This window comes from Pseudomonas capeferrum (assembly GCF_013523055.1).
Taxonomy (GTDB): Bacteria; Pseudomonadota; Gammaproteobacteria; order Pseudomonadales; family Pseudomonadaceae; genus Aquipseudomonas; species Aquipseudomonas capeferrum_A.
In genome coordinates this window covers 115,343-173,013 of record NZ_JAAMQM010000011.1, presented here as the reverse complement: position 1 = coordinate 173,013, position 57,671 = coordinate 115,343, and the positions used below count along the sequence as shown (strand labels likewise).

Here is a 57,671-nt window from a genome sequence, read left to right as displayed (position 1 = left end):
CCGACCTGCGTCTGGCTTCGACCGGCGCGATTCGTCGTCACATGGCGATGAATCCGAGCGAGTTCGACCCACGCAAATTCTTCGCCGAGACCGTGAAGGCCATGCGTGACGTCTGCATCGCTCGCTATGAAGCCTTCGGCACCGCCGGCAATGCTTCGAAGATCAAGCCGATCTCCCTGGAAGACATGTTCCAGCGCTATGCCAAGGGCGAGTTGGCCGCCAAGGTCAACTGATCCCAGAGTGAAGAAACCCGCAGCGATGCGGGTTTTTTTATGGCTCCCTACTGTCCGCAAGGTACAACCGCCGGTCGAAAGTCACCCGTTTTTTCAGTGATGGCCAACTGATTGTTTTGTGTCTTTGCTGCTCCGAACTAGAGTAGATTATCGGATCCAAACTGGACGTGGTCGTTGGAGCTCTGGAACAGTATGGATTGCGCTTACTCTTCTGCATCCCACGGCAGCTCGGTTCTGCTGGTCGTGGATGACTACCCGGAGAACCTGCTCAGCATGCGAGCCTTGTTGACCCGCCAGGACTGGCAGGTGCTGACGGCCAGCTCAGGCACGGAAGCCTTGAGCGCGCTGCTCGAGCACGAGGTGGACCTGGTTCTGCTCGATGTGCAGATGCCCGAGATGGACGGCTTCGAAGTCGCCCGCCTGATGCGCGGCAGCCAGCGCACGCGCCTGACGCCGATCATCTTCCTGACCGCCAACGAACAGTCCCAGGCCTCCGTGATCAAGGGCTATGCCAGCGGCGCGGTGGATTATCTGTTCAAACCCTTCGACCCCCAGATCCTCAAGCCGAAGGTCCAGGCCCTGCTCGATCAGCAACGCAACCGGCGGATGCTGCAGCGCCTGACCCGTGACCTCGAGGCGGCAAGGGCATTCAATGCTTCGATCCTGGAGAATGCCGCGGAAGGTATTCTCGTCGTGGAGGAAGCCGGCGTGATCAGCTTTGCCAACCCAGAGGCGTCGCGTCTGCTCCAGGCCTCGGTGGAGCAGCTTCGAGGTGCGCATTTTCTGGACCTGATCCAGCTGTCGGGTCCCTGCCTGTGGCGAGAGTCGGCGTTCTACCAGGCCTACCGGGAACGGACGATCCTCCGTGTCCATGATGGCCATCTGCGAACCCCGGCAGGACAACTGGTGCCTGTTGCGCTGTCCTGTGCCCCATTGCCGGTCGAGCAGCGGGCCATGGTGGTGACGGTCCTCGACATGTCGGTGGTACGCAGCCTGCATCAGCAGCTCGAGTATCAAGCCGTGACCGACCCGTTGACCGGGCTGCTCAATCGTCGTGGTTTTCATCAGGCTGTCGAGGGCGCGCTGCTGCGCACCGAACGCTCGGACAAGACCCAGGCCCTGATGTACATGGACCTGGACGGCTTCAAGAGAATCAACGACACCCTGGGGCACGAAGCAGGTGATCAGATCCTGCGCTGGGTCGCGGAGCAGATCAAGGATTGTCTTGGCAGCCAGGCGCTGCTGGCGCGCATGGGCGGTGATGAGTTCACCGCGTTGTTCGACGGCCTGCTCTATCCCGAACAGGCAGGGCGGTATGCCGAAAAACTGCTCGAGCGCATGTCGATGTGCCGTCAAGTGGATGGGCTCGATGTCTGCCTGGGTGTCAGCATCGGCATCGCTACCTATCCCGAGTGTGGGACGAGTGTCGACGCTCTGATTCGCGCGGCAGACGCGGCCATGTATGCGGCCAAGCAGGCAGGGCGTCAGCAGTATCGCTTTTACGATCAGGAGCTCAATGGTCGTGCGCACTCGCGCCTGATGCTCGAAAACAGCGTGCGCGCGGCGATCGAGCAGGAGGATTTCAACCTCGTCTACCAGCCTCAGGTGGCCTTTGCCGACGGTCGTCTGCGCGGCTTCGAAGCCTTGCTGCGCTGGCAGCATCCCAGCGTCGGCGACGTCCCGCCCGGGCTGTTCATTCCTTTGCTCGAAGAAGCGCGGTTGATCAACCGGCTGGCTAGCTGGATCTATGACAAGGGCGCCGCTCAGCGACGGGCTTGGTACCCGTGCTTCGATCACGAGCTGGTGCTGGCGATCAGCCTGAGCCAGGCTCAGTTCACCCTGCCGTCACTGGTCGACGAGCTGCAACGGGTCATTCTGGAGCATGGTCTGCTGCCCTCGCAGCTGGAGGTCGAGGTGGCGGAGACCTCGTTGATGTACAACATCGACGCAGCGGTCAAACAGGTGCATCGACTGCGCGAGCTGGGCGTGCGGGTCGCGCTGGACGATTTCGGCGCCGGTGACTGCTCGCTGCGCATGCTGCGTGACCTGCCCATCGATACCTTGAAGCTGGACCGCCATCTGGTTGCCAGGCTGCCCGACTCCCGCGCGGATGTCGCCTTGGCTCGCAGCGTCATCGAGCTGTGCCTGGACTATGGCATCACGGTGATCGCCGAAGGCGTGGAGACCCAGGCCCAGGCCGATTGGTTGAAGGCCAACGGCTGCGAATATGTGCAGGGCTTCCTGGTTGCCCACCCGATGCCCCCAGAGAAGGCGAGCGATTTCCCGGTGATTTTCCCCTGGCCCGCGTCATGATTGGATAAACTCTGCCCTTCTTCGGCCGACTCCGTCGTCATGACCGCACTACGCTACTTGCAAGCCTACCCACAGCATCTGCAGGATCAGATACGCCAGCTGATCGCCAGCGACCGCCTGGGCGATTACCTGCGCCAGCGCTATGCCGATCGCCATCAGGTGCAGAGCGACAAGGCGCTTTATGCCTATGCCCAGGGCCTTAGGCAGGAGTACCTGCGTAGCGCGCCCAGTCTCGACAAGGTCTTGTTCGACAATCGATTGGACCTGACGCACCGTGCCCTCGGGCTCAACACCGCCGTGTCGCGGGTCCAGGGCGGGAAGCTGAAGGCGAAGAAGGAAATCCGCATAGCCTCGCTGTTCAAGGACGCAGCGCCGCAGTTCCTGCGCATGATCGTCGTGCACGAGCTGGCGCACCTCAAGGAGCGCGATCACAGCAAGGCCTTCTACCAGCTCTGCGAGCACATGGAGCCGGCCTATCACCAATTGGAGTTCGATCTCCGGGTCTACCTGACCTACCGGGAACTGCCCGGCGCCACCTGAACCACAAGGATCGATGCAGATGGACGTAAGCAAGACCAAGAGCAGCTTCTACCGACGGCTCTACGTAGCCTGGCTGATCGATAGCCAGACAGCCTCGAGCGTACCCGCACTGATGGAAGCGACCGGCATGCCCCGCCGGACGGCCCAGGACACCATCACCGCGCTGGCCGACCTGGACATCATCTGCGAATTCGAGCAACAGGACGGCGCCCGCCGCCATGCCGGGCACTACCGTATCCGTGACTGGGGCGCGATCGACAAGCAATGGATCGCCGCTCATCTGGCGCAAGTCCGAGAAGTCCTCGGCTACCCCTGAACAGTGTCCTGCGCCGCAGCGTCGCTCAGTTCGGCGTGCCCTTGACCAGGTGCGCGGCCAGGGTGCGCAGCGGGCCGAGCTGGCGGCAGATCAGCGCCAATTGCGTCTGCACCAGCCGCTGATGCTCATCCAGTTCCTCGGGCATCTGCTCCAGCGCATCGGCCAATGCGTCCTCGGCATCGCTGTGAATGGCGATCGGTAACTTGGCGGAAAGTCCATTGGCGATCTCGTCCAGGCTGTCGGCCAGGCGGGTACCGGCGCCATCGATCAACTGTTCCCGTACCTCGCCAGGCAATACGGTGTCGCGGTGCGCGCCCAGGCCCGAGAGGTAACTCAGCAAGGTGTGCGAGAGCACCAGGAAGCGAAAACCGACGTCGGCCTCCTTACGGAAATGGCCAGGTTCCATGAGCATGTTCGACAGCGTCGTGGACAGCGCGGCATCGGCGTTGTGGGCGTTGCGCCGCGCCAGGCGGTAGGCCAGGTCGTCACGCTTGCCATTGGCGTACTGCTCCATGATCTGGCGCAGGTACTGGCTGGCGCAGGTCAGGGTGTTGGCCAGTACCTTGTTCAACCTGCGGCCCTGCCAGTCAGGAAGGAACAGGAACACCGCCAGGATGGCGATCAGGCTGCCGACCAGCGTATCGAAGAGGCGCGGCAGGAACAGGCCGTAGCCATCACCGGTCTGGTTGAAGCAGAACAGCACCATCAAGGTGATCGCCGCCGTGGCCAAGGTGTAGCGCGTGGTGCGATTGACGAAGAACACCACCCCGGCGGTCACCGCGAACAGCGACTGGACGATCGGGCTGGGGAACAGGTCGAACAGCGCCCAGCCGACCGTGAGGCCGATGGCCGTGCCGATGATCCGCTGCCCCAGCTTGCGACGCGTTGCGCCGTAATTGGGCTGGCAGACGAACAGCGTGGTAAGGATGATCCAGTACCCTTGGGTCGGATGGATCAGGTGCACCATGCCGTAGCCGATGGACAGTGCCAGGGGCAGGCGCAGCGCATGCCGAAAGATCAGCGAAGTGGGCGTGAGCTGGGTGCGCAGGCGAATCCAGACGTCCTTGAAGCTGCGCGGCGAGCGATCCAGCAGGCTGCTGTCGCTGGCATCGGCGAGGCTGTCCGGGCTGCTGGCGGCACCGAGCAGGCGATCCAGGGTCGCCAGGTTGTTGGCCAGGGCGCGCAGCGAGCGCAGCAGGCCGCGCCAGGCCGGGTTGTTCTGGGTGCGCAGGTGCTCGAGGGAAGCGTGCAGGTCTTCGAGCGCCTCGGCGAAGCCGGTGTCGTAGACGAACGGCTGGCGCAGGCGCAGGGAAACCGACAATTGCTGGCAGGCAGTGCCTTGCTGGCGCAGAAGGCGTTGGCAGCGGAACATCACGTCGCTGTGGAAAAACGCCTCGGCCAGCGCGTTGTAGGGATAGTGCGAGGCGCTGACACGCTCGTGGATGTCCTGGGCCAGAAAGTACAGCTTGAGGTAGCGACTGACCTTGGAGTTGGGCTGGCTGTTGCCCACGCGGTGCAGGATGATTTCCTTGGCCGCATTGAGCGCAGCCACCACTTTGCCGTTCTGCTGCGCCAGTTCCAGGCGCCGAGCCTCGACGTCCAGGTTGCGGATCGGCTCGAACAGGCTGGCCTTGAGCTTGAGGTAGCGACCCAGCTCATAGAACAGTCGGGCCAGGCTCTGCTGTACCGGCTGATTGGAGAACAACGCCTGCCACAGCACCGACAGCAGGCCATACCAGGCCGCGCCGGCCACCAGCAGCAGGGGCTCGTGCCAGAAATCGGTGACTTCACCGCCGCGCTGGTCCACACCGATCATGGTGTACACCGACAGGATCAGGGTCGCCGAGGCGATTGCCCCGTAACGCTCGCCCAGCGCGCCCAGCATGGTCAGGCAGAATGCCGCCAGGGCCATGGCGCAGACGAAGAGCAGAGGGTAGGGAAACAGCAATTCCACCGACAGGGCCGCCACGGTGAAGCACACCAGGGTCACGGCCAGGGCATTCAGACGGCCTTGCCAGCTGTCATCGGTTTCAGCCAGGGCGCTGGCGATGATGCCGAGGAACAACGGAATCAGCAGGGCCATTTCGTCCTGGTGCCAGCACAGCGCCATGCTGCCGGTGAGTGCGATCAGCACCCGGATGCTGTAGCTGAATTTGTCGAGAGCCCACAGGCGACGCAAGGAATGGCGGAAGGACGACGAAGACATGATGGCCTGCTGGCAGTGATCGAAGGAAACCGGACAGGACGATCTTCCGTCGTCCCGCGGCACGGACAGCAAGAAGCGTTCCGTGCCGCGGGATTCTACCTTAGACGAACTGCGCCGCGGCGTTGGCCGAAGCCCAGGCCCACTGGAAATTGAAACCGCCCAGGTGACCACTGACGTCCAGCACTTCGCCAATGAAATACAGCCCCGGGCTCTTCAGCGACTCCATGGTCTTGGACGACACCTCGCGGGTATCGACCCCGCCCAGCGTCACTTCGGCCGTGCGATAGCCCTCGGTACCGGCTGGCACGACCTGCCAGGCGGACAGTCTTTCGGCGATCTGCGCGAGCTCCGCGGGCGTGTATTGCTTCATGGGCTTGGAGACGAACCACTGCTCGGCAACCAGGTTGGCCATCTTGCGGGTGAAGACCTCGCCCAGCAGCGTCTTCAGTTCGCTGTTGGGGCGCTCGGCCTGCTGTTGTTGCAGCCAGGCCAGTGCATCGTGATCGGGCATCAGGTTGATCTCGATGCAGTCGCCGGCCTCCCAGAACGAGGAGATCTGCAGGATCACCGGGCCGCTCAGACCGCGATGGGTGAACAGCAGGTTCTCGCGGAAGGTCGTGTCATTGCAGCTCACGGTGCAATCGAGCGATGTGCCCGACAACTCCGTGCACAGTGCCTTCAAATGGGGCTCGGTGATGGTGAAGGGCACCAGCCCGGCGCGGGTGGGCAACAAGGTGTGGCCGAACTGCCGGGCAACCTGGTAGCCGAAGCCGGTCGCGCCCAGGGTCGGGATCGACAGGCCGCCGGTAGCGATCACCAGGGACTGGCAGGCGAACTGGCCGGCGCTGGTTTCCAGCAGGTAGCCGGACTCGGTCTTCTCGATCTGCTCGATGCGCGTGTCCATGCGCAGCGCCGCGCCGGCTCGGTCACACTCGCTCAGCAGCATCTCGAGGATGTCGCTGGACTTGTTGTCGCAGAACAGCTGGCCAAGTTTCTTCTCGTGGTAGGGCACGGCGTGCTTGGCCACCAGTTCGATGAAGTCCCACTGGGTATAGCGAGCCAGGGCCGACTTGCAGAAGTGCGGGTTCTGCGAGAGGAAGTTGGCCGGTTCTGTGTACAGGTTGGTGAAGTTGCAGCGACCGCCACCGGACATGAGAATCTTCTTCCCCGGCTTGTTGGCATGGTCGAGCAGTTGCACCCGACGACCGCGGTAGGCGGCGGTCAGGGCGCACATCAGGCCGGCGGCGCCGGCGCCGATGATGATCACATCGCAGGTGTGCACGGTGGTTCCTCGCAAGACGATCAGACGATCCGCACTTTCAGTGCGCGCCCCTTGATCTTGCCGCTGTTCAGGCGCTGCAGGGCCTGTCGGGCGACGTCGCGCTCCACGGCAACGAAGGCCTGGAAGTCGAAGATGGCGATCTTGCCCACCTGCTTGCCAGGTATCCCGGCTTCGCCGGTAAGCGCGCCAAGGATGTCGCCAGGACGCAGCTTGTCCTTGCGCCCCGCGGCGATGCACAGGGTGGACATGGTCGGCAGCAACGGCTCGCCACCCTTGCTCTTGAAGCTGTCGAGCTGTTCCCAACGCAGCGGATGCTTCTGCAGGTCTTCGATGGCCTGGGCGCGATGGCCCTCGGCGGGTGCCACCAGGCTGATCGCCAGGCCCTTCTCGCCGGCGCGGCCGGTACGCCCGACACGGTGTACGTGGATCTCGGCATCGCGTGCCAGTTCGACGTTGAGGACCATGTCCAGGCCGTCGATGTCCAGGCCGCGGGCGGCGACATCGGTGGCCACCAGTACCGAGGTGCTGCGGTTGGCGAACATCGTCAGAACCTGGTCGCGGTCGCGCTGCTCCAGATCGCCATGCAGCGACTGCGCGGCGATGCCCTTGGCCTTGAGATGCTCGACCACCTCTTCGCACTGCTGCTTGGTGAAGCAGAACGCCACGCACGATTGCGGACGGAAATGGCCCAGGACGCGGGTCACGGCGTCCAGGCGCTGCTGGGCGTCGATCTCGATGAAGCGTTGCTCGATCTGGCTGTCGGCATGCTGGGATTCGACCCTGACCTGCTGCGGCTGGCGCATGAAGGCGGCAGCCAGTTGCTCGATGCCGGACGGGTAGGTGGCCGAGAACAGCAAGGTCTGGCGCCGCGCCGGGGTACGCCCGATGATGCTGGCGATGGCGTCGTAAAAGCCCATGTCGAGCATACGGTCGGCTTCATCCAGGATCAGGCTGTTGAGGCCGTCGAGCACCAGGGTGCCCTTGTCCAGGTGCTGCTGGATCCGGCCCGGCGTGCCGACGATGATGTGCGCGCCGTGCTCCAGCGAGGCGATCTGCGGCCCCAGGGAGACGCCGCCGCACAGGGTCAGGATCTTGATGTTGTCTTCGGCGCGCGCCAGGCGGCGCAGCTCCTTGGACACCTGGTCGGCCAGTTCGCGGGTCGGACAGAGCACCAGCGACTGGCACCCGAAGTAGCGAGGATTGAGCGGGTTGAGCAGGCCGATACCAAAGGCGGCGGTCTTGCCGCTGCCGGTCTTGGCCTGGGCGATCAGGTCCTGGCCCCTGAGAATGACGGGCAGGCTCTGGGCCTGGATCGGCGTCATCTGGGCATAGCCGAGGGCGTCCAGGTTGGCCAGCATGGCGGCGGACAGCGGCAAGGTGGCGAAGGCGGTAGCGGTGGTGGTCACGAGGCGGGCCTGGTAAGCAAAAATGCCGCACAGTCTACCAGCCTCGTGGCCATTCGCCCTAAGCTTCGATCTCCGGTTCCGGACGACGAGCACGCCTTCCGTCCGTCGGTGCCAATTGCAGGAAGATCGCCGCCGCCAGCATGGTCATCACGCCGATGGTCACGAAGGTCAGCTGGAACGCGCCCAGGGTCGTCTCGACGCCGTCGGCGTTGCCCGCGGCGGTGAAACCACCGAGCAGCGCGCCAGCGCACGCCACGCCCAGGCTCAAGGCCAGTTGCGCCACCACCGACAGCAGGCCGTTGCCACTGCTGGCGCTGGCGTCGTCGAGGTCGATCAGCGTCACGGTATTCATTGCGGTGAACTGCATCGAGTTCACCGCGCCGAGTAGCGACAACTGGACCAGCAGCACGGCATAAGGTGTCTGTTCATCGATCAGGCCCAGGCTGGCCAGCAGTATGCCGAGCAGCAGCGTGTTGCCGGTGAGGATGATGCGATACCCCAGGCGCTCGATCAGGAGACGGGCGATCGACTTGGCCACCATCGCCGCCGCCGCCAACGGGATCATGCTCATGCCGGCCTGGGAGGGTGAATACCCCAGCGCCACCTGCAGCAGCAGGGGGACCAGGAAAGGCAGGGCACCGCTGCCGAGGCGGGCGAACAGGTTGCCGAGAATGCCCACCGAAAAGGTCCGCACCCGGAACAGCCGTGGCGAGAACAACGGGTTGTCTATGCGCCCCGCGCGCAGCCAGTAGGCTGCCAGGCAGGCCATGCCGGCGAACAGCAGGAGCATCACCCGCAAGTGAGGAAGGTGCAGTTCGCCCAGCCCTTCCATGGCGATGGTGATGAGCACCATCGCCGCGCCGAAGAGCAGGAAGCCCACGCCGTCGAAGCGCGTCCGCTCCGAGCCTCGCAGGTCGGGGATGAATTTCCATACGGCGTAGCAGCCCAGCGCTCCCACCGGCAGGTTGAGCAGGAAGATCCAGTGCCAGCTGAGGATCTCCACCAGCCAGCCGCCCAGGGTCGGCCCGAGCAGTGGGCCAAGCAGGCCGGGAATGGTGATGAAACTCATGATCCGCATCAGTTCCGAGCGTGGATAGGCGCGCAGTACCACCAGCCGACCCACCGGCAGCATCAGGGCACCGCCCAGGCCCTGGATGATCCGCGCGATGACCAGTTGACTCAGGCTGCCGGCCAGCGCGCACAGCAGCGAGCCGAAACTGAACAGCAGGATGGCGCTGAAGAAGATACGTTTGGTGCCGAAGCGGTCGGCGATCCAGCCCGACGCGGGGATCAGCAGGGCGACGGTCAGCATGTAAGCGATGATGACGCCCTGCATGCGTAGCGGATTCTCCGCCAGCGAAGTCGCCATGGCCGGGAGGGCAGTGTTGAGGATGGTGCCGTCCAGCGACTGCATGAAGAAGGCGATTGCCACCACCCAGGGAATCCAGCGGGCGGTGTCGGGATCCAGCGGTATGCGTTCGGGCATGTGGGCCTCAAGCTTCCTGGCTGAGATTGCCGGGTGAGAAGCGCCTCTTTCGGTGTGTCATTGCAGGTCTCTTCGCGGGCAAGCCCGCTCCCACATGGTTCCTGCGAAGCCCGAATATCGAGCTCTACGCGGATTGTGGATTGCCCTCCAAGAGTTGGTTCGGTGTCCGACTTCCTGGGGGCAGTCCATCGTGTGGGAGCGGGCTTGCCCACGAAGAGGCCCGCAATGGCACCTCGAAATCAGCGGCCCCCCCGAGAATTTATCTTGCTGCTACAGCGTCAGTGTCAGGCCTTTGACCAGCGCGCCAGGCAGATGACTCGATCCGGTTTGCCGTTGCTCGTAGGTGCTGGTCGAGAGGATGAGCTCACGCTCGTGGGTCAGGTCCTCCAGTTGGCTGCCGAGCAGATTGTACAGACTGTCATCGAAACGCATGGTACTGACGGGTGCCTGGATCCGCCCGTCCTCGACCCAGAACGTGGCGAAACGGGTCAGACCGGTCATCCGCGCAGCGGGCAGGTCCGAATAGTTCAGATACCAGAGGTTGCTGATATACAGGCCGGTACCGAGGCGTTCGAGGATCTGCGACGAGGGCAGGTTGCCTGGCGCCAGGCTCAGCGCGCAAGGCGACTCGTGGCTGTCGGCGCCGTTGGCCTGGAGGGCGAACTCGGCGGCGCTGCGGGCACTGACCAGTCGTTCAAGGGCGCGACCCTCGCCGACCAGCCGCACGTCGCGACGGAGCGCGCCTTCGTTGGAAAACATCGGGCTGAGCGAGCCGGTGACCTGCTCGTCGATACTTACCCGTGGGCTCAATTGGGCATCGCCGTTGTACAACCGTTGCAGGGCGCTGTTGCCCGTGGCCAGAGCCTGGGCAGAGAAACCTCCCCAGCCGAGCAGGCCGACGATCTCGTCCATGGCCGCGGGCGCCAGGTAGGCGCGGTAGCTGCCAGGCGTGAGGGTCATACCGGGACGGCCCAGGAGCTCAAGCTGGTTGCGGGCCTGCTGAAGGCGAACGGCCAAGGCCTGGCTGTCCCATGCCTGGCCGGCGTAGTTGGCCTTGACCGCCTGGCCATTGGCGTGGAACAGGCTCCAGTCGAGATTGAAACTGTTCGCCTGGTGCCAGCCGAAAGCCCCGAAGGAGCTGGCGAATCCTCGGCAGATGGACCCGGCGGCATAGATTCCGACCAGGTCGAGCGTGCTCGCGCCTTGTTCGATCTGGGCCAGCACGTCGCTGCACGCGGGCAGCGGTTGCGCCTGCACGTCCCGGCTTTGCCAAGGGCTTTCGTCCAGGCGCAGGTAAGGGTCGGCAGCCAGCAGTGGCAAGGTCCGGCGCAGTTTCTCCAAGGCTTCGCCCAGCCGTTGGCGGTCGAGCTGGCGATCATCGCCTAAGGTGAACTGCACCTCGGCCTGGCGTCGGTCATGCACCAGTCGCAGCAAGGCGCTGGCCTGGCTGACCTCTCCGGCCTGGCGCACTTTGGCATGATTGAAGCGGATGAAGCGTGAGTGCTCGGCGTTGTAGCCCAAGGTGAACTGTTCGTCGGCTCGGCTCGCATCGCGCAGGGCCGCGACCAGGTCTTCGAAGCGCTGCAGTGCTGTACAGGTCATCAGGCGTCCCCTCCGAATACGTCGATCTGGCTGAACACACAGGCCGGCGAAGCGTGGCCCACGCGGACCACCTGGTTGGGTTCGCCCTTGCCGCAGTTGGGCGTACCCAATACCTGCAAGGTGCTGCGATCGCCGACCGCGCTGAGGTTGCGCCAGAATTGCGCGGAAACACCTCGGTAATTGGGGTTCTTGACCACGCCCTTGAGCTCGCCTTGCTCGATAAGCTGGCCCCATTCGCAGCCGAACTGGAACTTGTTGCGCGCGTCGTCGATGGACCAGGAGCGATTGGTGCGCATCAATATCCCATGCTCGATGCCCGCGATCAGTTGCTCCAGCGACCGGTCGCCCGGCTCGATATTGAGGTTGGCCATGCGGTCGATCGGCGCGCGGTTCCAGCTGCACGCCCGGCTGTTGGCCACGCCCTGCAGGCCCGAGCGGTGCTGCGACAAGGCACCGCCGAGCGGGCGCAGCAGCAGTCCGTCGCGGATCAGGAATTGTTTGCTGGCGGACGTGCCGTCATCGTCGTGGCTGTAGCTGGCCAGTTCTTCGTCAATGCTGGGATCGAAGGTTACGTTGAGCTTCGCCGAACCGTACTGCAACCGGCCGAAGTCGCTGGCCTTGACGAAGCTGGTGCCGGCATAGTTGCGTTCGTCGCCCAGGATTCGGTCCATCTCCAGCGGGTGGCCGATGGATTCATGGATCTGCAGCATCATCTGGTCAGGCATCAGTAGCAGGTCGCGCGCGCCGCTCGGTGTATTCGGGGCCAGCAGCAGTTGCAAGGCCTGGTCGGCGACAGAGGCGCTCGCGCCCACCAGCCCACAGCGTTCGATGACTTCCAGGCCGCCTTGCTGGCCAAAGTTTTCCCGACCCAGACTACGGCTCTGGCTGTCATGCCCATCACTGGCGGTCACGCTGACGCCAGGAAACAGGAAGCGCTGGGCATGACGCAGCTCGGCGCCGGCAGAACTCAGGAAAATCTGCTCGACGTGACCGATCCCCAGGCTCGCCTGCCAGTCCACCAAGCGCGGATCCTTGGGCACGCTGGCCGATTCGCGAGCGAGCAGGTCCAGCCATTCGCCGAGGCTGGGCAAGGGGCGATCGAGGTTTGGAGACAAGTGATCGTGACGTCCGCTGGCCACCGGCTGGTCGCCGAGGTCGAGCAGCGCATGCGCGGCAATTTCCCGGGCAAGCCCCTCAGCTTGCTCCAAGGCCCGCTGCAGGCCGGTCTGGGAAAGATCGGCGGTGGCCGCGTAGGCTTCGACACCCTTCACGCGCACCGTCAGCATGGCGCCTTGGTCTTCGCTGAACGAAGGTGGTTCGGCCACGTTGCGGCGCACCGACAGAGACTGGAAGGATTGCCTCACATGGCGCAGGGAAAAGAACTCGGCCTGGCTGCGCAGCGCGGCAAAGCGCTGACGCAGCAGGGCGCTTGAATCGAACATGCAGGAACCTCCGTGTGGGCGGTGGTTCCCTCAGAACCACGCGTCGCGCATGCCTAGGCAGGTGTCGTCACGGGCCGCGAGCAATGCCAGCTCATTATGGCAGCCCGGCACCTCCCAGGTCAGGAAATAGCGCGCGGCCTGCAACTTGCCGAGATAGAAGGATCGATCGGCCTCGTTTCCCAGGACCAGGCCTCGTTCGGCATGGATCGCCTGCTCGAGCCAGCGCCAGCCGACCACGCCATGGCCGAATGCCTTTAGGTACAAGGCAGAGTTGGCCAGCGCGCGGACACTCTTGCCTTCGCGCAGATCGCCAAGCAGGCTCAGGGTGACGTCCTGCAGGTCGGCCAACAGCCGCTGCAGGGGCTGGCGCAGGCCATCGAGCCCTGGATAGCCGCCAGCGCGTTCACAGGTGGTGACCATCAGGCGCATCAGGTGCTTGAGCCCGGCTCCATCGTTCTGGGCCAGCTTGCGGCCGAGCAGGTCGAGGGACTGGATGCCATGGGTGCCCTCGTGGATCGGGTTCAGCCGGTTGTCACGGTAGTACTGCTCGACAGGATGGTCGCGGGTATAGCCATGACCACCGAGGACTTGAATGGCAAGGTCGTTGGCTTTCAGGCAGAACTCGGAGGGCCATGACTTCACCACCGGAGTGAGCAGGTCGAGCAGTTCCTGGGCCTGCTGTCGCTCCATCGGTGTATCGGCGGTCCTGCTGTCATCGAACAACCGCGCGGCATACAGGCCCAGGTCGAATCCGCCTTCCACATAGGCTTTCTGCGCCAGCAGCATGCGCTTGACGTCAGTGTGGGCAATGATCGGCGTGGCGTTGGCGAGCGGATCGCGGTTGTCCGCCAGACGCCCCTGCTGGCGCTGGCGAGCGTAGTCCAGCGAGTGCAGGTAGCCGGCGTAGCCCAGCATTACCGCGCCCATGCCAACGCCGATGCGCGCCTCGTTCATCATCTGGAACATGTAGGCCAGCCCCTGATGCGGTTGTCCCACCAGGTAGCCGATGCACGCGCCGTTGGCACCGAAATCGAGCGCTGTCGAAGTCGTGCCACGCCAGCCCATCTTGTGGAACAGCCCTGCCAATTGCACATCGTTGCGCGGTCCCAGGCTGCCATCGGCATTGATCAGGAACTTGGGCACGATGAACAAGGAGATGCCTTTGACGCCGGGCGGTGCGTCCGGCAGCTTGGCCAGTACCAGATGGACGATATTCTCCGACAGCTCATGGTCGCCCGCGGAAATGAAGATCTTGGCGCCCCGCAGACGATAGTGGCCATCGTCTGCCGGCTGGGCGCGGGTATGGATATCGGCGAGCGACGAGCCTGCGTGAGGCTCGGTCAAGGCCATGGTGCCGAAGCAACGGCCGTCGATCATCGGCTGCAGGAAGAGCCGTTTCTGCTCTTCGCTGCCGAAGGCCTCGATCAGATTGGCGGCCCCCATGGTCAGGAAAGGGTAAGCGGTGGTCGCGGCGTTGGCTGCCTGGAAATGCGCGAAGCAGGCTTGCGACACCAGCGTCGGCAGCTGCATCCCGCCCACCTCGAAGTCGCGGTTGGCATTCAGAAAACCGGCATCGAGAAAAGCCTGTACCGCCGGCCCGACCTCGGCGATCAGCTGCGCGCGCCCCTCGACAAAGCGCGGCTCCTGTTCGTCGGCCTTGCGGTTATGCGGCGCGAAATAACGCTCGGCAATCTCGCGAGCGGTGTCCAGCGCAGCATCGAAGGTTGCCCGGTCATGTTCGGCAAAACGCGCGCGCCGGGTCAGCGCCTCGGCGTCCAGGACTTCATAGAGCTCGAAGGCGAGATTGCGGTTGCAGAGCAGAGACTCGGACATGGCGACATTCCTGGTAGGGATCAGGAGAGTCTATGCAGCAGGTTGGTACGTGGACAGGGCAATCAATGCGAGTGATGGTTATAGATACCACAGGCTTTGCGGATGCTTCGTACAAGCGTGCCGATATTGGATAGGCCCGCTTGGAACAAGTAGTTGGCCGGCGCAGTTCAGGCGAAATAGCGAATGATCAGCATCACGCCCGAGGCGAGCACGACGATATTGATCAGCTTCAGGAACTGTTCCCTGGACATGTTGAGCGTGAGGCGACGGCCTAGCGTGATGCCGATCAACATGCCTGGCGCCAGGAACAGGGCGAGCCAGAGCAGGCTAGTGTCCAGGTAGACCCCGGCGATCGCGAACAGCACCACGCGGGTCAAGGTACTCAGGCCGATCAACGTCGTCTGCGTGATCCGCATCGCGTTCTTGTCCTTGAGTCGACCGCTGAGGTAGATGGCATAGATGAAGCCACCGCTGCCGAACAGGGCGCTGAAGACTCCACCGACCGAGCCGAACGGGATTGCCGATGCGGGGGAGAAGGAGCGGTCCGGCTTGAGGCCGCTGAGCGAGTAGATGGAATATCCCACCACGAATAGGCCCAGTGCCAGGAGCAGGATATCGGGCTTGGTCTTGATGAGGATGGCGGCGCCGATCAGGCTGCCGATGACCATGAGCGGAACCAGGCGCCCGAGCTCCGTCCAATCGGCCTTGCGTCCGTCGCGGCTGACATTGACCACCGCTGCGCAGAGATCCATCAGTGCGAGCAGGGGGACTATCTTGGCGATGGGGATATAGAGCGCCAGGATGGGACTGGCGACCAATGCGGTACCGAATCCGGCAATGCCGAAGATCACGTAGGCGCACAACAAGGTTGCGAACATCACGACATAGCCGGGCAGGCCAATAGCGAAGGCATCACTCATTATCGAAGTCCATTTTTGTTATTGTCTGGCGTTCCTGCCAATGTGGGAAAGATTCAAACGATTCGTTATACCGGGCAATACGACCAATTAATTTATTGGCATGCTGCCGCTTCCTCTGTTGCCTCCTTGTCCAACTGCCTCATCTGCGAGAGGCGGCTGCGGGTCCTGACGATGTCGGCGATGTCACAATGGTCGATCGCCTCGATCAGAGGCAGCGCGCTGATCATGAATACCGTGCAGCGTTTGTCGTAAAGCACATCCACCAGGTTGAGAAACCGTTGCTGAGCGGCCGCTGAAGCCTTGGATATACGGGGGACGTCTTCGATGATCCAGCAGGGGTACCGTTTGACCAGCGCCAGGTAGTCCATCGTTGCCGTGGGCGCCTCGCAGATGTCGCTGAAGCTCAGATGCAGGCACGTGTCCGATACCGTGATGGCGTGCAGCGGGCGATGGTTTACCTGCAGTACCGTTCTCTCGGTGCCCGGAGTCGGAAGACCCAGTCGCTCGCGCTGCGACGAGGAGCCGGGAGAGATGAACGCGCCCCGTCCGAAGGTATCGGAGCCTTCATTGGCCAGGCTGCGGTAATCGATATCGCCGGCGATCGATACGATATCCATGTGCGCTTCGATCAGGCGGATCGCAGGCAGGAACCGTTCATGGTAAAGCGGGTTGGGCAACAAGCCTTCGGGGGCATAGTTCGACGTGGTCAACAGCAGGCAGTCGCGAGCGAAGATGGCTTTGAACACTCGGCTGATCAACATGGCATCGCCGATGTCGTGCAAGTGGAACTCGTCGAAACAAAGCAGCTTGCAGTCCTTGAGCATTTCGTCGAGCGCATCGTCCATGCCATGGTCGCTACCGGACAGTTCGAACAGACGTTGATGCAATTCCCGGAAGAACTCGTGGAAGTGAACGCGCTTCTTTTCTTCAAACGGTAACGCGTCGAAGAAAGTGTCCAGCAAGAAGCTCTTGCCTCTACCCACCGGTCCCCAGACATAAAGCCCCCTGGGCTTGCGAAGTCGAATCAGGGGTCTGTGCAGGACATCCTCCGCCAGCTGGCCAAGCCGCAGAACGCAGGCACGCTGGTGTGCGTCCAGGGTATAGCCACGGGATGCCGCAACCGCCTCGATCCGGGAAACAATGTGCTGCATTGGACAGTCCTTGCTGTGATGATTCCCGAGGCCATGTTAGCGAGGTTTCGCTGTTGTCGATAGGCAGGCGCCGGGCACTCGGGCGACCGAGCGCGACAACGCAATGGCCCAGGAGGAGCTACATGTTCGAGGGGAACGGCAGGTCGTAGGGTCAATGGGCCAGGATCGCGAAAAACAGGCGGGAAGTCGCGCCAGGCGCCTTTGCAGCAAGCGTGGCGCAGGACGTATCACGCGAAGATTGACCGGTACCCCCGCGAAGCCGCGTTGCCACAGCGTTCGCAGGGGGCCAGTCACGGCTGTCAGCCGATGGTCATCAAGCTCGCGTTACCACCCGCGGCGGCGGTGTTGACGCTCAATGCGCGCTCGATCACCAGGCGCTCGAGGGCGATCTGGGTATCACCGGATGACAGACCGTGGACACCGACGATGGCACCGGCACGCTTGGCCACCTGCCCGCAGACGTCACGCAGTTGGTCGGAGTCGCCGTGGTGCAGGACGGCTTCGAAGACCACCTCGTCCTTGTGCCAGTCGGCGACCAGCTTGATCCTGGCTTGCAGCTCCTTCGGCAGGCGAGCGCGCAGGGACTTGCCCGGCTCGCCGTCCTGGAATACCGCCGAGCTGCCTACCGCCAGAACCGCGGCCAGTTGGATCAGCAGGTCCGATTCGCTCTCGGCCAGGCACAGCACGTGCTCGCGCGGCAGGATGGTGTAGCTGTTGCGCTCGCCGGTCGGGCCTGGCAGCAGGCGGCTCACGCCGCTCTGGGATTGCCGGGCGTACTGTTCGCACAGCGCCGCCAGCTCGGTCTGCTGGTTGTTGCCTGCCCAGGTCTTGAGGGCCTGGAGTGGCTTGAGCAGCTGATCGCGCAGGGCGGTGTCGACCTTGGTGTCGCCGTCGGTGCGCTGGAAGTGCTGCTCGATGGCATCGGCCGGACGGGTCGACAGCAGGCGATACAGGTACAGCGGGCCGCCAGCCTTGGGGCCGGTACCGGACAGGCCTTCGCCACCGAACGGCTGCACGCCGACCACGGCGCCAACGACGTTGCGGTTGACATAGACGTTGCCTGCATTGACGTTGTCCACGACCTTGGCGATCGTCTCGTCGATACGGGTATGCACGCCCAGGGTCAAGCCGTAGCCGGACGCATTGATCTGTTCGATCAACTGGTCGAGGTTGCGGCGGTTATAGCGCACCACGTGCAGCACCGGGCCGAAGATCTCGCGCTTGAGTTCGTCGAAGCTTTCCAGTTCGATCAGGGTCGGCATGACGAAGGTGCCGCGCTTGCATTCCTCGGCATCGGCGATGGCCACCTGGTACACCGAGCGACCTTTTTCGCGCATGCCCTGGATGTGCTTCTCGATACCGGCCTTGGCCTCGGCGTCGATCACCGGGCCGATGTCCACGGACAGGCGCTCCGGGTTGCCCAGGCGATTCTGCGCCATGGCACCCTTGAGCATCTCGATGACGCGGTCGGCGGAATCCTCCTGCAGGCAGAGCACGCGCAAGGCGGAGCAGCGCTGGCCGGCACTGTCGAAGGCCGAGGACACTACGTCGATCACAACCTGTTCGGTGAGCGCCGAGGAGTCGACGATCATGGCGTTCTGGCCGCCGGTTTCGGCGATCAGCGGGATCGGGCGGCCCTGACTGTCCAGGCGGCCGGCAATGTTGCGTTGCAGGAGGCGCGCCACTTCGGTGGAGCCGGTGAACATCACGCCCTTGACGCGATCGTCACCGACCAGGCGGGCGCCGACAGTTTCGCCACGACCCGGCAGCATCTGCAGGACACCTTCGGGGATGCCTGCCTCGAGCAGCAGGCGCACGGCCTGGGCGGCGATCAGCGGAGTCTGCTCGGCGGGCTTGGCCAGGACCGGGTTGCCGGCGGCCAGCGCGGCAGCAACCTGACCAGTGAAGATCGCCAGTGGGAAGTTCCACGGGCTGATGCACACGACCGGGCCCAGCGGGCGGTGAGTGTCATTGCTGAGGTCGTTGCGCGCCTGCACCGCGTAGTAACGCAGGAAGTCGACGGCCTCGCGGACTTCGGCGATGGCATTGAGATAGGTCTTGCCGGCTTCGCGGACCAGCAGGCCCATGAGCGGTTGGATCTCGGCTTCCATCAGGTCGGCGGTGCGCTCGAGAATCGCGGCGCGTTCGGTTGGCGGCGTGGCCTGCCAGATCGGCGCCGCATTGATGGCGCACTGGATGGCGTTGTCGACATCGCCCACGGTCGCTTCCTGGACCTGGCCGACCTTGTCGCGGTGATCGGACGGGTTGATGACCGCGATCGGTGCTTCTTCGCTGGCGGCGCAACCTAGCAGGGGAGCGGCCTTCCAGTCGGTGTGCGCGCTGGCCAGCAAGGCGCAGGACAGCGACGCCAGGCGGTGTTCGTTGGCCATGTCGATACCGGCCGAGTTGGTCCGCTCGGCGCCGTACAGGTCACGCGGCATCGGGATGCGCGGGTGGGTCAGGCCGGTGCTGCCTTCCTGGGTAGCCATTTGCTCGATGCTGACGACCGGATCGGCGACCAGCTCCTGGATCGGTAGGCTATGGTCGGCGACACGGTTGACGAACGAGGTGTTGGCGCCGTTTTCCAGCAGGCGGCGGACCAGGTAGGCCAGCAGCGTTTCATGGGTGCCGACCGGCGCATAGACGCGGCAAGGACGGTTCAGCTTGCCATCGGCGATCTTGCCGACGACCTGCTCGTACAGCGGCTCGCCCATGCCGTGCAGGCACTGGAACTCGTACTGGCCCGGGTAGTAGTTCTGGCCGGCGATGTGATAGATGGCCGAGAGGGTATGGGCGTTGTGCGTGGCGAACTGCGGATAGATGGCTTCCGGCGCCGCGAGCAGCTTGCGCGCGCAGGCGATGTACGACACGTCGGTGTACACCTTGCGGGTGTAGACCGGATAGCCTTCGAGACCCTCGAGCTGGGCGCGCTTGATCTCGCTATCCCAGTACGCGCCCTTGACCAGGCGGATCATCAGGCGATGACGGCTGCGGCGCGCCAGGTCGATGACGTAGTCGATCACGTACGGGCAGCGCTTCTGGTAGGCCTGGATGACGAAACCGATGCCGTTCCAGCCGGCCAGTTGCGGCTCGAAGCACAGGCGCTCGAGCAGGTCCAGCGACAGCTCCAGGCGGTCGGCCTCCTCGGCGTCGATGTTCAGGCCGATGTCGTACTGCTTGGCCATCAGGGTCAGCGACAGCAGGCGCGGATAGAGCTCTTCCATCACACGCTCGTACTGCGCGCGGCTGTAGCGCGGATGCAGCGCCGACAGCTTGATGGAGATGCCCGGGCCTTCATAGATGCCACGGCCATGGGAGGCTTTGCCGATGGAGTGGATCGCCTGCTCGTAGGACGCCAGGTACTTCTGCGCGTCGTGCTCGGTCAACGCGGCTTCGCCAAGCATGTCGTAGGAGTAGCGGAAGCCCTTGGACTCGAAACGGCTGGCGTTGGCCAGGGCCTCGGCAATGGTCTCGCCGGTGACGAACTGTTCGCCCATCAGGCGCATGGCCATGTCGACGCCCTTGCGGATCATCGGCTCGCCGCTCTTGCCGATGATGCGGCTGAGCGAGGAAGTCAGGCCGGATTCGTTGTGGGTCGAGACCAGCTTGCCGGTCAGCAGCAGGCCCCAGGTCGCGGCGTTGACGAACAGCGACGGGCTGTTGCCCAGGTGCGGGTGCCAGTTGCCGGTGCTGATCTTGTCGCGGATCAGGGCGTCACGGGTGCCTTTGTCGGGAATACGCAACAGGGCTTCGGCCAGGCACATCAGTGCCACGCCTTCCTGCGAGGACAGGGAGAACTCCTGCAGCAGGCCCTGGACGATCCCGGCGCGACCGCTGGCGCTTTTCTGATTGCGCAGCTTGTCGGCGATACGCGCGGCCAGCTTGTTGGTGGCCTCCGCCTGAGGGGCGGGCAGACGCGCTTGCTCCAGCAGCATCGGTACCATCTCGGCTTCCGGGCGGCGGTAGGCGGCGGTGATGGCCGAACGCAGGACGGACTGCGGCAGGATGCTCTCGGCGAACTCGAGGAAGCACTGGTGAGTATGATCAGCGGGTACTTCGCCGATATCTTCCGCCGTCGTGGCGGCCTGACCGTTTATTTCGGTCAGAGTAGCGCCACCCTCGAGCTTCTCCAGGTAATTGAAGATTGCCTGCTTGATCAACCAATGCGGCGTGCGGTCAACGGACTGCGCAGCTACTTTGAGTCGTTCGCGGGTCGGGTCGTCGAGTTTGACCCCAAGGGTGGTAGTCGCCATTTCTTGTCCTCATTATTGCCACGGTGTGGCTTAAGCTGGCGCAAGATTAGCTGCAGGGCAATTCGGGTGCAACCTTGTGCAACCCAAATTTTTACAAGAAATGGTGCAACTCGTCCGATCATGGAAAGACCCTGGGGAAACTGGGCATTCATGGTGCGTTTTGATATGAATAATCCTATCTTTGCTCCAAAAAGGAGCAAAAAAACGCCATTTGTAGGGCAAGCCCTACAAGGTGCAACTTAGTTGGTGAAAATGGTTGCACCTTATAAAGAATGTTGCATAGGATTCGCCCGCTGGGTGCAACTGCGCACAATGTGGTTGCAAGATAAAAACAAACGCCAGGGCACAACAACATGGGTGCAAGTAATCCCCTCACGATTACCTTCGTGATCTACATCGCAATAATGGTCTTGATCGGCTTCATAGCCTATCGCTCCACCAAAAACCTTTCCGACTACATTCTTGGCGGGCGCAGCCTCGGTTCCGTGGTGACCGCGCTCTCGGCCGGTGCTTCGGACATGAGTGGCTGGTTGCTGATGGGCCTGCCGGGCGCCATCTACATGTCCGGTCTTTCCGAAGCCTGGATCGCCATCGGCCTGACCGTCGGCGCCTACCTGAACTGGCTGTTCGTCGCCGGTCGTCTGCGTGTGCAGACCGAGCACAATGGCGATGCCCTCACCCTGCCGGATTATTTCGCCAGTCGCTTCGAGGACAAGAGCGGCATGCTGCGGGTCATTTCCGCCATCGTCATCCTGGTCTTCTTCACCATCTATTGCGCGTCCGGCATCGTCGCGGGGGCTCGCCTGTTCGAAAGCACCTTCGGCATGTCCTATGAAACCGCGCTGTGGGCCGGTGCCGCCGCCACCATCGCCTACACCTTCGTGGGTGGCTTCCTGGCGGTCAGCTGGACCGATACCGTGCAGGCATCGCTGATGATCTTCGCGCTGATCCTCACGCCGATCATCGTGCTGATTTCCACCGGTGGCATCGATACTACCTTCCTGGCGATCGAGGCGCAGAATCCGGCGCACTTCGACATGTTCAAGGGCGCGACCTTCATCGGCATCATCTCGCTGATGGGCTGGGGTCTGGGCTACTTCGGTCAGCCGCACATCCTGGCGCGCTTCATGGCTGCCGATTCGGTCAAGTCGATCGCCAAGGCACGCCGTATCTCCATGACCTGGATGATCCTCTGCCTGGCCGGTACCTGCGCCGTCGGCTTCTTCGGCATCGCCTACTTCTCGGCCAATCCTGACCTCGCCGGTCCGGTCACCGAGAACCCTGAGCGTGTGTTCATCGAGCTGGCGAAGATCCTCTTCAACCCCTGGGTTGCCGGTGTGCTGCTGTCGGCCATCCTGGCGGCGGTCATGAGTACCTTGAGCTGCCAGCTTCTGGTCTGCTCCAGCGCGCTGACCGAGGACTTCTACAAGGCCTTCCTGCGCAAGAATGCGTCGCAGGGTGAGCTGGTATGGGTCGGCCGCATGATGGTCCTGGCCGTTGCGCTGATCGCCATCTTCATCGCTTCGAACCCGGAAAACCGCGTGCTGGGTCTGGTGTCCTATGCCTGGGCCGGCTTCGGTGCCGCCTTCGGTCCGGTGATCCTGATCTCCGTGCTGTGGAAGGGCATGACCCGCAACGGCGCGCTGGCCGGTATCGTGGTCGGCGCCGTGACCGTGGTGGTGTGGAAGCAGGTCGATACCATCGGGCTGTATGAAATCATCCCGGGCTTCCTGTTGGCCAGTATCGTCATCCTGCTGGTCAGCAAGATGGGTCGTCCGACCGCCACCATGCTGTCGCGCTTCGACAGCGCCGAGGCGGACTACCACGCCAACAAGTGATGCAGCGTTGAACGACGCCTGAAGCGGCCCGTGCCTCCCCGGAAGCACGGGCCGCTGTCGTTTCGGCGGGCTTCGCCTGACGGACGTGGCGCGACAAGGTAAACTTCCCCGTCCTGCAGGAGTTGCCATGAACTATCGTCACGCCTTTCACGCCGGCAACCATGCCGACGTCTTCAAACATATCGTGCTGACCCGACTGATCGCGCTGATGTCGCGCAAGGAACAGCCGTTCGCCTATCTCGATACCCATGCCGGGCTCGGCCTGTACGACCTGCAGGGTGACCAGGCGACGCGCACCGGCGAGTACCTCGAAGGCGTGGCCCGCCTATGGGGACGCGATGACCTTCCCGCCGTTACCGCCGACTATCTGCGCATCATCAAGCGTCTCAATCCGGAAGGCGAGTTGCGCTACTACCCTGGCTCGCCCGAGTTGGCGCGACGCCTGATGCGCCAGCAGGATCGCGTGCTGCTCAACGAGAAACACCCCGAAGACGGGCCGTTGCTCAAGGAAAACATGAAGAAGGACCCGCGCGTGACCGTGCACCTTGGCGAGGGCTGGCATGTGCCTCGGGCCCTGCTGCCGGTGCAGGAAAAGCGCGCGGTGATGCTGATCGATCCACCCTTCGAGCAGGCCGACGAGCTCAAGCGCTGCTGCATGGCGATCAAGGAGGCGATCGGCCGCATGCGCCAGACCGTCGCAGCGATCTGGTACCCGATCAAGGATCAACGCCAGTTGACCCGTTTCTATCAGGATCTCACCAGCACCGGCGCGCCCAAGCTGCTGCGGGCCGAGCTCTACGTGCATCCCCAGGACAGCCCGCAAGGGCTCAACGGTTCGGGCCTGGCCATCGCCAACCCGCCGTGGGGGCTGGAGGACGAGCTGCGTGAGCTGCTGCCCTGGCTGGCGAGCGAGCTGGCCCAGAGCGAGGGCAGCTGGCGCATGGACTGGCTGATCGCGGAATAACCCGACAGCCGATTCCGTTTGATTCAGAGGCGGCGCTGTGACGGCTCACGGCGCTGCGCTTTGCGTTATAATCCCGCTCTTTCGCTGCCATCCGCCCCCTTGCGGCCGAGGCGCATTTTTACCGAATGAAGAGGCTAGTCCCTTGGCATTGACGATTCTTGGCCTGTCCGGCGCCCTTAGCCATGACCCTTCCGCGGCCCTGTACATCGACGGCAAGCTGATTGCCGCCGCCGAAGAAGAGCGCTTCGTGCGTGACAAGCATGCAAAGAACCGCATGCCCTACGAGTCGGCGAAGTTCTGTCTTGAACAGGCCGGCATCAAGCCGTCGGACGTCGACGTGGTGGCCATCCCCTTTGCGCCGATCAGCCTGTTCGGCAAGGCTCGCTGGCACTATGCCAAGCGCTACTGGTACGCGCCGGATCGTGCCCTCGACGCCATCCTGATGGGCAACCGTCGCTACAAGCGCTACCGCAAGAAGATCGTCTGGTGCCTGGAGCAGCTGGGCTTCGATCCCAAGAAGATCAAGATCGAGCCGGTCGAGCACCACTTGGCCCATGCCTCCAGTGCCTATCACTGTTCCGGTTTCAAGGAAAAGACCGCGATCCTCGGTATCGACGGCAAGGGCGAATACGCCACGACTTTCTTTGGCTACGGCGAGAATGGCCGCATCCACAAGATCAAGGAGTTCTTCGATCCGGACTCTTTGGGCGGTCTGTACGGCGCGATCACCGAGTTCCTCGGGTTCGAGATGCTCGACGGCGAGTTCAAGGTCATGGGCATGGCGCCCTATGGCGACGCCAGCAAGTACGATTTCTCGCGCCTGGCCAGTTTCGAGAACGGTGAACTGGTGATCAACACCGAGTACGCCAACGTCATCGGCCTGCGTCGGCACAAGGAAAAGGGCAAGGGCTTCTACTTCTCGCCCAAGCTGATCGAGTGGCTGGGTCCCAAGCGCGAAGGCGACATCGCCGACGAGCCGTACATCCACTACGCGGCCAGCATGCAGGCCTTGTTCGAGAAGCTGGCGCTGCAGATGATCGACCATTACCTTGGCGATATCCTCAGGGATACCGGCAAGCTGGCCTTTGCCGGCGGCTGCGCGTTGAACGTCAAGCTGAACCAGAAGATCATCGCGCGTCCCGATCTCAAGGAACTGTTCGTTCAGCCGGCTTCCGGTGACGCCGGGACCGCCGTTGGTGCGGCGGCCTATGTCTCGCACGCTCGCGGCGTTCCGGTCGAGAAGATGGAGCACGTCTATCTCGGCCCAAGCTACTCCAACGAAGACGTGATCGCGGCCTGTGCCCGTCATCCGAGCCAGCCGAAATGGCGCAAGATCGAGGACATGCCGCAGCGTATCGCCAAGATCATGGTCGATGGCAATCCGGTGGCCTGGTTCCAGGGCCGCATGGAGTTCGGACCACGTGCGCTGGGCGGTCGTTCGATCATCGGCTGCCCAAGCGTGCCGGGCGTGGCCAATCGCATCAACGAGCAGATCAAGTTCCGCGAGCGCTGGAGGCCGTTCTGCCCTTCGATGCTCGATACCGTGGGCTCGCAGATGATCAAGGTCGATCATCCGGCGCCTTTCATGACGTTCACCTTCGAGGTGGCCGAGGAGTGGAAGACCCGCGTGCCCGAGGTCGTCCATGAAGATGGCACTTCGCGCGCCCAGGTGCTCAAGCGCGAATACAACCCGCGCTACTACGACATGATGAAGGCACTGGAGGACCTGACCGGCAACGGCGTGTCGTTGAACACCTCGCTCAATCGCCGTGGCGAGCCGATGATCTGCTCGCCGACCGATGCGCTGAACATGTTCTTCGGCTCCGACCTTCAGTACCTGATCATGGAAGACATCCTGGTGGTCAAGGACGGTGCGAACCTGTATGACCAGCCGCTCTGAACCGCGTGTCCTGCAGTTCTGCCATGGCTATGATGGCCCGTTCCTGGACTGTGCCCGGCAATACGCCAGCCTGTTCCAGGGCCGTGGCTACAAGGTCACCACGGTGTTCCTCACCGGCGCCGCCGATCCGCGGGTAGCGGCCGGCTGCGCTTCGGACGAAGTGCTGTTCCTGACATTCAGCTCCAAGGCGGTACGTGGCTTGAAACTCGACGCGATCCGCGCCCTGCGCAAGATCGCCGCCGAGCGTGATTTCAGCTTCTGCATCGCCCACCGCTTCAAGCCCATCTATGTCGCGCTGCTCGCGACCGACCTGCCGGTGATCGGCGTGCATCACGCGTTCGGTGACTACCAGCGAGCCGGTCGACGGCTGTTCGCCAATCTGCATCGCAAGCGCTTGAGCCTGCTGGGCGTGTCGGACGCGGTGCGCGACGACATGCGTCGTTGTCTGCCGCAATGGCCCGGCGAGCGCATTCAGACGCTCTACAACCGTATCGATGTCGCGGCGCTGCAGGCGAACCTGGTCTCTCGCGAGCAGGCACGACAGCACCTTGGCCTGGATTCGCAGGCCTGGATCGTCGGCAACGTCGGTCGCCTGCATCCGGACAAGGATCAGGTCACCTTGCTGCGTGGCTTTGCCAAGGCACTGCCAGGTCTTCCCGCCGGATCCCGGCTGGTGATACTGGGTGAGGGACGCCTCGAACAGGCACTCAGGACCCAGGCTGCCGAACTGGGAATTGCCGCCCAGGTCGACCTTCTCGGCCAGGTCGCCGATGCCCGACGTTATTTCCAGGCCTTCGATGTATTTGCCCTGAGTTCCGATCACGAGCCTTTCGGCATGGTACTGCTGGAAGCCATGGTCGCCGGCGTGCCGGTGCTGGCGACCGCTTGCGGTGGGGCCCGCGAAGTGGTCGAGGGGGTGGGAATGCTGTTCCCGCTGGGTGACGCCGACCAACTCGGCCAAGGCCTTCGGCACATGGCCGCACTGGACGACATCCAGCGACAGGCATGCGCCTCGCACATGCTTGAGCGGCTGGACCAGCGCTTTTCCGACGAAGCCGTGCGTGCAACCTTCTGGCAGTTGCCTCAGGTCCGCGCCCTGGTAGCGGAGGCCTGATGTTCAATCGTATTCAAGCGTTTCGCGAGCGTGGCTGGCAGGCCATCGATGCCGCCACTTACGCCGATGCCTGGCAGCGTTTTGGCGGCAGTGTCGCGACTCATCCTCTGGTCGTCGAGCAACTGGCCGAGCTGGCGCAGATCCCGGTCCGCTACCTGGGTTGGGAGCAGGGCGGCACGCTCCAGGCCGCGATCCCGACTTGGGGGCGTTACCTGGCCTTGTCCAAGGACGTGCTCAAGCGACAGGGCAAGAAAGCGCTGTTCGACCTGGGCAACGCCGAAATCATCCTGCCCGCCGCCGCGCGAGCCGAGGCACCACTGCGTCACGCCGCACGCTATCTGTCCGAGCTCAACCAGGGGCGCTTTCAGGGACTCAGGCCGCAGACCGAGCAGCTCGCCATGGCGCGTGCCCACGAGGACCTGTCGAAGAAATTCCGTTACAACCAGCGCCGTGAGTTGCGTCTGCTGGAGGAGGCGGGCGGGCAGGTGCGCCCGTTGAGCGACTTCAGCGCACAGGAAATCGCATCGATGTACTGCGACCTGTTCCAGCGACGTTGGGGGTTCCCCGCCACGGGCGCGGCACGCATGACCGAGGTGCTGGAGCGACTGCGCGAGCTGCTGATCGGTTCGGTGCTGTTTCTCGAGTCCGCGCCCATCGCCATCCAGCTGGTGTATCGGGTAGAAGCCCCTGAGTGGATCAGCGTCGAATACGTCAACGGCGGCGTCGACCCCGAGACCAAAGCCTTCAGCCCCGGTAGCGTCCTGAGCTTCCTCAATACCCAGGCGGCCTGGGAAGATGCGCGCGAGCGCAACAAGCCGCTGCGGTTCTCCTTCGGTCGTGCCGATCGCGAGTACAAGGATCGTTGGTGCAACCCCGTGCCGGTGTGGCAGGTGTGAGCCGCAAGCAGCAATTGCTCAAGCGCCACCGGCGCAACAAGCGCTTGGGCGTGTTGGCGGGGCTGGCGCTGTCGCTTCTGTCCGGGATCATCCTGGCCTGGTGGCTGCCCCTGTTGCTGCTGCCGCTGCTGTGGATGGCCCACGAAGCCTGGTTCGCCGACCACCTGTTCTATTCCCCCGGCGAGGATTATCGGTTTCGGTTCGCCGAGCAGACCCGTGAACTCGCGGTCGAGCTGCGGGACGGCAGGCTCGTGGCTGATGTCAGCCTCGAGGGCGAGGAAACCCTGCTCCTCGAAGTTCGAATCAGGAGCGGTTGGCTGGGGCGTCTGCTCGACCCGCGGGTGGAGCTGCTGGAAGGTGATGAAATCCATGATCGGCAGACCTTCGAGCGAGGTGTCGACGGGATGCGTTTTCTCAACCTGACAGGCCTGGCGGCGCCATTGCAGGCGGGGCGGCTGCGACTACAAGGTCGGCACTGCCGGTTGGCGGGCCCGATGCGTCTGTGGATGACGCCGGCGAGCGATCTGCGTCGGCGTCGTGTCATGGTCATTGCGCCGCATGCCGATGACGCCGAACTGGCCGCCTACGGCCTGTACAGTCAGTGCGATGAAAGCTGGGTAGTCACCCTGACCGCCGGTGAAATCGAAGCCGAGCACTATCGCCAGATGGGCATGAGCTCTGCCGAGGCCGCGCGGATGAAAGGGCGGCTGCGCGCCTGGGACAGCATCGCCGTGCCACGCTGGGCCGGGGTGCCCGAGTCACGCTGCGTGCAACTGGGCTATTTCTGTCTGCAACTGCCCGCCATGCAGGCGGCTCCCTATCAGCCCCAGGCATCGCGTGAGGCCGATATGGTCGATATCCGTCCATTCCGCTGTTTCAATCCGTTCCCGTTGCCAGGCGACGCCGATGGCGCGCCGACCTGGAACAACCTGCTGGCGGACCTGCGCGCAATGCTCGAAAAGGCACGGCCTCACGTGCTGGTGATGCCGCATCCGACGCTCGACCCGCACCCTGATCATGTCTGTGCCCAGGCCGCGGTGTTCGAGGCGTTGCAGGGTCTCGCCTGGCAGCCGGAAACCCTGCTGTGCTACGCCAACCACCTGCATGACAACGACCGTTGGCCAATGGGCGACAGCGGCGATGGTGTAGCGCTGCCCCCGCAACTCGAGGCCATAGCAGCCTGGACCCCCTACAGCCTGGTGCTGGACGAGGCGACCCAGCGCGACAAGGCCATGGCCCTTGGCATGATGCATGACCTGCAACCGCCAGCGCCTTTCAAGCGCCGCCTGCGTCGCCTGCTGCAACGTTGGCTGGCCGGGCGTCGACCCTCGCCTTATGGCGAGAATGAATTCTTTCGCAAGGCCGTGCGCCGTCATGAACTGTTCTGGCGTCGCGACCTGTGAAGCAGGGTGATCGCCAGGGCGTCGAGCGTCCAAGGAAAGCAATGAAAGTCCTATTTCTGGTCCAGAAAGAACAAAGGGCGATCCTCGATCGCCTGTATGACGGCGTCGCGGCCCACTGCGACTGCGATCTGCGCTGGCTGAGCAGCGAGGAGCAGCGCGATCTGCGTGGGTACTTCACGCGTGAAGTCGACGTCGAGCGTTATGACCGCATCGTCTTCTTCCTGCGTTTCAAGCAGGAGATCCGCCAGGTCGCCTTCATCCGCAGCGTGCCCAATCTGGTCATCCTGGAACACGATGCCTATCAGAACTACATCCCTTGCAAGTACACCGGCAAGTTCAGCGCGCATTACCACAAGCTGCCGTGGGCAAGGATCATCAGTTCAGGCTTCACGGTCAGCGAGCGCCTGCGTCAGGAAGGGTTCGACGCGGTGTTCGTGCCCAAGGGCTATGACGAGCAGTTGCTGACCGACCAGGGGCGTGAGCGCGATATCGACCTGGCGTTCGTCGGCAGCACACGAAGCGTTGCCTACAGCGGGCGCAAGGCACTGCTCGATGAGTTGAGCAAAGTAGAGAATCTGGTGGTCACACGGACCAACTCCGGCGAAGACTACTGCAACACGCTCAACCGTATCCGCTACTTCGTCAGTGCCGACGTGGGCATGGGCGAATACATGATCAAGAATTTCGAGGCGATGGCCTGTGGCTGCGTCCTGCTCGCTTATGACCAGGGTGAGGCCGAAAACCGTGCGTTGGGTCTGCGGGACATGCACAACGTGGTGCTGTACCAGAGCATTGGACAGTTACAGGAAAAATTGAAGCTGCTGCGCGCTGATCCATCATTGTCCGCTCGAATTGCCGCCGAGGGTCGCCAGCTGGCGATCTCCCGTTTCAGTTTTGCCGAGGTGGGTCGTAGCATCGTCGAGCACATGCAGGCACCTCTGCGCACTCATCCTCCCCTTGGCGTCTGGCAGCGCCTGCGTGCGAGGTTGGGTTGGTGAGTGGCGCGATTTCGGCCTGCGGGCCGGCAAATGAACAGTCGACTAGCAAACTTGGGAGAGAGCTCCGTGCGCTTCTGCGATAACAGTGATGTCACCCTGGTGGTGACCAGTTGCGGGCGTTTCGACCTGCTCAAGGATACCCTGGAGAGCTTCGACCGCTTCAATACGGCACCGATCCGCGAGGTCTTCATCACCGAGGACTCGGGCGACGATGCCGTGCATGCCGCGGTGCCGGAGCATTGGAAGCCTCATTGCACGGTCTTCGTCAACTCGCCCAAGCTGGGCCAGTTGGCATCGATCGACCTGTCCTACGGGCACGTCAAGACGCCTTACATCTTCCACTGCGAGGATGATTGGGCGTTCTATCGTCCCCACTTCGTCGAAGACTCCAAGGCCATCCTGGAAGTCAGCCCGCAATTGCTGCAGGTCTGGCTGCGCAGCTATGCGCACGACCTGAAGGTCCATAGCCCCTATATCCATTTGGGCGAACGGCAGGTGATCGCAGGCGTGCCGTGCTATCCCCTGTTGTCCGAGAAGGCCGAGTGGCAAAGCTTTTCCTTGAACCCAGGGCTCAGGCGCCTCAGCGATTATCAACGGTGTGCGCCATTTGCCGCCTATGCTGGGGAGAAGGCGTTGTCCCGACGTTATGCGGAACTTGACCTGACCGCCGTCATCCTGGAAGGCGATGCAGTGCTGCACACGGGCTTCGGCAGCCATGTGAGCCTGCCGCAAGAGCGTCAGCGCAAGGTTCGCAGGCGTCAGCGCGATCGGCTCAAGCTGCTGCTGGTGCTGGTTGCGGGGGTCTTGGTGGGTACGGCTATCGGCTTCCTTGCAAATTGAACAATTCTGCTAATTGGACAACCAGCCTGGGAAAAGGGGAAGCTTCCCCATGAAAATCGTCAACGTGATGTGGGCCGGTGGCTCACCTTATTCGTCTGTCCATAAGGTCCATCAGCAAATTCTTTCACAGGCCGGGAAGAATTCCTCGATTACCAGTTGGCTGCTGCAAGGGCAAGGCCCATGTTGCAGTGTCGGTGCGACGCACGAGTGGCATTTCAATCCTCGCCTGTTGAAGGGGCGCAATCTCTGGCGTTTGTTGCACCCGTGGTTGCGGTCCCGTCTTCGCCGAGCGCTGAAGCGGTCGGATGCAGGTGTCCTGCTTCTCGATGGGCTCGGTGTTGCCCGCCTGGTGCTGCCGGTTCTCAAAGACCTGCCCGGCGTCCATACCACCTTGCTGTTCCACGGTTCCTCGCGCTTGCGCGACCGTGATATCGCCCTGTTGCGCAGTGTGCCTGCAGACAGGCTGAACATCGCTGCGGTGTCCGGCACGCTGGCAAAGTCATTGGAGCGGGTGCTGGACCGCCCTGTCCATGCGCTCCGCGTGGCGCTCGACCCCTATGCCTTTATCGCCAACCTGCGTACCTGTGAGGAATCCAGGCGCATGCTCGGACTGCCGCAAAAGCCCACCCGGGTACTGGGTGCGGTAGGGCGGCTGGTGGACAGCAAGGGTTTCGACTTCCTCATCGAAGCATTCGCCAAGGCCCATGAGCAACAACCGGACCTGCATCTGGCGATCCTCGGCGAAGGCGAGCTGCGACCGCGGCTCGAGGCGCGGATCCAGCTGCTGGGCCTGAGCCACTGCGTCCAGCTGTGCGGGCACAGGCAGGACTTGTCGCAGCTCTACCGGGCGTTCGACTGGCTGTTGGTCCCCTCGCGTTCCGAAGGCCTGGGGCTGGTGGTGCAGGAGGCCGTGATGTCCAGCGTGCCGCTCATCTGCAGCGATCTGCAGGTGTTTCGCGAGCAGCTGAGCGGTAGCGGGCATTACCTGCCGGTGGCTGACCTCGAGGCCTGGAGCGCGGCAATCGAAGCATGCGGCAAAGGTAGCGGTGAGGCGCTGGCGAAGGCCCAGTGGCAGGCGCTCGCGCCAGAACAGGCATGGACGGTGTTCCGCGAACGCTCGTCCAGTCTGCTGCGGCATTGAGGCTCAGCGCCTGAGCAGCGCATCTTCCAGGGCTGCGAGCGGAAACTGCTCGCCGAGATTCTCCCGGCTGATGAAGCGCGCCAGGTGCTGCACATTGCGACGGACCATCCGGGGTGGCAACGGCGCACGCATGAAACGCATGTCGGCCACATCGATCAAACCCAGCTCATGCTCGGGCGTCACGACCACATTGCCCAGGTGCAGGGAGCGGAAATAGATGCCTGAACGGTGCAGGGAGCGAATCAGTTCGACCAGCGGCGGCAGTTGTGCCTCCCAGCTGAAGCCCGGCTCGCGCGATTGCTGCAGCAGGGTCTTGCCTGGCAGTGGCCGGTAGAGCACGGCCGTCTTGCCGGGAATGTCGAGCTTGTGATGGCTGATCACTTCCAGGGTCGGGATACCCAGTTCGGCCAGGCGTGCGGCGTTATCGATGAAGCGTTGCGAATAAGGCCGCAGCAGGGCGGATGAAAGCAGCCGCTTGCGACGAAAGACCTTGAGGATATTACCATCCTGGAGCAGGTAGACTTTCGCGCCGTAGCTGTCTGCCTCGAGCACCTGGGCGCCGAGTGTCAGTCGGTTGAAGTCGTCCTCGGAGAGCTGGGAGCATTGCATGAGTGGGGCCCTTGTCAGCTGGCAAGCAAAATGACCGGCAATAATGCCGAAAACACGACCGTTACACCATGACGGTGTCACCGGGATCATCGGGAGAGTCGATGTTGTATCAGAAACGTTGGGCACGGGCCTGGCTCGGATTCGGATTCCTGTGGTTCCTGAGCGCCATCGCGCTGGCACCGAGCAACAAGATCTACCAGCAGGGCCTGATCCTGTTCCTGTGGCTACCCACACTGGTCATGGGCTGGTCTTCCCGCCATGTGTTCCTGCAGGCCTGGCGTCGTCAGCCGGCCTTGTGGGCAAGCATTCTTGCGCTGCTGGCCTGGTGTGCCTTGAGCCTGGCCTGGACCACGAGCGAGGACGGCGCACGCGACGGCAAGCGGCTCCTGTATATCCTGCTGTTCCTCATGGCGTTTCCAATGCTGGCTCAACTGGGGCAGGCACAGGTACGCAACCTTCTGCGCGGCGGCGGCCTGTTGCTCGGGGTCGCCGGTCTGGCTTCGATTCTTCATTACTACGTGATCCAGGGGTGGGACATCACCTCGCGACTCGAGGGCATAGGCGAGATTTCCCATCCGATCCTGGGTGCCTACGTGGTGGGCGCGGCCGTGATCTGGATGGCGCATGCCTGGCCGCGCAATCGGCCATTGATGCTCTTCTGGGTACTGGCGCTGGTCTGTCTCGGCGCTTTCGTGATTCTCAGCCAGAGCCGTGGCGCGGCCCTGGCCCTGGTGATCACCATGCTGCTGGCGCCGCTCTGGTACCGCAACCGCTGGAGCAGTCTGCTGGGGCTCAAAGCACTGCTGGCCACGGGCGCGGCCTGGCTATTGATGCACGACCTGATCATGGCCCGGGGAGCATCGTTCAGGCCCGAGATCCTCGAGGCATCCCTGCGCATGATCGCCGAGCACCCCTGGGGCGGGCTGGGCCTGGGGGCCTTCTATCGGGTAGAGGCGGCAGGATACGTCTTCGACCACACCCACAACATGTTCACACACATCGCCATCGAGCAGGGGATACCCGGCCTGCTGCTCTGGGGGCTGGCCTGGTTCTGCGCCCTGCGCGAGATCTGGCGCGCGCGCGCCAGCGAACTGGGCAAGATGCTGCTCGGCCTGTGGATATTCTCCACCCTGGCCATGCAGTTCGATGCCGCCAGCCTCACCGGCACGCCTCGCGCCGAGTGGTTCGTCAGTTGGTTGCCACTGGGGATGGCGCTGATGCTTCCGTGGGCGCATGTCGAAGAGCAAGCCTGTGGTAAAATTTCCGGTTCAAACTGAACAGCGAGCTCGATGATGGCCGAAACACCTCCCGCGGCGGAGCAGAACTCCAGCCTGAAGATCTACTTCCGGCTGCTGGGCTATGTGAAACCCTACCTGGGCATTTTCATGCTGAGTATCGTGGGTTTCGTGATCTTCGCCTCGACCCAGCCAATGCTGGCGGGGATCCTCAAATATTTCGTCGACGGCTTGAGCAATCCGCAGGCCGTGCTGTTCCCGAGCGTGCCCTATCTGCGCGACCTGCAACTGTTGCAGGCGGTGCCGTTGCTGATCATCCTGATCGCGGCCTGGCAGGGGCTGGGTTCGTTCCTGGGTAACTACTTCCTGGCCAAGGTTTCGCTGAGTCTGGTGCACGACCTGCGCGTGGAGCTGTTCAACAAGCTGTTGGTATTGCCCAACCGCTACTTCGACCACCACAACTCCGGTCACCTGATTTCGCGGATCACCTTCAACGTGACCATGGTGACAGGCGCCGCGACCGATGCGATCAAGGTGGTGATCCGCGAGGGCCTCACGGTCGTCTTCCTGTTTGCCTACCTGCTGTGGATGAACTGGAAGCTCACCTTGGTCATGCTTGCGATTCTTCCGGTGATCGCCCTGATGGTGGGCACCGCCAGCAAGAAATTCCGCAAGCAGAGCAAGAAGATCCAGGTGGCCATGGGCGATGTGACCCATGTGGCTTCCGAGACTATCCAGGGTTATCGCGTGGTCCGCAGCTTCGGCGGCGAAAGCTATGAGCAGCGGCGCTTCCTCAAGGCTAGCCAGGGCAATACCGACAAGCAGCTGCGCATGACCAAGACCGGGGCCGTCTACACCCCCCTGCTGCAATTGGTGATCTACAGCGCCATGGCGACCTTGATGTTCCTGGTGCTGTTCCTGCGCGGCGATGCGTCGGCGGGTGACCTGGTGGCCTACATCACGGCCGCCGGCCTGCTGCCCAAGCCGATCCGCCAGCTTTCCGAGGTCAGCTCGACCATCCAGAAGGGTCTGGCAGGCGCGGAAAGCATTTTCGAACAGCTGGATGAACCCCCCGAGCTGGACCGTGGCACAGTCGAAAAAGAGCAGGTTGAGGGTCGACTTGAAGTGCGCAACCTGAGCTTCAGCTACCCCGATACCGATCGTCAGGTCCTCAGCGATATCAGCTTCACCGCGGAACCCGGGCAAATGATCGCCCTGGTTGGCCGCTCCGGCAGCGGCAAGTCGACCCTGGCAGCGCTGATCCCGCGTTTCTATCATCATGATCAGGGGCAGATTCTGCTCGATGGGGTGGAAATCGAGGACTATCGACTGCGCAACCTGCGTCGGCATGTCGCCCAGGTCACTCAGCAGGTCACCTTGTTCAACGATACCGTGGCCAACAACATCGCCTACGGAGACCTTGCCGGTGCCCCCCGCGATGCCATCGAAGCCGCTGCCGCCGATGCCTATGCCAAGGATTTCATCGATCAGTTGCCCAAGGGGCTCGATACCGAGATTGGCGAGAACGGCGTCCTGCTGTCGGGTGGCCAACGCCAGCGCCTTGCGATCGCTCGTGCCTTGCTAAAGAACGCGCCGTTGCTGATTCTCGACGAAGCGACCTCGGCACTCGACACCGAGTCCGAACGGCATATCCAGGCTGCGCTGGACCATGTCATGCAGGGCCGTACCACCCTGGTGATCGCGCATCGTCTGTCGACCATCGAAAAGGCCGATCTCATCCTGGTCATGGACCAGGGGCGTCTGGTGGAGCGTGGCACCCATGCCGAGCTGCTGCAGGCAAACGGACACTACGCCCGCCTGCATGCTTTGGGACTCGACGAGCCGGCCAAGGCCGAAATCACCTGAAACGCTCCCGATCGGGACCTGTCGTTCCCGATCGCTATCCGGCATTACGCAGCCAGCAGGCGGCAATAAAGCCATCGGCTGGCCTGTGCTAATATCCCGGCCCTGTTCATTTTTTCCATATGGGTTGCCCATGAAGTTGTCCATGCCGCGTTTCGATCAAGCCCCGGTACTGGTGGTCGGCGATGTCATGCTCGACCGCTACTGGCATGGCGGTACTTCACGTATCTCGCCTGAGGCGCCGGTGCCGGTGGTCAAGGTCGAGCAGATCGAGGATCGTCCCGGCGGCGCGGCGAACGTCGCCCTCAACATCGCTGCCCTGGGCGCCCCGGCGTCGCTGGTCGGGGTCACCGGCCAGGACGAGGCCGCCGAGAGCCTGGCCAACAGCCTGCATGCCGCGGGTGTGCGCTCTATCTTCCAGCGGATCGCCCATCAGCCGACCATCGTCAAGCTGCGGGTCATGAGCCGCCACCAGCAACTGCTGCGCATCGATTTCGAAGAGCCGTTCGCGACCGACCCCCTCTCGCTTGGCGTGGAGGTCGACAGGTTGCTCGAAGGCGTCAAGGTGCTCGTCCTGTCGGATTACGGCAAGGGTGCCTTGAAGAACCATCAGAGCCTGATCCAGGCGGCACGCGCCCGCAACATTCCGGTGCTGGCCGATCCCAAGGGCAAGGACTTCGCGATCTACCGCGGCGCCAGCCTGATCACCCCGAATCTCAGCGAGTTCGAGACCATCGTCGGACGTTGCGCCGACGAGTCGGATCTCGTCGCCAAGGGCCTGCAACTGATGCAGGACCTGGACCTGGGAGCCTTGCTGGTAACCCGCGGTGAGCACGGCATGACCCTGCTGCGCCCCGATCATCCGGCAATGCATCTGCCAGCGCGCGCGCGCGAAGTGTTCGATGTCACCGGCGCCGGCGACACGGTCATTTCCACCTTGGCAGCGGCCATCGCCGCTGGCGAGGAGCTGCCTCACGCTGTCGCCCTGGCCAACCTGGCGGCGGGTATCGTCGTCGGCAAGCTCGGCACGGCAGCGATCAGCGCGCCTGAATTGCGTCGCGCGATCCAGCGCGAAGAAGGTTCGGAGCGTGGCGTATTGAGCCTCGACCAGTTGCTGCTGGCCATCGACGATGCCCGCGCGCACAACGAGAAGATCGTCTTCACCAATGGCTGTTTCGACATTCTTCACGCAGGCCACGTGACCTACCTGGAACAGGCGCGCGCCCAAGGCGATCGCCTGATCGTCGCCGTCAATGACGATGCCTCGGTCAGCCGCCTGAAGGGCCCGGGACGTCCGATCAACAGCGTCGACCGGCGCATGGCCGTGCTGGCCGGGCTGGGCGCCGTCGACTGGGTCATCAGCTTCGCCGAGGGCACGCCGGAAAACCTGCTGCGCGAAGTCAAGCCGGATGTCCTGGTCAAAGGGGGCGACTATGGTATCGATCAGGTCGTGGGCGCCGACATCGTCAACGCTTATGGCGGTACCGTGAAGGTGCTCGGGCTGGTAGAGAACAGCTCGACCACCGCGATCGTCGAGAAGATCCGCAAGAACTGAGAAGCGCCACGCCGTGGTGTCGAGGTTGCCCAGCCCAAGGGCCCTCGATGCCGTTGCGATTCGACGCCAGAACAGATTCCGTTACAGCGACCCACGCGCTCTGCGCAGCAGCTCCCGGGCCTTGCCGGTCAGGCGCTGCAACCGCGAACCGCGCTTCGGTTCGACCAGCCCCTGCTGCCTCACCCAATCCTTCCAGCGAATCCGTTCTTCGGCCACCAGCCAACCATCCTGCCGGGCAAAGCTCTCTGCCAGGTACAGGCCCCTGGTGGTCGCCGGTATCAGTTCGCCTTTGCGCAGCGTATAGAGCTCGGCCAGTGGCTGGCCGTTTTCAAGAGGCATCAGGTACAGGTCAGGCCGCTTGCGATTGAGGCGCGTCACCAGATGATCGCCCTCGAGACGTTCATCGACATGAAACAGGCTCACGGACTTCGCTTCCCTGGGGACCTGCAAGCGCAGGTCGTAGATGAGCTGTAGCGATGCAGTGGGCAGGTGCACGTAGGCGCGAGGGCGCTCCAGCAGCTTCAGGCTGCCACAATGCACGGGCAGCGCGGCACCGGATTCCGGCGTGAGAATGAAAGGCGGTGATTCACGATAGTGCAACGCGGCTGCATAGGGCGCGGGCAGCCAGGTTTCGTTGAAGCGTCCACCCAACCAGCCTTCCGGCGTTTCGAGCAGGCATTCTTCAGCCACTTCCTGGACGGCGGTGTGCAGCGGCAGGTTCAGTTCATGGGCCGGGACATAACCCGAGATCAACTTCAAGACCACGTCGCCGCGGTCCTGACGCCGCTGGCGCACCAATACCCAGTAATCGCGCTGTTGCCATTGCAGGGTAAGGCGCACCGAGACGCCGAGATTGGCCAGCTCGACCACGAACCTGTGGGCGTCGGGCAACTGGATCGCCTTGCGCCGCTGCAGGGTCTGGGCAAAATTCAGCGGCATGCCGATGCTCTTGTAGGTCAGGCCGTCGGGGGTGGCTTCGACATGCAGCGGCAGGGTCTTGAAGTTGCTCGGGTTCTTTCGGATCAGCGTTCGCGACACTAGGCGCCTCCTTCCATTGGCTGCCGCGAAGGCGGCTCAAGGCTGGCCCAGGATGCGGGCCACGGTAGCCACGTTATGGGCCAGGTGCAACGGATTGATGGTGCCGACAATAGCACTGCTGACACCCGGATGGGCAAACAGCAGCTCGAAGCTCGCCTGTACCGCATCGACCCCCGGTGCCAGGCAGGCATGTCCGCTGGCCAGGGCTTTTTTCACCAGGATCGCCTTGCCATGTTCGGCAGCGTAGTCGAGCACCGGGCGCTCCGCTTGCTCGTTGAGGTTGAAGGTGACCATGGCGCAATCGCCTTGCTCCAGCGCCTTCAAGCCGCCGGCCGCGGTCTTGCCTGAAAATCCGTAGCCGAGGATCTTGCCTTCCTGCTTGAGCGCGGCAAGTGTCTCATAGACCTCCTCTTGCTCGAGGATCGCCAAGTCATTGCCGTCGGAATGCACCAGGACGAGCTCGATACGGTCCGTCCGCAGACGCTTCAGGCTGCGCTCGACCGAAAGGCGGGTATGCGCGGCGCTGAAGTCGAAGCGGGAATGCCCGTCCTCGAACTCTTCCCCGACCTTGCTGACGATCACCCACTGGTCGCGTTGGCCGCTGAGCAGAGGGCCGAGGCGTTCCTCGCTGATACCGTAGGCGGGCGCCGTATCGATCAGGTTGATTCCCAACTGTCGGGCCTGGGCAAGCAGGCGCTTGGCGTCGTCGTCATCGGGAATGGTGAAACCGTTGGGGTATTTGACGTCCTGGTCGCGCCCGAGCTTGACCGTACCAAGCCCCAAGGGCGAAACGCGCAGACCGGTAGCGCCCAGCGGGCGATGGAAATCATGCAGTGTCGGCAGGCTCATGGTAGCAGTTGCTCCCAGGCGGGAATGCCGATCGGCGGACGCGGCAGGTCGGACAGGTCAGGGTGCGCGGTCGGGCGAATGCCATCGCGCTCCAGGCTGGCCAATACCCGGTCGGCGAAGTCCGGCGCCAGGGCAAGCTTGGTCGGCCAGCCAACCAACAGACGCTGCTGGTCGGCAAGGAACGCATTGTCAGGCCGCACCAGGCCGGACTGGGCGGGCTCGGCGCGATCGATGCGCACGGTGGCCCAGCGGATCTGTGCCTGATCGATCCAGGGCAGCAGATTGGCCACCTCCTTGCGCGCGGCGGCGATCTGCTCGACGGGCTCACGGGCTACGCCATCGGCTTCGGCAAGGTCCCCGCCCAGGTACCAGACCCACTGCCCATCTTGCGCGGGATGGGTGGTTACCGTGATGCGCGGTTTCGGTCCGCCGCCCAGGCAATGGGCATACAAGGGTTTCAGGTTCGGACCCTTGGCCATGACCATGTGCAGCGGACGGCGCTGCATGGCCGGCTGGTTCAAGCCGAGCGCCTCGAGCAGGTCGGCGGTGCCGGCACCGGCACTGAGGACGATACGCTGGGCACGGATTTCTCGATCGTCGACGCGCAGGCCGACCAGTTCATCGCCTTCGCGCAACGGCGTGACACGTTCACCGGCCAGCAGGCTGTCGCCGGCCAGCGCTGCCAGGTTACGCAGCAGGCTCGGGACATCCACCACCAGTTCGGCCAGGCGGTAGACCTTGCCTTTGAAGGCACGGTCCTGCAGCGCCGCGGGCAACTGGTCGCCTTTGACCTGATCGACCCGACCGCGCACGGCCTTGCTGGCGAAGAAGCTGGTCAGGTTGCCGGCCAGGGTGCCGGGCGACCACAGGTAATGAGCGTCGGAAAGCAGGCGAACCTGGCGCAGGTCCAACTCGCCGGTGCCGGCCAAGGCTTCGCGCCAGCGGCGCGGCATGTCGGCGATGGCTTCCGAGGCCCCGCTCAACGCACCGTGCAGGGCGTACTTGGCGCCGCCATGGATAATGCCTTGGGACTTGATGGTCTGCTCGCCGCCGAGGCTGGCGCGCTCCACCAGGACCGTCGAATAGCCCAGGGAGCGCAGGCGGGCGTTGAGCCAGAGGCCAGCGACCCCGGCGCCGACGATCAGCACGTCAGTGGAAATGGCGGTTGGCATGCACGGACCTCACAAGCTGGGACAGGCGCCCAGTATACAGACTGCGCCGTCGATCAATGCCCGGTGGTTTTCGAGAACACCTGTATCACCACCACGCCAGCGACGATCAGGGCCATGCCGAGCATGGCCGGAATGTCGAGTTTCTGCCCGTAGATCACCAATGCGGCGATGCTGATCAGCACGATGCCCAGCCCGGACCAGATGGCATAGGCGATTCCGACCGGAATGCTGCGGACCACAAGGGTCAGCATCCAGAACGCGACCGCATAGCCGCAAATCATCAACAGCAAGGGCGCGGGCGTACTCAGGCCCTTCACTGCTTTCATGGAGGCGGTGGCGATGACTTCGGCGAAGATGGCGATGGCCAGGTAGGTGTAGGCGTTCATGGTAGGTCCTTGGTGAGGTAAGCGGTGAGGTTCGGCAGGCCATGACTGGCCGGGTCAGGTGGAGCCAGGGAAGAGTCGATGTCGAGGGGGCTGTCGAGGCGCATGTCATGGCATTTGCAGCGCCTGTGAGATCGAGCGCCGCCCGCGCGGCGCGTCGCGGAGAGCCTGTCATGGCATTTGCAGCGCCCTTGAGATCGAGCGCCGCCCGTGCGGCGCGTCGCGGAGAGCCTGTCATGGCATTTGCAGCGCTCTTGAGATCGAGCGCCGCCCGCGCGGCGCGTCGCGGGACTAGCCCGCTCACCACATTTGTTGCAACGTGCCATGGCCTGTGAGATTGGTGTTGTTCGGTCTTGAAGCATGGCTGAAAATTACATGAAGGCTGTCCCTGACTACTTGGTATCGGTGTCGTACATACAAGGCTAAGCGCTCGGTCTATCAGGCCATGGCACGTTGCAACAAATGTGGTGAGCGGGCTAGTCCCGCGACGCGCCGCGCGGGCGGCGCTCGATCTCAAGGGCGCTGCAAATGCCATGACAGGCTCTCCGCGACGCGCCGCGCGGGCGGCGCTCGATCTCACAGGCGCTGCAAATGCCATGACAGGCACTCCGCGACGCGCCGCGCGGGCGGCGCTCGATCTCACAGGCGCTGCAGATGCCATGTCAAGCATTCCGCCACGCGCCGCGCGGGCGGCGCTCGATCTCAAGGGCGCTGCAAATGCCATGGCAAGCATTTCGCGACGCGCCACGCGGGCGGCGCTCGATCTTGAATTCACCGCAAACCAACGGCTCGCACTTTCACAAACGCCAGACATGGCCGACCTGCACCCCGCAACCCGCATCTCGAGCAACATCCTACCCAATCACCAAGTGCGGTAAAGTCATTACCTATCATGTAAAGAGATAGGTCCATGCACTGGAACCTCGACCAGCTATACCTCTTCACCCGAGTCGCCGACCTGCGCTCCTTCTCTGCCGTCGCACGCGAGCAGCGCAAGGCCCAGTCGGCCATCAGCAACGCCGTCGCCTTGCTCGAGGCCGACCTGGGCGTCGTCCTATTCGAACGCAGCAGTGGGCGCCAGCCTTGTCTGACCGGGCAGGGCGCAGCATTGCTGGAGGATGCCCGCGAGCTGCTGCGTCAGTGCGAACGCCTGGACAGCCGCGCGCTCGCGCTGACGCGGGGGCAGGAAGCGCGGCTGCGTGTGGCTCAGGATGAGGCCATGCCTTACCAGCCGGTAATCGACAGCCTTGACGAACTGGCCAGCCGCTACCCTTTTTTGGAGGTACAACTGGCCAGCGCTGCGCAAGGCGACGTCGCGCGCAAGCTGGTGGAGCGGCGCGCCGACCTGGGGCTGTTCTTCCAACATGAAAGCATGCCGGTCTCGCTGGAGCGACGTGCCCTGGGCAGCGTGGAAATGGTCACGGTGTGCGCTGTCGGCCATCCACTTGCGCGCGAGGGGCGGGTGACGCGCCAGCAACTGGCACGTCATCGCCAGCTGCTCATCACCCCGCAGCAAAGCGGCTACCCCGGTGGTGAGGCAATCAGCCCGCAGGTCTGGCGCGCCGACAGCTTCTACGCCATGGCCGAACTGCTGATGCGCGGCCTCGGCTGGGCCTGGCTACCTCGCCACGTGGTGCAGTACCCGACCTACCAGGCGCAGATGGTCGAGCTGGCCAGCGAATGGCGGCCGCCGGCATTGGTCGTCGAACTGGCCTGGCGCCGTGACGAACCGCTGGGCCCGGCCGCGCAATGGCTGGCTGAGCGCTTTGCAGTACACCTGCGTGCTATCGGGTAAACTTCGCCGCCATGAACAGAACTCTCTATACCTTGCTGTTTCACCTGGGCCTGCCACTGGTTGCGCTGCGCCTGTACCTGCGTGCACGCAAGGCGCCGGCCTACGGCCAGCGCATCGGCGAGCGCTTCGCCCGCAACCTGCCGGCCATGCGCCAGGGCGGCATCTGGGTGCATGCCGTATCGGTCGGTGAAAGCATCGCCGCCGCCCCCATGGTGCGTGCGCTGCTCAAGGCCTACCCGGACCTGCCGATCACGCTGACCTGCATGACCCCGACCGGCTCCGAGCGCATTCGCGCCATGTTCGCCGATGAACCGCGCATTCAGCATTGCTACCTGCCGTACGACCTGCCGTGGGCGGCCGGGCGTTTTCTCGACCATGTGCGCCCGCGCCTGGGCATCATCATGGAAACCGAGCTGTGGCCCAACCACATCCACCAGTGCGCCAAGCGCGGTGTTCCAGTGGCCCTGGCCAACGCCCGCTTGTCCGAGCGTTCCGCCCGTGGTTATGCGCGTTTCGCCAAACTGACCCGGCCCATGCTCGAAGAGATGAACCTGATCGCAGTACAGACCGAAACCGAGGCGCAGCGCTTTCGCGATCTCGGCGCGCGTCCCGAGTGCGTGCAAGTGACCGGCTCGATCAAGTTTGACCTGAAGATCGACGAGCAGCTGCTGCCGCGCGCCAAGGCACTGCGCGAACAGTGGGGCGCAAGCCAGCGCCCAGTGTGGATCGCCGCCAGCACTCATGAAGGTGAAGATGCGCTGATCCTGCAGGCTCACCAGAAGTTGCTGCAGGTTCACGGCGATGCACTGTTGATCCTGGTACCGCGCCACCCCGAGCGGTTCGGCGCGGTGCATGCCCTGTGTGCCGAGCAGTTCACCACAGTGCGCCGCTCTGCTGGCACCCCGGTTGATGTCCAGACCCGCGTGCTGCTCGGCGATACCATGGGCGAGCTGCTGTTCCTCTACGCCCTGGCGGACATCGCTTTCGTCGGCGGCAGCCTGGTACCCACCGGCGGACACAACCCGCTGGAGCCCGCGGCGTTGGCGCTGCCGGTCATCATGGGACCGCACGTGTTCAACTTCCTCGAGATCACCGCGATGTTGCGCGAGGCCGGGGCACTGCAGCAGGTGGACGATGGCGAAGGTCTCGCAGCCGCGGTCCGGCAGCTGATCGAGCTGCCTCGCGATGCCCGACGCATGGGCGAGGCGGGCAGGGCAGTGATGCAGGCGAACCAGGGTGCGTTGCAGCGGTTGCTGGAGGGATTGGGGCGTCTGGTCTGATGGCCTTCCTGTGCCGGGCGCTGTCGTCCTGGCTTCGCATCAGTCTGGAACCGCGCCGCCGCCCGCACGGTTCCAGGCTCACTCGTTCGGTCAGGGTTTGCGTTCGAAATTCTTCGCCGCCGCAGCCGCCAGGTCCGGTGGCAGGAAGTCCTTGTCCGGGTTGTAGTCCGCCTTGAGGAAGCGCCCCAGGTCCTGCAGGTCCTGAGGGCTCAAGGTCCCCGCGGACTGCTTCAGGCGCAGGTTGTCCAGGATGTAGTCGTAGCGGCTGTTGTTGTAGTCGCGCACGGAGCTGTACAGCTGGCGTTGGGCGTCCAGCACATCGACGATGTTGCGCGTGCCGACCTGATAGCCGATCTCGGTCGCTTCCACGGCGCTCTGGTTGGAAATGATCGACTGCTTGCGTGCCTGGACCTGCTCGACGTCGGTGTTCACCGCGCGGTGCAGGTTGCGGGTGTTCTCCACCACCTGGCGGCGCAGGCTTTCGCGTTGCTGCTCGCTCTGGTTCAGGCGTTGATAGGCTTCGCGCACTTGCGAGCTGGTCAGCCCGCCACTGTAGATGGGGATGTTCAATTGCAGGCCGATGCTGGTCTGTTCGACGTCGCCGCCGTAACGGTCCACGCCTAGCGGGTCGGGATTGGCGAAACCGAGGCTATCGTTGTCGCCTTTCTGGTAACGCGCCACGGCGTCCACGGTAGGGGCGTGCCCGGCCTTGCGCTGGCGCAGAGTCTGTTCGGCCGCGTCCACCGCGTGGTTGGTCGCCAGCAGGTTGAGGTTCTGGCGCGCAGCCGTCTCGACCCAGGCCTTGGCATCGTTGGGCGTCGGCACCAGCACAGGCAAGGTATGCACGACGCCCTGGATCGCGGGGTACTCGCGGTTGGTCAGGGTCACCAAGGCTTCGAAGGCATCCTGCACATTGCGCTCGGCGATGATCCGGTTGGCCCGCGCGGTGTCATGGCTGGCCTGGGATTGCAGGACATCGGTCTTGTCCGACAGCCCGACATCGAAGCGCTCGTTGGATTGGTCGAGCTGACGCTTGAAGGCCGCTTCCTCGGCCTTGGTCGACGCCAGGTTGTCCTGGGCGCGCAGCACGGCGAAGTAGCTTTCGGCCGTCTGCATGATCAGGTTCTGTTCGGTAGCCGACAGCTCCAGCGCCGCTTGCTCGTTCACCGCCTCTGCCGCTTGCAGCTGGAACCACCGGTCGGCGCGGAAGATCGGTTGCGACAGGGTCGCGCTCCAGACGTTGCCGCTACGGTTGGCGGTTACCGCCGGCTCGTCGAACCGAGTGCGGGTGTTCATCATCTCGGCGCCGGCCGACAGGTTGGGCAGCAGTCCGGCTCGGGCCTGGGGCACGATCTCGCGGCGCGCGCCGTAGTCGGCACGGGCGGCGGCCAGGTCGGCATTGTTGCTCACTGCCTCCTGATAGACGCTGACCAGATCGGTTCTGACGGTCGTGGGCACGTCTGCCGCCGAGGCCATTCCGTTGGACGCACAGGACACGGCGATGGCCAGTGAGAGTTTGCGCAGCATAGGCAATCCTTGAACGAACGTTAATTTCTGAACTGTTGAGTTTCGCGCGGTGAGCCAGTGTAGTGGCGCGGACATCCAGCAACAATCTGCCATTTGCGCCATTCATCATCCCCGTGCATGCGCGCTTGGCTTTGGACAGCAGTCCAGTCTAGACTGCGCAAGTTCTTGTCGGGGTGCCTCGAAGTAGAGGCTGAGATCGGAGAGTTCCGGATCCCGTTGAACCTGATCAGGTTAGCGCCTGCGTAGGGAACAAGATTTCTCGCTTTCCCGGCGAGTCTCTTGTGTCTGGTCCGGGATTGTCGAGCTCGCACGCTCAAGGCATCCCGCGTATCCGACACTGCACCTGTTCAAGGTGTGCGTCCGTGCTTTTTCAGGTTCTCCCCGACATTCCACCGCTAGGAAGCTGTCTGGAGAGCCTGTGATGACCAAACAAGAAAAAGCGATCAACCTCAGCGAGTCGGCGAAAGTCGACCAGCAGTCCGTGCAACCCTTCACCCGCTCGCGCAAGGTCTATGTCGAAGGCTCGCGCCCCGACATCCGTGTCCCCATGCGTGAAATCAGCCTGGACGATACGCCGACCGACTTCGGTGGCGAAGTCAACGCCCCGGTGGTGGTCTATGACACTTCCGGTCCCTATACCGACCCCGACGTCATCATCGACGTGCGCAAGGGCCTGGGCGATGTGCGCTCGGCCTGGATCGACGATCGCGGCGATACCGAGCGCCTGGACGGCCTGAGCTCGAACTTCGGCCAAGAGCGCCTCAACGATGGCGAGCTCGCCAAGCTGCGTTTCGCCCACGTGCGCAACCCGCGTCGCGCCAAGGCCGGTGCCAATGTCAGCCAGATGCACTATGCCCGTCGGGGCATCATCACCGCCGAGATGGAATACATCGCCATCCGCGAGAACATGAAGCTGCAAGAGGCCCGCGCCGCCGGCCTTCTCGCCGAGCAGCACGCCGGCCACAGCTTCGGCGCCAGCATCCCCAAGGAAATCACCGCCGAGTTCGTGCGTCAGGAAGTCGCTCGCGGTCGAGCGATCATCCCGGCCAACATCAACCACACCGAGCTGGAGCCGATGATCATCGGCCGCAACTTCCTGGTGAAGATCAACGGCAACATCGGCAACAGCGCCCTGGGCTCCTCCATCGAGGAAGAAGTGGCCAAGCTGACCTGGGGCATCCGCTGGGGTTCGGACACGGTGATGGACCTGTCCACCGGCAAGCACATTCACGAGACCCGCGAGTGGATCATCCGCAACTCGCCGGTACCGATCGGCACCGTCCCGATCTACCAGGCGCTGGAGAAGGTCAATGGCGTCGCCGAGGACCTTACCTGGGAGCTGTTCCGCGACACCCTGATCGAACAGGCCGAGCAGGGCGTGGACTACTTCACCATCCACGCCGGGGTGCTGCTGCGCTACGTACCGATGACCGCCAAGCGCGTCACCGGCATCGTCAGCCGTGGCGGTTCGATCATGGCCAAATGGTGCCTGGCGCATCACAAGGAGAACTTCCTCTACACCCATTTCGAGGAAATCTGCGAAATCATGAAGGCCTACGACGTCAGCTTCTCGCTGGGCGACGGCCTGCGTCCGGGCTCGATTGCCGACGCCAACGACGAAGCGCAGTTCGGTGAGCTGGAAACCCTTGGCGAGCTGACCAAGATCGCCTGGAAGCACGACGTGCAGTGCATGATCGAAGGCCCCGGCCACGTGCCGATGCAACTGATCAAGGAGAACATGGACAAGCAGCTGGAGTGCTGCGACGAAGCGCCGTTCTACACCCTCGGCCCGCTGACCACCGACATCGCGCCAGGCTACGACCACATCACCTCGGGCATCGGCGCGGCGATGATCGGCTGGTTCGGCTGCGCCATGCTCTGCTACGTGACGCCCAAGGAGCACCTGGGTCTGCCGAACAAGGACGACGTCAAGACCGGCATCATCACCTACAAGATCGCTGCCCATGCCGCCGACCTGGCCAAGGGGCATCCTGGCGCGCAGATCCGTGACAACGCCCTGTCCAAGGCGCGCTTCGAGTTCCGCTGGGAAGACCAGTTCAATCTTGGCCTGGACCCGGACACCGCTCGCGCCTATCACGACGAGACGTTGCCGAAGGAGTCGGCCAAGGTGGCGCACTTCTGTTCGATGTGCGGGCCCAAGTTCTGTTCGATGAAGATCACCCAGGAAGTCCGTGAGTACGCGGCCAACCAGCGTATCGAAGCGGTCGATGTCTCGGTCGAGGAAGGCATGCGCGAGCAGGCCGAGCGTTTCCGCGAGGCGGGTAGCCAGTTGTACCAGAAGGTCTGATCGAACCTGGCGGCACCCTCGCGGGTGTCCGGCATTCCGGCAAGCCTCTCTCCATGGAACCATTCGACTTCATGGGGGCGGTTTGCCCGATGCCAGTTAGCTCAGGGACAGCATGCGATTTCGAATTCTGGAGCTCATCTTTCAGTTTCCAAATGTTCTGTGAGGCTGCCGGCCTCATCGCGGGACAAGCCCGCTCGCCACTGGGAATGTGCCTAGCTGCACCTTGCACCTTGCACCTTGCACCTTGCACCTTGCACCTTGCACCTTGCACCTTGCACCTTGCACTTTGCACTTTGCACTTTGCACTTTGCACTTTGCACTTTGCACTTTGCACTTTGCAGCTTGCAGCTTGCAGCTTGCAGCTTGCAGCTTGCAGCTTGCAGCTTGCAGCTTGCACTTTGCAGCTTGCAGCTTGCAGCTTGCAGCTTGCACCGGTGGCGAGCGGGCTTGTCCCGCGATGAGGCCAGCAGCTTCACAGAAGATCAGAAGCCAACAGCTAAGCCTCAGCATATGAAATCGAATGTTGTCCCTTGACTGGCTGGCATTGCAGCTTGTCCCGCAGTCGATTCCAATAATGTTTCTCTACCGAGCTCGACAACGTGACCACACCCAGCCACTTTTCCCCCGATCACCCTATTCCCGCCAAGCAGCGCCTGTTCGGCGCGCGCGACCTGTTCGCTCTCTGGTTCTCGCTCGGCATCGGCCTCATGGTCTTGCAGGTCGGCGCGTTGCTGGCGCCGGGCCTGGGGCTTGCCCAGGGTCTGCTGGCGATCTTCATGGGTACCGCGGTCGGCGTCCTGTTACTGGCGGCGGTCGGGGTGACCGGCAGTGATACCGGTCTGTCGGCCATGGCCACGCTGCGCCTGACCCTGGGCGGACATGGCGCGCGCCTGCCGGCGTTATGCAATCTGCTGCAACTGATCGGCTGGGGTTCGTTCGAGCTCATCGTCATGCGCGATGCCGCCAGCCTGCTCGGGGCGCGCGCGTTTGGCGACGATAGCGTCTGGACCAGCCCGCTGCTCTGGACGCTGTGCTTCGGTGCGCTGGCGACCTTGCTCGCGGTCAGCGGGCCGCTGGCGTTCGTGCGCAAGGTCTTGCGCAAATGGGGTATCTGGCTGCTCCTCGGCGCCTGTCTGTGGCTGACCTGGAACCTGTACGCCAAGGTCGATCTCGCGGCGCTCTGGGCGCGGCCTGGCGACGGTTCGTTGTCACTGGCGCTGGGCTTCGACATCGCGATCGCCATGCCGCTGTCCTGGTTGCCGCTGATCGCCGACTACTCGCGCTTCGGCCAGCGCGCCAGCCGCGTCTTCGGCGGCACCGCGCTGGGGTTCTTCATCGGCAACTGCTGGTTGATGAGCCTGGGCGTCGCCTACACCCTGGCTTTCGCGCCCAGCGGCGAAGTCAACGCCCTGCTGCTTGCCCTGGCGGGCGCGGGCCTCGGTATTCCCTTGCTGTTGATCCTGCTCGACGAGTCGGAGAACGCCTTTGCCGATATCCATTCGGCGGCGGTTTCCACCGGCATGCTGGTGCCAGTGAAGGTCGAGCACCTGGCCTTTGCCATCGGCGCATTGTGCACGCTGATCGCCTGCCTGGCGCCATTGGCGCAGTACCAGAACTTCCTGCTGCTGATCGGCTCGGTCTTCGCGCCCCTGTTCGGTGTGGTGCTGATGGACCACTTCGTCATCCGCCGTCGACAACCGCCGACGGTGGTCAAGGGCGTGCATTGGGGGGCTGTACTGGCATGGGGCGTAGGCGTCGCGGCTTACCATCTGCTGGCCAGCCAGGCGCCGGAGCTGGGGGCGACCCTGCCGGCCTTGCTGCTGGCAGGGGTGGTGCACGGTATCTTGAGCGTCAGCCGCGGCCGGGGAACAGCTCGGGCTTGAGAACGGCATTGAGGCGTGGATAAGGGATCTTCAGCTCGATGTGACCCATCGAGTACGGTGCGATCGCATAGACTTCATACTTGACCACCACGGCGCCGTAGGTGAGAGCGATATGCGGGGTCTGGCGGAATGGCCAGGTCTTGACGAACTCGGGATCCTTGTCCATGCCGGTACTGATCAGCCAGGCACGATGAGCCTGCTCGGCGGTCTGCCAGAACGCCGCTTCCTTTCCGGGCAGCAGCATGTCCTGCAGGGTAAGTACCTTGTCCTGCTTGCGCGAGTAGTTGATGAAACCGCGTCCCGGCATGCCGTGGGCGCCGCCGCTGTCGAGGTAGCTCGACAGCTCGATGATCACCAGGCCGTCATGCTGCTCGCGTACCTTGGCTTGCAGGTAGCTGCTGTTACGCTTCTCGGCGCTGGCCAGGTACTGGTCTTCGTAGGCCTTGAGTGAGATCGGCGCGGTGCCGCGCTGGTTGTCCTCTGTCAGCTGCAGCAGGCGGCTTTCGACGATGCCATCCAGCTTCGGCAGGGTCGGGAAGTGGATGGTGTCGATGTTGACCAGCGGACAGTCGCTCTGGCTGCAACCGGGCTTGACGTGTTCCCAGGCCTCGCGCTTGACCTCGAGCGGCGCGCGGTAGCTGGGCTCGAACAAGCTCTGGCACGCGCCGAGGGCCAATGCCAGCACAGCCACGGAAGTCAGTTTGACAAGTGTCATGATGATCCTTGCAGGACAAAAGTTGATCGGCCTTGGACCGTAGGCGGGGCCTTCGGTTCGCCACTAGTGGCTTGTACGGTGGATTCGGATGCTCAACTTCGAGTCCCAGGCTTCGCCAGGCAAGGCACCATGAGGAGTCGTAGCAGGGCTACGGCGAGGAATGGCAACGCAGCCTGGCGAAGCCTGGGGCCGAAGCTGGGCATGCGAATCCGCCACACAGGCCACTAGGCTAAGTGAATGACGCGGGCCTATCCTGTCAGTCATCGCGTCATCTTGAAAGGGATGAAACGTGACGTGACGCAGAGTAGGATGGCCCGATGCGGTAAACGAGGTAATGAGGATTTCCATGTCAGACACGTTGAACTCAGTTCCCGCGGCGGTAGAAATCGTCGAACGGGCCAACTGCTTCCAAGGCTTTTACAAGCTCGACAAGGTGCGCCTGCGCCATGAGCTGTTCGCGGGTGGGATGAGTCGCGAGATCAGCCGCGAGCTGTTCGTGCGCCATGATGCCGTCTGCGTCCTGCCCTATGATGCCCAGCGGGACGAGGTGGTGCTGATCGAGCAGTTTCGTGTCGGCGCGCTCGGCAAGACCGACAATCCCTGGCTGATCGAACTGGTCGCCGGCCTGTTCGACAAGGACGAGCAGCCCGAGGAAGTCGCCCACCGCGAGGCGCAGGAAGAAGCGGGCCTGACCTTCTCCGCGCTATGGCCGATGACCCGCTACTTCCCTTCGCCGGGTGGCAGTGACGAGTATGTCCACCTTTACCTGGGACGCTGCAGCAGCGACGGCGCCGGCGGCTTGCATGGCCTGGAGGAAGAGGGCGAGGACATCCGCGTTCGCGTGTGGGCGTTCGAGGACGCATTGCAGGCGGTGCGTGACGGTCGTATCGGCAACGCGGCAAGCATCATTGCCTTGCAGTGGCTGGCGCTGAACCGGGCGGAAGTCAGGGGGATGTGGTCGTGAACCTCTTGCGCGACCGCTACCGTGTCGATCTGGCAGGGTTGCAGGCAGCCTGCGAGGCCAATTACGCGCGGTTGATGAGACTGTTGCCGGACATGCGCACGACCCAGAGCTCACGCCGCATCGGCATGACCCAGGGCGACCAGATGCTCGGCGTGCTGGCGCTCGATGTCGTGCTCGCCTGTCCTTACACCACGACGCTGCGGGTGCGCCAGGAGCACAGCCTGCCCTGGCTTCCGGTGCCACAGCTCGAAGTCCAGGTCTATCACGACGCGCGCATGGCCGAAGTGGTGAGCGCCGAACATGCCCGGCGCCTGCGCAGCATCTACCCCTATCCGAATGCGGCCATGCACCAGCCGGACGAGAAAGCCCAGCTCAATCTGTTTCTCGGCGAATGGCTGAGCCATTGCCTCGCCTGTGGTCACGAGCTTGCCGTCGTACGCTGAAGCTGCCGGCTACCTGAAAAGTTTGCGCGAAGGCGGCCAAAGGCCATAATCGTGCTGTAAACGTTCAAGGAGACGGCCGTTGCCGCAACTCAATCGCTCCCCCGACGACACACCCGTCCATGTGGTGCAACTGACCGACAGCCATCTGTTCGCCGACGCGAGCGGTACCTTGCTGGGCATGAATACCCGTGACAGCCTTGAGCAGGTGGTCGAACGTGTTCGTCTCGAACAGCCGCGTATCGACCTGCTGCTGTGCACCGGCGACCTCTCCCAGGACGGCACCGAGGCCTCCTATGAAGCGTTTCGACAACTGACCGCGCCGCTGGTCGCGCCCGCGCGCTGGCTGTCGGGCAACCATGACGAAACACAGGTAATGGCTCGTGTGGCCAAGGGTACCGACCTGGTCCAGACAGTCACCGACATCGGTAACTGGCGAATCGTCATGCTCGACTCATCGGTTTCGGGCGCTACCTACGGCTGGCTGGGCGATGACCAGCTCGAACGGCTCGACGAGGCCCTGGCGGGTGCCGACACGCGTCATTGCCTGGTGTGTTTCCATCATCACCCCGTGGATATCGGCTGCGCCTGGATGGCACCCATCGGCTTGCGCGATGCCGACGGCTTGCTGTCGCGCTTGCAGGCGCATGCGAATCTGCGAGTGCTGCTGTGGGGCCATGTCCATCAGGAGTGGGACCAGGTGCGGGACGGACGGCGTCTTCTGGCCAGCCCTTCCACCTGTATCCAGTTCGCCCCGCGCAGCGAGGACTTCAAGGTCAGCGAAGAAAAACCCGGCTATCGTTGGCTGCGTCTGCATGCCGATGGGCGGGTCGAGACCGGTGTCTCGCGGGTCGAGGATTTCGACGTGCGGCTGGATTTCGACAGCGGTGGCTACTGAACAAATTGTTGCGAAAAACGCGAAGCTGCGCCAATGACCCGCGAACAGGCTACACTGCGCGTCCCTGCGCCCGTACCCAAGGGCGCCGCGCAGCCTATTCGGGGGTAGCATGCCGGGTTCGATCCTCTACATCCACGGTTTCAACAGCTCACCGTTGTCGACGAAAGCACGCCAGCTCGTGGCCGTGATGCAGCAGGCGGGGCTCAGCGACCATCTGCGAGTCCCGTCCCTGCACCATCATCCGCGCCAAGCCATGCGCCAGCTGGAGGCATCCATCGCCGAGCTCGGCGCTCCCCTGCTGGTCGGCAGTTCGCTGGGCGGCTACTATGCCACCCACCTTGCCGAACGCCATGGACTCAAGGCACTGCTGATCAACCCGGCGGTCAGCCCGCATCGGCTGTTCGATGGCCAGCTCGGCACCCAGCGCAACTTCTACAGTGGCGAGACCTGGGAGCTGACCCTGGACCACGTGCAGGCCCTGGCCGAACTGGAAGTACCCGCGCCGCAGGACGCCGCGCGCTATCAGGTCTGGTTGCAGACCGCCGACGAGACCTTGGACTACCGCCAGGCCGAGCGTTATTACCGGGCCTGCGCGTTGCGGATCCAGGCCGGTGGCGACCATGGCTTCCAGGGTTTTGCCGCGCGTCTGCCAGCCTTGCTGAGCTACGCCGGCATCGGCCACGAACACTATGCCGCGATCGATTTTTCCACATTCTGATTTTTTGCATTCACCAGACTGACGACGAGAACCCATGGCCAATCCCAGCGCTAGCGCCTATAACGCAGACGCCATCGAAGTCCTCTCCGGCCTCGACCCGGTCCGCAAGCGGCCCGGCATGTATACCGATACCAGCCGACCGAACCACCTGGCTCAGGAAGTCATCGACAACAGCGTCGATGAAGCCCTGGCCGGCCATGCCCGCTCGGTGCAAGTCATCCTGCACGCCGACCATTCGCTCGAAGTCAGCGACGACGGCCGCGGCATGCCGGTGGACATCCACCCGGAAGAAGGCGTGTCCGGGGTCGAGTTGATCCTTACCAAGCTGCATGCCGGCGGCAAGTTCTCCAACAAGAACTACCAGTTCTCCGGCGGCCTGCATGGCGTGGGTATTTCCGTGGTCAACGCCTTGTCGACCCAGGTGCGCGTGCGCGTCAAGCGCGACGGCAACGAATACCAGATGACCTTCGCCAACGGTTTCAAGGCCACCGAGCTGGAAGTGGTCGGCTCGGTCGGCAAGCGCAACACCGGGACCAGCGTGTACTTCGCGCCGGACCCCAAGTATTTCGATTCGGCGAAGTTTTCCGTCAGTCGTCTCAAGCATGTGCTCAAGGCCAAGGCAGTGCTGTGCCCGGGACTGTTGGTCAGCTTCGAGGACAAGGCCAGCGGCGAGAAGGTCGAGTGGCATTACGAGGATGGCCTGCGCTCTTACCTGGTCGACGCGGTAAGCGAGTTCCAGCGCCTGCCGGACGAGCCGTTCTGCGGCAGCCTGGCCGGTAACAAGGAGGCTGTGGACTGGGCTCTGCTGTGGCTGCCGGAAGGCGGCGACAGCGTGCAGGAAAGCTACGTGAACCTGATCCCCACCGCCCAGGGTGGTACCCACGTCAATGGCCTGCGCCAGGGCCTGCTCGACGCGATGCGCGAGTTCTGCGAGTTCCGCAACCTGTTGCCTCGCGGGGTCAAGCTGGCGCCCGAGGACATCTGGGAGCGCATCACCTTCGTGCTGTCGATGAAGATGCAGGAAGCCCAGTTCTCCGGCCAGACCAAGGAGCGTCTGTCATCGCGTGAAGCGGCCGCATTCGTTTCCGGCGTGGTCAAGGATGCCTTTAGCCTCTGGCTCAATGCGCACCCCGAGCTGGGCATGCAACTGGCCGAGCTGGCCATCAGCAATGCCGGACGGCGTCTGAAGGCGAGCAAGAAGGTCGAGCGCAAGCGCATCACCCAGGGCCCGGCACTGCCTGGCAAGCTGGCCGATTGCGCCGGTCAGGACCCCATGCGTGCCGAGCTCTTCCTGGTCGAAGGCGACTCCGCCGGCGGTTCGGCCAAGCAGGCGCGGGACAAGGAATTCCAGGCGATCCTGCCGTTGCGCGGCAAGATCCTCAATACCTGGGAAGTCGACGGCAGCGAGGTCCTGGCGAGCCAGGAAGTGCACAATATCGCCGTGGCGATCGGTGTCGACCCTGGCGCCAGCGACCTCGGCCAGCTGCGCTACGGCAAGGTCTGCATCCTGGCCGACGCCGACTCGGACGGCCTGCACATCGCGACACTGCTGTGCGCCTTGTTCGTCCAGCATTTCCGTCCGCTGGTCGAGGCAGGCCATGTGTACGTGGCCATGCCGCCGCTGTACCGCATCGACCTGGGCAAGGAGATCTACTACGCCCTGGACGAGGCCGAGCGTGACGGCATCCTCGATCGACTGGTCGCCGAGAAGAAGCGCGGCAAGCCACAGGTCACGCGCTTCAAGGGCCTGGGCGAGATGAACCCGCCCCAGCTGCGCGAGACCACGATGGACCCGAACACGCGGCGTCTGGTCCAACTGACCCTCGACGATCTGCAGGGCACCCGCGAGATCATGGACATGCTGCTGGCCAAGAAACGCGCCGGTGATCGCAAGAGCTGGCTGGAAACCAAGGGCAACCTCGCCGAGGTCCTGGCTTGATTCGTCGGCTTCTGGTCGCTGGCCTGGCACTTTTCGCGCTCTCGAGCCAGGCCGCTGATTGGCCTGAGCTCGAGCTCACGGGGGAATACCCGATCGAAGGCATGCGTGGCGGCAACCTTTCGGGGCTGGCAGTCTGCCAAGGCGCGCTGTGGGGAGTGTCGGACCGGGATGACGACCGGATCTACCGCATGGACCGGCAAGGCCCGGTCTGGCAGGCCCAGGCGCTGACCTTCGCGGCGCCACCCGTGCCGGAAAGCGGGCTGCCCTGGGGTTTGCGTTCGCGCAACTGGGCGGCTTCCTTTCTGCGGGGTGGCGTACTCGACTTCGAAGGCATCACGTGTGACCAGGCCGGCAGCTTCTACCTGGTGAGCGAGACGCATGTCGGCGTGCTGCAAGTGCCGCGAGAAGGGGCACCGACCTGGCTCAGGATCGACCCGCAGATGGTCCGTCAGGCTCGTGCCAGCGGCATGCTCCTGCGCTTCAACGCTTTGTTCGAGGGCCTGACGATCAATCCCGCCGGGGACCGTCTGTGGCTGGCCGGCGAGCGCGAGCGACGCGGGCTGGTAAGCGTGCATCGCCAGCAGTCCGTCTGGACCTGCGGGCGCAGTTGCGTGCTGCTCAGCGAGGCAGGCACCGAAACGCCTCCCGCGCAGACCGGCAGGACCCGACCGGTAGCACGCGACTTTGCCGACCTGACACTGTACGAAGGCAAGCTCTTTACCTTGGAGCGCAATGCGTTTCGCATCTGCCGTCGGCATGCCGACACGGGTGAGGTGGAACATTGCTGGTCGTATGCCGCCGAGGCAATGACCGACGCTCGCCGCTATGACCAGCCGTTCGGCCTTGCCGAGGCGCTGGTAATAGATGCCGAGGGCGCCTGGGTGGGGCTGGACAACAACGGCGCCACCCGTGCCGATGGGGAGTCTCGGCCGCTGGTCTGGAAATTCGCCGCGCCCAAGGGCGGATGGAGCGCCAAGCCGTGAGCCAGCCGGGGAAGGGCGCAGGCAAGGCGCTGATGATCCTCGCCTGGATAGCGGCGATGTTCCTTGCCACGCGTTTTTTCGGCCAGTGGGAAGCCCGTCAGCACAATCCCAACCAGCTGGTGCAATCGGAACACGGTGAGGGCTTCATCGAAGTTCGCCTGCTGGGCAATGGCCAGGGACATTTCGTCGCCGATGGTGCGATCAACGGCCAACAGGTGCGGTTCATGCTCGACACCGGCGCCACGGACGTGGCAATTCCCGAAGGACTGGCCGGCAAACTGGCGCTGCAACGCGGCGCCCCGGTCATGCTCAGTACCGCCAACGGGCGTACACAGGGTTATCGGACCCGTCTTGCCAGCCTGCAGCTGGGCGATATCCAGCTGCGTGACGTGCGCGCCCTGGTGGTGCCTGGCCTGGACGGCGAGCAGGTACTGCTGGGCATGAGCGCCTTGAAACAACTTGAATTTACCCAGCGCGGCGGCACCTTGCTGCTGCGCCAGAACCTGAAATGACGAGGCCCGCATGAGCGACCCACTCGAACTCAGTCTCGACGGCGTCGAACGCCGGTCATTGGCTGACTTCACCGAACAGGCCTACCTCAATTACTCCATGTACGTGATCATGGACCGGGCCTTGCCGCACATCGGCGACGGCCTCAAGCCGGTACAACGACGTATCGTCTACGCCATGAGCGAGTTGGGGCTTGATGCCGACTCCAAGCACAAGAAGTCGGCGCGTACCGTCGGCGATGTGCTCGGCAAGTTCCACCCCCATGGCGATTCGGCCTGCTACGAGGCCATGGTGCTGATGGCCCAGCCGTTCAGCTACCGCTACACGCTGGTCGATGGTCAGGGCAACTGGGGTGCGCCGGACGATCCGAAATCGTTCGCCGCCATGCGTTACACCGAGGCGCGCCTTTCGCGCTACTCCGAAGTGCTGCTCAGCGAGCTGGGTCAGGGCACGGTCGATTGGGTGCCCAACTTCGACGGTACGATGCAGGAGCCGTCCGTGCTGCCCGCGCGCCTGCCGAACATCCTGCTCAACGGGACGACCGGTATCGCCGTCGGCATGGCCACCGATGTTCCGCCGCACAACCTGCGCGAAGTCGCCGCCGCCTGCGTGCGCCTGCTCGATGAGCCCAAGGCCACGGTCGAACAACTCTGCGAGCATATCCAGGGTCCGGACTATCCGACCGAAGCCGAGATCATCACGCCGCGTGCCGAGCTGAACAGGATCTACGAGACCGGCCGAGGCTCGATCCGCATGCGTGCGGTATTCCGGGTCGAGGATGGCGACATCGTGGTCACCGCCTTGCCGCATCAGGTGTCCGGTGCCAAGGTGCTGGAGCAGATCGCCGCGCAGATGCAGGCCAAGAAACTGCCCATGGTCGCCGACCTGCGGGATGAGTCCGACCACGAAAACCCCTGCCGCATCGTCATC

46 protein-coding genes and 1 riboswitch (2 of these 47 running past the window's edge) are annotated in these 57,671 nt (G+C 63.5%); of the genes, 29 read left to right on the top strand and 17 right to left on the bottom strand.

Annotated features, from left to right (window positions below; all coding sequences use genetic code 11):
- From fba to G7009_RS14330, 4 genes are all read left to right on the top strand, one after another.
- A protein-coding gene (gene fba, locus G7009_RS14345; RefSeq protein ID WP_181130734.1) for a class II fructose-bisphosphate aldolase crosses the window boundary here: on the top strand, positions 1-233 show its final stretch. It extends 832 nt beyond the left edge of the window; 233 of the gene's 1,065 nt are visible here — the last part of the coding sequence; the start codon falls outside the window, past its left edge; it ends in the stop codon at positions 231-233.
- 192 nt (positions 234-425) lie between these two features.
- On the top strand, positions 426-2,546 hold the full coding sequence (locus G7009_RS14340; protein ID WP_181130733.1) for a putative bifunctional diguanylate cyclase/phosphodiesterase: 2,121 nt from the start codon (positions 426-428) through the stop codon (positions 2,544-2,546).
- A 39-nt stretch (positions 2,547-2,585) separates the two neighbouring features.
- On the top strand, positions 2,586-3,086 hold the full coding sequence (locus G7009_RS14335; protein ID WP_181130732.1) for a M48 metallopeptidase family protein: 501 nt from the start codon (positions 2,586-2,588) through the stop codon (positions 3,084-3,086).
- A gap of 19 nt (positions 3,087-3,105) precedes the next feature.
- Positions 3,106-3,402, top strand: a complete 297-nt coding sequence (locus G7009_RS14330; RefSeq protein ID WP_181130731.1) for a winged helix-turn-helix domain-containing protein — start codon at positions 3,106-3,108, stop codon at positions 3,400-3,402.
- A 25-nt stretch (positions 3,403-3,427) separates the two neighbouring features.
- Here the strand turns inward: G7009_RS14330 and yccS are convergent, their stop codons facing one another.
- From yccS to putA, 10 genes are all read right to left on the bottom strand, one after another.
- Positions 3,428-5,608: a YccS family putative transporter gene (yccS, locus tag G7009_RS14325; RefSeq protein ID WP_181130730.1), complete on the bottom strand. Its 2,181-nt coding sequence runs from the start codon at positions 5,606-5,608 to the stop codon at positions 3,428-3,430.
- A 100-nt stretch (positions 5,609-5,708) separates the two neighbouring features.
- A complete protein-coding gene (locus tag G7009_RS14320) occupies positions 5,709-6,890 on the bottom strand; it encodes a BaiN/RdsA family NAD(P)/FAD-dependent oxidoreductase (protein ID WP_181130729.1) in 1,182 nt (393 codons plus the stop codon).
- A 20-nt stretch (positions 6,891-6,910) separates the two neighbouring features.
- On the bottom strand, positions 6,911-8,248 hold the full coding sequence (dbpA, locus tag G7009_RS14315; protein ID WP_375139559.1) for an ATP-dependent RNA helicase DbpA: 1,338 nt from the start codon (positions 8,246-8,248) through the stop codon (positions 6,911-6,913).
- Positions 8,249-8,354: 106 nt separating this feature from the next.
- A complete protein-coding gene (gene mdtD, locus G7009_RS14310; RefSeq protein ID WP_181130727.1) occupies positions 8,355-9,782 on the bottom strand; it encodes a multidrug transporter subunit MdtD in 1,428 nt (475 codons plus the stop codon).
- Positions 9,783-10,052: 270 nt separating this feature from the next.
- Entirely contained in the window at positions 10,053-11,384 is a 1,332-nt protein-coding gene (locus G7009_RS14305; RefSeq protein ID WP_181130726.1) for a TldD/PmbA family protein, read from the bottom strand.
- A complete protein-coding gene (locus G7009_RS14300; RefSeq protein ID WP_181130725.1) occupies positions 11,384-12,826 on the bottom strand; it encodes a TldD/PmbA family protein in 1,443 nt (480 codons plus the stop codon). The genes G7009_RS14305 and G7009_RS14300 overlap by 1 nt, the downstream gene beginning before the upstream one ends.
- A gap of 30 nt (positions 12,827-12,856) precedes the next feature.
- Positions 12,857-14,659 (bottom strand): acyl-CoA dehydrogenase, encoded by a 1,803-nt coding sequence (locus tag G7009_RS14295; protein ID WP_181130724.1) that lies wholly within the window; start codon positions 14,657-14,659, stop codon positions 12,857-12,859.
- Between the two features lie 167 nt (positions 14,660-14,826).
- Entirely contained in the window at positions 14,827-15,579 is a 753-nt protein-coding gene (locus tag G7009_RS14290) for a sulfite exporter TauE/SafE family protein (protein ID WP_181130723.1), read from the bottom strand.
- A gap of 92 nt (positions 15,580-15,671) precedes the next feature.
- The gene (zapE, locus tag G7009_RS14285; protein ID WP_181130722.1) at positions 15,672-16,730 is read right to left on the bottom strand and encodes a cell division protein ZapE; all 1,059 of its coding nucleotides are present in this window, start codon (positions 16,728-16,730) and stop codon (positions 15,672-15,674) included.
- A gap of 299 nt (positions 16,731-17,029) precedes the next feature.
- Positions 17,030-20,983 carry a trifunctional transcriptional regulator/proline dehydrogenase/L-glutamate gamma-semialdehyde dehydrogenase gene (gene putA / locus G7009_RS14280; protein WP_181130721.1) on the bottom strand — a complete coding sequence of 1,318 codons (3,954 nt, stop codon included), beginning with the start codon at positions 20,981-20,983 and terminating at the stop codon, positions 17,030-17,032.
- Between the two features lie 353 nt (positions 20,984-21,336).
- Between putA and putP the strand changes: the two genes are divergently transcribed.
- From putP to G7009_RS14235, 9 genes are all read left to right on the top strand, one after another.
- Entirely contained in the window at positions 21,337-22,821 is a 1,485-nt protein-coding gene (gene putP / locus G7009_RS14275; RefSeq protein WP_181130720.1) for a sodium/proline symporter PutP, read from the top strand.
- Between the two features lie 127 nt (positions 22,822-22,948).
- Positions 22,949-23,785 (top strand): 23S rRNA (adenine(2030)-N(6))-methyltransferase RlmJ, encoded by an 837-nt coding sequence (locus tag G7009_RS14270; RefSeq protein WP_181130719.1) that lies wholly within the window; start codon positions 22,949-22,951, stop codon positions 23,783-23,785.
- Positions 23,786-23,927: 142 nt separating this feature from the next.
- Positions 23,928-25,685 carry a carbamoyltransferase family protein gene (locus G7009_RS14265; RefSeq protein ID WP_181130718.1) on the top strand — a complete coding sequence of 586 codons (1,758 nt, stop codon included), beginning with the start codon at positions 23,928-23,930 and terminating at the stop codon, positions 25,683-25,685.
- Complete coding sequence (locus tag G7009_RS14260) at positions 25,669-26,799, top strand: glycosyltransferase (RefSeq protein ID WP_181130717.1); 1,131 nt, start codon at positions 25,669-25,671, stop codon at positions 26,797-26,799. Before G7009_RS14265 ends, G7009_RS14260 begins: the two co-directional genes overlap by 17 nt.
- A complete protein-coding gene (locus G7009_RS14255) occupies positions 26,799-27,695 on the top strand; it encodes an antimicrobial resistance protein Mig-14 (RefSeq protein WP_181130716.1) in 897 nt (298 codons plus the stop codon). Before G7009_RS14260 ends, G7009_RS14255 begins: the two co-directional genes overlap by 1 nt.
- Positions 27,692-29,098, top strand: a complete 1,407-nt coding sequence (locus tag G7009_RS14250; RefSeq protein ID WP_181130774.1) for a PIG-L deacetylase family protein — start codon at positions 27,692-27,694, stop codon at positions 29,096-29,098. Before G7009_RS14255 ends, G7009_RS14250 begins: the two co-directional genes overlap by 4 nt.
- A 41-nt stretch (positions 29,099-29,139) precedes the next feature.
- Positions 29,140-30,096 carry a glycosyltransferase family protein gene (locus G7009_RS14245; protein ID WP_181130715.1) on the top strand — a complete coding sequence of 319 codons (957 nt, stop codon included), beginning with the start codon at positions 29,140-29,142 and terminating at the stop codon, positions 30,094-30,096.
- 66 nt (positions 30,097-30,162) lie between these two features.
- Entirely contained in the window at positions 30,163-30,936 is a 774-nt protein-coding gene (locus tag G7009_RS14240; RefSeq protein WP_181130714.1) for a glycosyltransferase family 2 protein, read from the top strand.
- Positions 30,937-30,985: 49 nt separating this feature from the next.
- On the top strand, positions 30,986-32,077 hold the full coding sequence (locus G7009_RS14235) for a glycosyltransferase (protein ID WP_181130713.1): 1,092 nt from the start codon (positions 30,986-30,988) through the stop codon (positions 32,075-32,077).
- A gap of 3 nt (positions 32,078-32,080) precedes the next feature.
- On the opposite strand, the gene G7009_RS14230 is transcribed toward G7009_RS14235, so the two are convergent.
- Positions 32,081-32,686, bottom strand: a complete 606-nt coding sequence (locus tag G7009_RS14230) for a toluene tolerance protein (RefSeq protein WP_181130712.1) — start codon at positions 32,684-32,686, stop codon at positions 32,081-32,083.
- A gap of 101 nt (positions 32,687-32,787) precedes the next feature.
- On the opposite strand from G7009_RS14230, the gene G7009_RS14225 reads away from it, so the two are divergent.
- The 3 genes from G7009_RS14225 to hldE all read left to right on the top strand — a co-directional run bounded on the left by G7009_RS14225 (position 32,788) and on the right by hldE (position 37,339).
- On the top strand, positions 32,788-33,963 hold the full coding sequence (locus tag G7009_RS14225; protein ID WP_181130711.1) for an O-antigen ligase family protein: 1,176 nt from the start codon (positions 32,788-32,790) through the stop codon (positions 33,961-33,963).
- 15 nt (positions 33,964-33,978) lie between these two features.
- Entirely contained in the window at positions 33,979-35,787 is a 1,809-nt protein-coding gene (gene msbA / locus G7009_RS14220) for a lipid A export permease/ATP-binding protein MsbA (RefSeq protein WP_181130710.1), read from the top strand.
- A gap of 130 nt (positions 35,788-35,917) precedes the next feature.
- Complete coding sequence (gene hldE / locus G7009_RS14215; protein WP_181130709.1) at positions 35,918-37,339, top strand: bifunctional D-glycero-beta-D-manno-heptose-7-phosphate kinase/D-glycero-beta-D-manno-heptose 1-phosphate adenylyltransferase HldE; 1,422 nt, start codon at positions 35,918-35,920, stop codon at positions 37,337-37,339.
- Between the two features lie 81 nt (positions 37,340-37,420).
- Here the strand turns inward: hldE and G7009_RS14210 are convergent, their stop codons facing one another.
- Genes G7009_RS14210 through G7009_RS14195 form a run of 4 tightly spaced genes read right to left on the bottom strand, consistent with a single transcriptional unit; the run spans position 37,421 to position 40,784 of the window.
- Positions 37,421-38,377, bottom strand: coding sequence for a metal ABC transporter ATPase (locus tag G7009_RS14210; protein WP_181130708.1), 957 nt, complete (start codon positions 38,375-38,377; stop codon positions 37,421-37,423).
- Positions 38,378-38,413: 36 nt separating this feature from the next.
- Positions 38,414-39,226, bottom strand: a complete 813-nt coding sequence (locus tag G7009_RS14205) for an aldo/keto reductase (RefSeq protein WP_181130707.1) — start codon at positions 39,224-39,226, stop codon at positions 38,414-38,416.
- On the bottom strand, positions 39,223-40,398 hold the full coding sequence (locus G7009_RS14200) for an NAD(P)/FAD-dependent oxidoreductase (protein ID WP_181130706.1): 1,176 nt from the start codon (positions 40,396-40,398) through the stop codon (positions 39,223-39,225). The genes G7009_RS14205 and G7009_RS14200 overlap by 4 nt, the downstream gene beginning before the upstream one ends.
- Before the next feature lie 53 nt (positions 40,399-40,451).
- A complete protein-coding gene (locus G7009_RS14195; protein WP_181130705.1) occupies positions 40,452-40,784 on the bottom strand; it encodes an SMR family transporter in 333 nt (110 codons plus the stop codon).
- Positions 40,785-41,377: 593 nt separating this feature from the next.
- Between G7009_RS14195 and G7009_RS14190 the strand changes: the two genes are divergently transcribed.
- From G7009_RS14190 to waaA, 3 genes are read left to right on the top strand one after another with little or no spacing between them, the layout of a single operon-like run.
- Positions 41,378-41,659 (top strand): hypothetical protein, encoded by a 282-nt coding sequence (locus G7009_RS14190; protein ID WP_181130704.1) that lies wholly within the window; start codon positions 41,378-41,380, stop codon positions 41,657-41,659.
- A 32-nt stretch (positions 41,660-41,691) separates the two neighbouring features.
- A complete protein-coding gene (locus G7009_RS14185; protein ID WP_181130703.1) occupies positions 41,692-42,576 on the top strand; it encodes a LysR family transcriptional regulator in 885 nt (294 codons plus the stop codon).
- A gap of 11 nt (positions 42,577-42,587) precedes the next feature.
- The gene (gene waaA, locus G7009_RS14180; RefSeq protein WP_181130702.1) at positions 42,588-43,856 is read left to right on the top strand and encodes a lipid IV(A) 3-deoxy-D-manno-octulosonic acid transferase; all 1,269 of its coding nucleotides are present in this window, start codon (positions 42,588-42,590) and stop codon (positions 43,854-43,856) included.
- A 90-nt stretch (positions 43,857-43,946) separates the two neighbouring features.
- Here waaA and G7009_RS14175 read toward each other — a convergent pair whose 3' ends face one another.
- Positions 43,947-45,383, bottom strand: a complete 1,437-nt coding sequence (locus tag G7009_RS14175; RefSeq protein ID WP_181130701.1) for a TolC family outer membrane protein — start codon at positions 45,381-45,383, stop codon at positions 43,947-43,949.
- 159 nt (positions 45,384-45,542) lie between these two features.
- Positions 45,543-45,649, top strand: a riboswitch (TPP riboswitch).
- Between the two features lie 155 nt (positions 45,650-45,804).
- Here G7009_RS14175 and thiC point away from each other — a divergent pair.
- Together thiC and cytX are read left to right on the top strand one after the other, a co-directional pair.
- Positions 45,805-47,691, top strand: a complete 1,887-nt coding sequence (thiC, locus tag G7009_RS14170; protein WP_181130700.1) for a phosphomethylpyrimidine synthase ThiC — start codon at positions 45,805-45,807, stop codon at positions 47,689-47,691.
- 599 nt (positions 47,692-48,290) lie between these two features.
- The gene (gene cytX, locus G7009_RS14165) at positions 48,291-49,574 is read left to right on the top strand and encodes a putative hydroxymethylpyrimidine transporter CytX (protein ID WP_181130699.1); all 1,284 of its coding nucleotides are present in this window, start codon (positions 48,291-48,293) and stop codon (positions 49,572-49,574) included.
- Here cytX and G7009_RS14160 read toward each other — a convergent pair.
- Positions 49,543-50,289, bottom strand: a complete 747-nt coding sequence (locus G7009_RS14160; protein WP_181130698.1) for an RsiV family protein — start codon at positions 50,287-50,289, stop codon at positions 49,543-49,545. The genes cytX and G7009_RS14160 overlap by 32 nt on opposite strands.
- Before the next feature lie 346 nt (positions 50,290-50,635).
- On the opposite strand from G7009_RS14160, the gene G7009_RS14155 reads away from it, so the two are divergent.
- The 8 genes from G7009_RS14155 to parC all read left to right on the top strand — a co-directional run.
- Complete coding sequence (locus G7009_RS14155) at positions 50,636-51,253, top strand: NUDIX domain-containing protein (protein ID WP_181130697.1); 618 nt, start codon at positions 50,636-50,638, stop codon at positions 51,251-51,253.
- Positions 51,244-51,696, top strand: coding sequence for a DUF1249 domain-containing protein (locus G7009_RS14150; protein WP_181130696.1), 453 nt, complete (start codon positions 51,244-51,246; stop codon positions 51,694-51,696). Before G7009_RS14155 ends, G7009_RS14150 begins: the two co-directional genes overlap by 10 nt.
- Positions 51,697-51,775: 79 nt before the next feature.
- Positions 51,776-52,591, top strand: a complete 816-nt coding sequence (cpdA, locus tag G7009_RS14145) for a 3',5'-cyclic-AMP phosphodiesterase (protein WP_181130695.1) — start codon at positions 51,776-51,778, stop codon at positions 52,589-52,591.
- A gap of 109 nt (positions 52,592-52,700) precedes the next feature.
- A complete protein-coding gene (locus G7009_RS14140; protein WP_181130694.1) occupies positions 52,701-53,309 on the top strand; it encodes a YqiA/YcfP family alpha/beta fold hydrolase in 609 nt (202 codons plus the stop codon).
- 34 nt (positions 53,310-53,343) lie between these two features.
- The gene (parE, locus tag G7009_RS14135) at positions 53,344-55,248 is read left to right on the top strand and encodes a DNA topoisomerase IV subunit B (protein WP_181130693.1); all 1,905 of its coding nucleotides are present in this window, start codon (positions 53,344-53,346) and stop codon (positions 55,246-55,248) included.
- Positions 55,245-56,231 (top strand): esterase-like activity of phytase family protein, encoded by a 987-nt coding sequence (locus G7009_RS14130; RefSeq protein WP_181130692.1) that lies wholly within the window; start codon positions 55,245-55,247, stop codon positions 56,229-56,231. Before parE ends, G7009_RS14130 begins: the two co-directional genes overlap by 4 nt.
- On the top strand, positions 56,228-56,743 hold the full coding sequence (locus G7009_RS14125) for a retropepsin-like aspartic protease family protein (protein ID WP_181130691.1): 516 nt from the start codon (positions 56,228-56,230) through the stop codon (positions 56,741-56,743). Before G7009_RS14130 ends, G7009_RS14125 begins: the two co-directional genes overlap by 4 nt.
- Before the next feature lie 10 nt (positions 56,744-56,753).
- Positions 56,754-57,671, top strand: the start of a protein-coding gene (parC, locus tag G7009_RS14120; protein WP_181130690.1) for a DNA topoisomerase IV subunit A. 1,341 nt of this gene lie beyond the right edge of the window; only the first 918 of its 2,259 coding nucleotides appear in the window; it begins with the start codon at positions 56,754-56,756; its stop codon lies beyond the right edge, outside the window.

Excerpts from the sequence above, each read along its gene's own strand:
- G7009_RS14340 (WP_181130733.1), top strand. The coding sequence starts at position 426 with ATGGATTGCGCTTACTCTTCTGCATCCCACGGCAGCTCGGTTCTGCTG.
- G7009_RS14335 (WP_181130732.1), top strand. The coding sequence starts at position 2,586 with ATGACCGCACTACGCTACTTGCAAGCCTACCCACAGCATCTGCAGGAT.
- G7009_RS14330 (WP_181130731.1), top strand. The coding sequence starts at position 3,106 with ATGGACGTAAGCAAGACCAAGAGCAGCTTCTACCGACGGCTCTACGTA.
- yccS (WP_181130730.1), bottom strand. The coding sequence starts at position 5,608 with ATGTCTTCGTCGTCCTTCCGCCATTCCTTGCGTCGCCTGTGGGCTCTC.
- dbpA (WP_375139559.1), bottom strand. The coding sequence starts at position 8,248 with ATGCTGGCCAACCTGGACGCCCTCGGCTATGCCCAGATGACGCCGATC.
- mdtD (WP_181130727.1), bottom strand. The coding sequence starts at position 9,782 with ATGCCCGAACGCATACCGCTGGATCCCGACACCGCCCGCTGGATTCCC.
- G7009_RS14305 (WP_181130726.1), bottom strand. The coding sequence starts at position 11,384 with ATGACCTGTACAGCACTGCAGCGCTTCGAAGACCTGGTCGCGGCCCTG.
- G7009_RS14300 (WP_181130725.1), bottom strand. The coding sequence starts at position 12,826 with ATGTTCGATTCAAGCGCCCTGCTGCGTCAGCGCTTTGCCGCGCTGCGC.
- G7009_RS14295 (WP_181130724.1), bottom strand. The coding sequence starts at position 14,659 with ATGTCCGAGTCTCTGCTCTGCAACCGCAATCTCGCCTTCGAGCTCTAT.
- G7009_RS14290 (WP_181130723.1), bottom strand. The coding sequence starts at position 15,579 with ATGAGTGATGCCTTCGCTATTGGCCTGCCCGGCTATGTCGTGATGTTC.
- zapE (WP_181130722.1), bottom strand. The coding sequence starts at position 16,730 with ATGCAGCACATTGTTTCCCGGATCGAGGCGGTTGCGGCATCCCGTGGC.
- putA (WP_181130721.1), bottom strand. The coding sequence starts at position 20,983 with ATGGCGACTACCACCCTTGGGGTCAAACTCGACGACCCGACCCGCGAA.
- putP (WP_181130720.1), top strand. The coding sequence starts at position 21,337 with ATGGGTGCAAGTAATCCCCTCACGATTACCTTCGTGATCTACATCGCA.
- G7009_RS14270 (WP_181130719.1), top strand. The coding sequence starts at position 22,949 with ATGAACTATCGTCACGCCTTTCACGCCGGCAACCATGCCGACGTCTTC.
- G7009_RS14260 (WP_181130717.1), top strand. The coding sequence starts at position 25,669 with ATGACCAGCCGCTCTGAACCGCGTGTCCTGCAGTTCTGCCATGGCTAT.
- G7009_RS14255 (WP_181130716.1), top strand. The coding sequence starts at position 26,799 with ATGTTCAATCGTATTCAAGCGTTTCGCGAGCGTGGCTGGCAGGCCATC.
- G7009_RS14245 (WP_181130715.1), top strand. The coding sequence starts at position 29,140 with ATGAAAGTCCTATTTCTGGTCCAGAAAGAACAAAGGGCGATCCTCGAT.
- G7009_RS14235 (WP_181130713.1), top strand. The coding sequence starts at position 30,986 with ATGAAAATCGTCAACGTGATGTGGGCCGGTGGCTCACCTTATTCGTCT.
- G7009_RS14230 (WP_181130712.1), bottom strand. The coding sequence starts at position 32,686 with ATGCAATGCTCCCAGCTCTCCGAGGACGACTTCAACCGACTGACACTC.
- G7009_RS14225 (WP_181130711.1), top strand. The coding sequence starts at position 32,788 with ATGTTGTATCAGAAACGTTGGGCACGGGCCTGGCTCGGATTCGGATTC.
- msbA (WP_181130710.1), top strand. The coding sequence starts at position 33,979 with ATGGCCGAAACACCTCCCGCGGCGGAGCAGAACTCCAGCCTGAAGATC.
- hldE (WP_181130709.1), top strand. The coding sequence starts at position 35,918 with ATGAAGTTGTCCATGCCGCGTTTCGATCAAGCCCCGGTACTGGTGGTC.
- G7009_RS14205 (WP_181130707.1), bottom strand. The coding sequence starts at position 39,226 with ATGAGCCTGCCGACACTGCATGATTTCCATCGCCCGCTGGGCGCTACC.
- G7009_RS14200 (WP_181130706.1), bottom strand. The coding sequence starts at position 40,398 with ATGCCAACCGCCATTTCCACTGACGTGCTGATCGTCGGCGCCGGGGTC.
- G7009_RS14195 (WP_181130705.1), bottom strand. The coding sequence starts at position 40,784 with ATGAACGCCTACACCTACCTGGCCATCGCCATCTTCGCCGAAGTCATC.
- G7009_RS14190 (WP_181130704.1), top strand. The coding sequence starts at position 41,378 with ATGACAGGCACTCCGCGACGCGCCGCGCGGGCGGCGCTCGATCTCACA.
- G7009_RS14185 (WP_181130703.1), top strand. The coding sequence starts at position 41,692 with ATGCACTGGAACCTCGACCAGCTATACCTCTTCACCCGAGTCGCCGAC.
- waaA (WP_181130702.1), top strand. The coding sequence starts at position 42,588 with ATGAACAGAACTCTCTATACCTTGCTGTTTCACCTGGGCCTGCCACTG.
- G7009_RS14175 (WP_181130701.1), bottom strand. The coding sequence starts at position 45,383 with ATGCTGCGCAAACTCTCACTGGCCATCGCCGTGTCCTGTGCGTCCAAC.
- thiC (WP_181130700.1), top strand. The coding sequence starts at position 45,805 with ATGACCAAACAAGAAAAAGCGATCAACCTCAGCGAGTCGGCGAAAGTC.
- G7009_RS14160 (WP_181130698.1), bottom strand. The coding sequence starts at position 50,289 with ATGACACTTGTCAAACTGACTTCCGTGGCTGTGCTGGCATTGGCCCTC.
- G7009_RS14155 (WP_181130697.1), top strand. The coding sequence starts at position 50,636 with ATGTCAGACACGTTGAACTCAGTTCCCGCGGCGGTAGAAATCGTCGAA.
- G7009_RS14140 (WP_181130694.1), top strand. The coding sequence starts at position 52,701 with ATGCCGGGTTCGATCCTCTACATCCACGGTTTCAACAGCTCACCGTTG.
- parE (WP_181130693.1), top strand. The coding sequence starts at position 53,344 with ATGGCCAATCCCAGCGCTAGCGCCTATAACGCAGACGCCATCGAAGTC.